A 54,329-nucleotide genomic window follows, 5' to 3' on the forward strand; every position below is an offset into this window, starting at 1 on the left:
CGGACAGCGATGTCTTTCCGTTTTATGGAGTGGGTGAACGCTAATCGAGATGTATTCTCAGCCTATAAAGCTGCTTTGGGTTTTATTTGGGCTTGAAATCTGTTTAAGTCCCGTTAGAAGCGCTTTCCTTTTCCCAATGCGATCGCAGCAAAGCAATCAAAGCTTGGATGGAAGCACTGAGTCTACCCCAATTGCCTTTATCGCAGCCAGAGAAATCACCTTGGCAGAAATTGATCGCTCATAGTCGCGATCGCGACTTGGCAGTTGTTCAATATCACTATGATGTCGGCAATGATTTTTACCGTCTTTGGCTCGATCCTTTACTCGTCTATTCTTGTGCCTATTTTGAACATCCTCAGATGAGCCTGCAAGAAGCTCAGCAGGCAAAGCTTGATTTGATCTGCCGTAAACTCCAATTAAAACCCGGTGAATATTTATTAGATATTGGCTGTGGCTGGGGAGCTTTGCTACGCTGGGCTGTAACTCATTACGGAGTGAAGGGATATGGTATTACTCTGAGTAAAGAGCAGCTGGCTTTTAACCAACAAGCGATCGCCAAAGAAGATTTGGACACCCAGCTAAAAGTCGAGCTTCTCGACTATCGCAACTTACCCCAAACGCCAACCTTTGACAAAATTGTTTCAGTTGGGATGGTTGAACACGTAGGAATTAAAAACTACCCCATTTATTTTCAGAGTGCCTTATCTACCTTGAAGCCTGGGGGTTTGTTTCTCAATCACGGCATCACCGCCTCAGAAAAATGGGACGGTTCCAGCCTCAACGAGCGCTTTGTTCAACGTTATATCTTCCCAGACGGAGAGCTGTCCAGGTTGTCCGATTCTTTAGCTGTCGCTGAAGAGACGGGATGGGAGATTGTCGATGTTGATGCTTGGCGGATGCATTACGCCAAAACAATGCGCTGTTGGGCAGCTAATTTGGATGCAGTGATGGAGAAAGCGATCGCCCTCAGCAGTGAACGTAAAGTACGATTATGGCGGCTCTATCTCATCGGTTTCGCTCTTGCCTTTGAACAGAACCACATGGGGCTTTATCAAGTCCTATTGCGGCGACGAGCAGATAAAGCGTGGAAATTGCCGTTTACCCGTAAAGATTGGTTATATTAAGAGTTTTAATATTGCTTGTTTCTACTACACAGTGATGCCACAGCCGTCACTCTGTACAATCAGAATACTCACCGCCTTGGTAGACCACTATGCCCAGAAAACAGCAAAGCTGGATTGTTTTTTAGGCATCAAGAGCAGAATCAGCAATTCTGACACTGTGTTGCCAGCAGATTGAACATTTAAATACAGAAGTTCTTACACTGATCCCCCGTTTAAATTTAGTCTGCGTCATTACTTTTGTCGCTAACCTTATACCAAAGATAGGCTGACAGCAACATTTGTAGCCAGATTATTAACTTTGCACTTTGGCGAACGATTACTGTATAAATACCCTGGCATATTCCTGACCAGTGGAACGCTGTATTTGACTCTAGTTGCCAGTTGAAACCCAAACCAAATTATGCTAAAAATTCCAGGTTATACAATCACATCAAAAATTTACGAGGGAACAAAAACCGTTGTTTATCGAGGATATCGCCATCATGATGAGCAACCTGTTATTGTTAAGAGTCTTTGGCAAGAGTATCCAGCTCTCACGGAAATTGCCAAGCTTAAACATCAATATGAAATTGCTTATAACTTACCTATCCCAGGAATTGTTAAACCTTTAGAACTAGAAAAATATAATCAATATTGGTTTTTAATCTTGGAAGATTTTGGAGGAGATTCACTACAAAATTTTCTCTTAAAAAACAAAATTAATTTAAAAAGAAATATTCAAATAGTTATTAATGTTTCAGAAACAATTAGTCAACTCCATCAAAATAACATTATTCATAAGGATATTAAGCCTCAAAATATCCTTATTAATCCGGAAACGGGATTGGTAAAAATTACCGATTTTAGCATTGCCTCGCGTCTGTCCAGAGAAAACCAGATGATTGGCAACCCCAATTTGCTAGAAGGCACCCTTGCATACATATCACCAGAGCAAACGGGGAGAATGAATCGCTCAATTGATTATCGTACCGACTTTTATTCCTTAGGTGTCACCTTTTACGAAATGCTAACTGGAAGGGTGCCTTTTCAATCTAACGATCCGATGGAGTTAGTTCACTGCCATATTGCCAGCCTTCCAATTCCACCCAATCATCTGAATCCAAACATTCCACCAGCGGTGTCTGACATCGTAATGAAATTATTATCTAAAAATGCTGAAGATCGCTATCAAAGTGCCTTTGGACTCAAGGCCGATCTAGAGACTTGTCTAACCCATCTAGAAAGTACAGGGAAAATTAGCGATTTCCCACTCGGTAGACACGATATCTCTGATAAATTTCAAATCCCCCAAAAACTTTATGGTCGAGACTCTGAAATTGCTTCTCTAATGGCAGCTTTTGAAAGAGTCAGCCTTGGCTCGACTGAAATGATGCTAGTTTCAGGATTCTCTGGAATTGGTAAATCAGCTTTAGTTAATGAAATTCATAAACCAATTGTACGGCAAAGAGGCTATTTTATTTCCGGCAAGTTTGACCAATTTAAACGGAATATTCCCTATGCTTCCTTAATTCAAGCTTTTCAAGAATTAGTTCGACAAATTTTAACAGAAACCCAAGAAAAAATAGACTTTTGGAAAACACAACTATTAGAATCTCTAGGTTGCAACGGTCAAGTCATTATTGATGTAATTCCAGAAGTGGAACTCATTATCGGCAAACAGCCACCAGTTCCGGAACTTGCTCCGACAGAAGCCCAAAATCGATTAAATTTAGTTTTTCAAAAGTTTCTCAGTGTTTTTACGACAAAAGACCATCCCCTAGTCTTATTTCTAGATGACTTACAATGGGCCGATTCAGCCTCATTAAAATTAATTTATCTGCTAATGACCGATCCGGATAGTAAATACTTACTCATGATTGGGGCTTACCGAAATAATGAAGTGAGTGCAACTCATCCTTTAATGCTGACATTGGACGAACTGAAAAAGAGCGATATTGCAGTAAATAATATCTCTCTGAACTCTTTGGTTATTAACAATGTTAATTCACTGATTGCCGACACATTTAAATCTGAATCAACAAAAACGAATTCTTTGGCAAAGTTAGTTTTTAATAAAACTAATGGTAATCCCTTCTTTTTAACTCAGTTTTTAAAATCTCTTTATGAAGAAAATTTGTTTAACTTTAACTTAAAACAGGGATGTTGGCAGTGGGATCTGAAAAAAATTCGAGGAATGCAAATCACGGATAATGTAGTTGAGTTAATGGTGATAAAAGTTAAAAAGCTGTCTGAGTCTACTCAGAAATCCCTAAAACTTGCAGCTTGTATTGGCAACGAATTCAATTTAAAAGTTTTATCGATTGTTAATGAAAAGTCTCAGGTAGAAACTTCTGTTGAACTTAGGGAAGCCCTTAAGGAAGGGCTGATTCTACCCATTGGGAATGCATATAAATACGTTCAAGATTATACAGAAGATACTTTAAATGTTTCTCTCAATAATGATTTAGCTGTTGCCTACAAATTTCTGCATGACCGCGTACAGCAGGCAGTTTATTCCTTAATACCAGAAACTGATAAACAACAGGTTCATCTCAAAGTAGGTCAGCTATTACTTAAAAATACAGATCGAGAAGAACTAGAAGATAAAATTTTTGATATAGTTAATCAGCTTAATTGCGGCAAAGATATCATAACTAATCAAAAGGAAAGATATGAACTAGCAAATTTAAATCTAACCGCTGGTAAAAAAGCAAAGCTATCTACAGCTTTTGAACCGGCATTAAAATATATAACTGCTGGAATGGAACTGCTTTCAGAGAAGGACTGGGAATTCCAGCATCCGTTAATATTATCTCTTTATAAAGAACGCGCAGAATGCGAATACCTGAACGGAAATATTGATAAATGTGAAAAGTTTTTTGAAATTATTTTAAATAAAGCCACGTCTAATTTAGAAAAAGCAAGTGTATATATTATGAAAATAATTATATATACAACTAACTTGATGAAAACTAAAGAAGCGATTGAAATCGGTAAAGCAGGATTGAGGTTATTTGGTATCTCTCTCCCCGATGGTGAAAAGGAACTAAGGAAACTAATAGAATCTGAGACCCAAAAGGTTAAAGCTAATCTGGCAGGGAGAGAGGTTAAAGATTTGATTGATGCGCCAGATATGACCGATTTGGAGAAAGTAGCTGCTACCAAAATTCTTATAAATATGACTCCGCCTGCCCGATTTATTGGGAAGCATATATTTGATTCAATAATGTTAAAAATGGTGAATATATCTTTAAAATATGGCAATTCAAATGTTACTTCTTTTGCTTATATGTCCTATGGATGGACTCTGGCAGGAAGAGATGAGTTTGAATCAGCTTATCAATATGGTGAATTAGCCTTAAAAGTGAATGAAAAATTTAATAATATAACTTTCAAATGTAAACTCAACATGATTTTCGGTTCGTATATTAGTCACTGGAAAAATCATTTGAGGACAGAGTGTGAGGGATATCTAAAAAATGGTTTTCAGAACGGAATTGAAATTGGCGATTTTCAATGGGCTACTTATTCAGCTTACTACCGAGCTGTTAAATTAACATTTAAAGGAGATAATTTGGATGAAGTTTATCAAGAAGCGCAAAGATATTTAGAGTTTACCTCTAAAAAGAAAATACGCTCTTTTATTGATATGTTTTTAGTCATCCAAAAGTTTGCTTTAAGTTTAAAAGGAGAAACAGAACAAAAAACAAGTTTTAACGATAATAATTTTAAAGAGGAAGAGCATTGGGATGAATTGAAAAAAGTTCCAGCTCTTTATGTTACTTATTGTATTTTAAAGGCTCAACTACTTTATTTATACGAGGAATATGATGATGCGATGAAAGCGATCGCAGAAGGGGAAACCCTGATCTCGATTCCTTTCGCGACCATCATGATACCGGAACATTATTTTTACTCTACTTTAATTCAAACAGCTTTTTATCCTACTTTGCTGGAAGCAGAGAAAGAGCAGGCAATGAAAAATATATTGATAAATCTGGAAAAGATGAGGAAGTGGTCTGAAGCTTGCCCAGACAACTTTTTGCACAAATATTTACTAATGTCCGCTGAAATAGCGCGAATTACCGGCAAAGAGGGGGAGGCTTTGGATTTATATGAAAAGTCAATTAACTCAGCTAGAGAAAATGATTATATCCAGAACGAAGCGATAGCCAATGAACTAGCGGCAAAGTTCTTTCTCGGTAAAGGATACACTGTGCTGGCAAAAGCCCATATTCTGGAAGCTCACTATGGCTATCTTAAATGGGGCGCGATCGCTAAAGTGAATGATGTGGAAGAAAAATATCCGCAGTTCTTTTCCGGAGTATCTGTAACCGGCAAAGCTGGGAGTCTGAGCAACATAATTTCTTCTAGTACTGGCAGCGATTCGGGATTGTTGGATGTAACGACAGTCGTGAAAGCCAGCCAAACCTTAGCGAGTGAGATCGTTTTAGACAAGTTGTTAGAAAAGTTGATGAAAATTGTGATTGAGAATGCTGGAGCGCAGAAAGGCTTTCTCATTCTGGAAGAATCAGGCAACTTAGCGATCGCTGCTGAGGGAGAAGTTGATCGGGCTGAGGTAACTGTTCTCCAATTTATTCCCGTAGAATCCAGTCAGAAGGTTTCTCCTGCTATTGTCAATTATGTAAAAAGAACGAAGAATAATTTAGTTTTAAACGATGCCACTAACCAAGGCTTATTTAAATCAGATTCTTACGTTTTACAATATCAGCCTAAATCTATATTATGTCTTCCCATTATTAAGCAAACGCATCTAATTGGTCTGCTTTATCTTGAAAACAATCTGACGACTAATGCTTTTACACCTGACCGATTGAAAGTTTTGGAAATGCTGTCTTCTCAAATTGCTATCTCTCTAGAGAATGCCAAACTCTATGATGAGATGACAGCATTAAATGCTGACCTCAAGCAAGAAATTGACGAGCGCAAGCAGGCAGAAAATCGCTTACGCGAAAGCGAAGAGCGATTTCGATTGATTGCCGAAACTACTCCGGTTCCTCTACTGATAAGTCGTGTATCTGACAGCCAAATTCTGTATGCGAATATGGCGTGTAGCTCAACTTTGGGTCTATCCACGCAAGAATTGATAGATCGTCAGGCACAAGAATTTCATTACGATCCTGAGGCTCGAAAAGAGTTGCTGAAGATACTGGCTAAAAATGGGTACGTCCGCAACTACGAATTTCAGGCGAAAAAGGTAGATGGAACGCCATTTTGGATTAATTTATCCATTCAGCCAATCGCATTCAACGGCGAGCAAGCAATGCTGAGTGGATTCCAAGACATTACCGAACGCAAACGGATGGAGGAGTTAAAAGACGAGTTTCTGGCAAATACCTCCCACGAACTCCGCACCCCGCTTAATGGCATCATTGGCATTACCGAATCTTTGATAGATGGTGTAACGGGGCATTTGCCTGAGAAGACAATTTATAATCTATCGATGGTAGTATCGAGCGCTCACCGGCTATCCAATTTGATCAACGATATCCTTGATTTTTCTAAACTGAAACATGGAAATCTACCACTTAAAATCAAGCCGGTGGGAATGAGAGAAATTACCAACGTAGTGCTGACTCTCAGCCAGCCTCTAATTGGTAAGAAATCTTTGCAACTGCTCAATAAAATTTCTCCCAATACACCGTCTGTTAATGCTGATGAAGATCGGGTGCAACAAATTCTCTACAACCTGGTCGGAAATGCTATTAAATTTACTGATTCTGGTGTAGTAGAAGTGTCGGCATCTGTGGTCGAGGAGGAGCAGAAGGAAGATTCTTCTAACGCTGAATATTTACCTTATCTAGCGATTACCGTTGCCGATACGGGAATTGGTATTCCCCCAGAGAAATTTGGCAAAATCTTTGAATCTTTTGAACAAGCTGATGGCTCAACAGCAAGAATTTATGGAGGGACTGGTCTTGGTCTGGCGATTACTAAAAAGCTAGTGGAATTGCACAATGGGGAAATTTGCGTAGAATCTCAAATGGGCGTTGGTTCCCAATTTACGTTTACCCTACCCCTCTCGAAAGAGGTGAAGGTTGAAGAATTGAAGGTTGAAGAAAGGTTTAAGTTTAAAGAATTGAAACCTCGACTTGGAAACCTGCAACCTGCTAAACAGCAATTTGCAACCCAAAGTGGCGACATCAAGATTTTGATAGTGGATGATGAGCCAGTTAACGTGCAGGTGCTGGTCAACTATCTATCGGAGCAAAACTATTCCTTAACTCAAGCCTTTAATGGCATAGAAGCATTGGCAGCGATCGCGCAGGGGTTAAGACCTGACATCATTTTATTGGATGTAATGATGCCGCGCATGACTGGCTATGAAGTTTGCAAGAAAATTCGCGAACAGTATTCGCTGAACGAACTTCCCATTTTGATGTTAACTGCCAAAAATCAAGTATCAGACCTGGTAGAAGGATTTAAGTCTGGTGCCAACGACTATCTCATTAAACCAATCTCGAAAAATGAACTTCTAGCACGCATCAACCTTCATCTTCAGTTATCTAATCTGGAGGCGCTGCGGCAAGCAGAAGCGCGAGAACGAGAGAAAGCACAACAGCTAGAACTCACTTTAAGCGCATTGCAACGCACCCAAGCCCAGCTGATTCAGGCAGAAAAAATGTCTAGTATTGGGCAACTGGTGGCGGGAGTAGCCCATGAAATTAACAACCCAGTCAATTTTATTTACGGCAATCTTGCCCCTACAAATGACTATGCGCGAGACTTGCTCAATCTTATACAGATGTATGAGCAGTTTTACCCCAATCCAGTTCCAGAAATTCAGCGAGAGATGGAGACAATTGAATTGGAATATTTGAAAGAAGACTTCCCAAAAATCTTGTCTTCCATGCAGGTAGGAGCCGAACGTATCCAATCCATTGTGCTGTCATTGAGAAACTTCTCGCGCTTGGATGAAGCAGAAATGAAGCCAGTAGATATTCATTCAGGCATTGAATCTACCTTGTTAATTTTGCAGCATCGGCTCAAACCCCAGAAAAAACGATTGGGGATTGAGGTGGTTAAAGAATTTGCTCGCCTGCCTAAAGTGGCCTGTTATGCAGGTCAGTTGAATCAGGTATTTATGAATATTCTCAGTAATGCAATCGATGCCTTAGAAGAGGTTTGTGGTTTATCGTTCGCGGGTCATGACCATGAACAATCAACCATGAATCATGAACAATCACCTACGATTTGGATTCGCACCTCTGTTGTAGAGGAGGATCGGGTTGCAATCCGGATTGGGAATAATGGGCCTAGCATGACAGAGGAAGTGCAAAAGAAGATATTTGACCCCTTCTTTACGACGAAGCCGGTGGGAGCTGGCACTGGCTTGGGATTGTCTATCAGCTACTCGATTGTGGTGGAACGTCACGGGGGACAGATTCGCTGTATTTCGTCACCCTTACAGGGCGTAGAGTTTATTATAGAGATTCCGATTCAGCAGCAAAAAAAAGGCTGATATAGACCAGGAGCAATCAAAATGAAGACTTCTGGCGTCAGGTGCAAAGCGAATCATTTTCTTTGAGAGGCATCGCCCAACCGCTGACCAATTTACCGTAAAGTAACAGCATCTGGAATGCCCGAATTGCTAAATCCCAAAAAATGTTATACTATTCAAGTTATTAGGGCATGTAGCTCAGTGGATAGAGCATCAGATTCCGGTTCTGAGGGTCGGGGGTTCGAATCCCTCCATGCTCGTTGAAAGCTCTAAAAAGAAGAGGCGCGATCGCGTCTCTTCTTTAGCCTTTAAACTTTAACCTTTCGAGTAAACGCAATAACCACTCGCCAAAATCCCTTTTAAAAATTTGGAAGGATTCACTTCCCGCTCAATATCTGGCGAAGCAGAAATATCAACTCCCCTCAGTTGTTCTGGTAGCAGGGCAGATTTATGGGGTTTTATCATGTATTGGGGGCATTTTTGCGAGAGTTGGGAATTTTTCAGCAGCCAGTTGATTTCCCGCAACGAGTATTGCTTTAAATCGGCTAAATTGAGTCCGGATTTCCTGACTTTCCTCAAAACGTTATCCAGAATATTTGCCGGACAGTATCGGTTGTAAAATAAATCCTCAAAAATAAAGACTCCCCCTGGCTTGATGACACGAGCAATTTCTGCCAGGTTCTTGCTGAGTTGTTGTTTTTCTAGGTGAAGAAAAACACTACTTGAGATTACAAATTCTATTGAATTGTCCTCAAAGGGCAACTGACCCATTGGCATACAAATCAAAGAAAAATCCGATGAAGAGAATAAATTGTATGCCTTATGAAAGGTCAACATCCGACGCAGCATATTTTCGGAAATATCTATTCCGTAATACTGATTGCAGGTAATTTTTTTTTGTTTTGAAAGATAGGCAGCATGTCTGCCATATCCACAACCCAGATCCAAAATCGAATCAAAATGTTTGCCTGTCGGAATATTCTCCCAAATTTCTTTAGGAGTTTTTTGAGAAGGGGTAGTTTGTTCCCATTGCAGTGAAGCTTTCTCCCAGATTTGCTTCAGATTCAATCTGGAATCAGCTTCATAGTTTTTCGGGAAAAATATCTCATTGAGCAGTTGAAAATTGTTTAACTGAAGTTGAGATTTTTTTAAGGTCGGCATTTGACTCAATCTCCTCCCCTAGGCTGTGGTTGGATGAAAGCGACTATTTTGTATTCTTCAGTACCCCAGCCTTAAAGATTCGGGTAACTCCGTAAATATCCGGACTGATGTTCTTTATATTTAATCTTTCCTTCAAAAATATTGCTATGGCTGAGAGCTTATCTTTACTTAAGCTTTAAATAAAAAGAGAGCTGACCGCAGAAGTATAAAGTTTCTGTAAAGAAGACTGAAATTTTCAAGACAATAAATTCTGGATTTTCTCGTAAAATCAAGGCTTCTAGGCGATTTAACCGTTTTCAATCTGTTTCCAAATTAGGAAAAATGACCGCACTCCGGGTTGTGGGTGAGAAAATGCTTATATCCGTATATCTTCGGATATAAGCCTAAAGATAGAGTTGTTACCGATTCCAGATGCTGAAAGCAGTATTAGATTTCTGTATCGTCAGTGTTTTCCCTCATCCCTCTGACAATTCGGGAGAGTTCGCTCTTTTCATCAACCGCAATCCGAGTAGGAGAACCACTGATAATTCGTTCGTAATTCCGGAACGAATCCTTAATTTCAGCTCCTGCATCACTAATCGTGTACTCGCGGATGCCTTTTTCATGCCACGAACCCCGCATTTTAAAGACATTGATAGCGCGGGACATTTCACCGCGAATTTCCACATATTGCAGCATCAAAATCGTGTCTGTAATGGTGGAAATATGGGAATCCGTAATCGAGTGGGAACCCATAAAGTGGTCTGTGGTATTGGTAAAAAAGCCAGTGATTTCCTCTTGCTTGGCATAACCTGTAACCCCAATCACAAACTGCCGGAAGGCGTTGTTGCTGACGCCTCGAGCTAATGCCGAAAGCGAATCAATGGCAATGCGAGACGGCTTGAATTCAGCAATTTCCGACTTAATCATCTGCAAGTGGTCTTCTAACCCAGCCGACTCTGGATAGGTGCAAAGGATTCTCAGCAATCCTTTTTGTTCCATCTCCTCAAAATCAATGCCCCAAGAGTAGGCGTTGCGAGACAGTTGGGCACGAGATTCTTCGTAGGCAAACAAAATGGCACGTTCGTTGTTCGTACAGGCAACTTGCAAAAATTTGCTGACTAAAAGCGTTTTGCCAGTACCCGTGGCACCCGTTGTCAGAATGATAGAATCTTTAAAAAATCCACCTCCACACATTTCGTCAAGGGTTTTAACACCCGAAGACACCCGGACATTAGAAGAACGCTGGGTGAGCCGCATCGCTCCTAGCGGGAAAATATTGATGCCATTATTGGTCATGGTGAAAGGGTATTCCCCTTTCATGTGAGTGGTGCCACGAAGTTTAAGAATTTCAATCGTGCGACGACGGCGTTCTCCTTCCAAAACGTTGCGGACAATTGCCACGTTATCGGAAACAAACTCTTCTACTCCGAACCGCGCCACCGGGCCATATTCTTCGAGCCGTTCCGTCGTCATCACCGTAGTGACGCCAATTTGTTTGAGGCGAGCTACTAAGCGAAAAATTTCTCTTCGTACCACAGAAGCAGCATCATATTGCTGAAAAACAGCGGTGACAGAATCGATAGAAACCCGCTTGGCTTTGTATTTACGAATGGCGTACTGAATCCGCTCAATTAGGGCGGAAAGGTCAAAGTTCCCGACGACTTCCTGCCCTTCCGGATCGGGTGAAGCATCCAGAATAAATAACTTTCCTTCATCAATTAAGCGTTGCAGATCCCAACCAAAACTGGAGGCATTTTTGATGATATCGGTAGGAGATTCTTCAAAGGTAACAAATACCCCAGGCTCATCAAAATAGGCAATTCCATGATAAAGAAATTGAACGGCAAATAATGTCTTGCCAGTTCCAGAAGTACCACTGAATAAGGTAGTTCTCCCTAAAGGTAAGCCTCCATGACTAATATCATCGAAGCCTTCAATCATCGTCCGGATTTTTTGTACTCCCACCGGAGCCAATTCGGCTTGTGGCTCAATCGGATTAGTTTTACTCATCGCTCTTCCGTCGCAAAAATTGGCTCTACTTGCAGAAACGGGCTAGGAAACCTACAACAGTTTAAAGTCTAAAGTCTTCAGTCCGAATTAAAGTTTATAAATCCGCTTCGGCTTCAGCAAGTTCTTCATAGAGAATATCTAGCCCTACCAAGACTTTTTCCCGATCTGAAAGATCCCCAATGATTTTGCGGACTGGAGGTGGTAATACTTTTGCTAAGGTGGGTGTGGCTAATATTTTATCTTCCTCTGCCAGTTGCGGATTTTTGAGAACATCGATCACTTTGAGAGCGTAGACACCTTGAAACTCGTGTTCGAGGATATTTTTGAGTGTTGTCAAAGCTCGTACAGAATTGCTAGTATTTCCAGCAACGTAGAGCTTGAGAACATAAGTTTTCTTTAGCGCACTCATAGCTTAGGGATTAGGGTAAGAGTTTTGGAGTGGGAAATCGGGATTGTCTAAAGTCTAAGGTTTTTTGGAGTCTGCTTTAAATGAATCGCTTAAAGCGCAAACTCATGACTCTCTAGGAATGGAACGGCGATACATTTCGCACAGGTGAGCAATGACATCAATTAAAGTCAGTCGATAGTCCAGTAATACTTCTTCACTCCGCCCCTCTAATTTCAGTTTTTTGGAAAAATCATCCATTAATTCCATGTGAATTTCAACAATTTGAGAAACAGAGAGATCGGCAAAAAAAGCCGTTGTCACAAATTGGTCGATTATTTGATTCAGTGTACTCTCTGTGGAAAAGTAACTGAGAACAATTTTGCGGTATTCTGCTCGGAGTTGCTGTAAAAGTTCTTGCTTCTCGGTTCGGGATAGATAGCGGAAAAAAGACTGTGGATTTCGCTTATAGTACACACCCAAGTATCCTAATCGCTCCTTAAGTTTTTCAGACAGCCGTCGCTGCTGTAGCATGAGAAAATTTTGAGTATGCAACTCGGTGATTGGATCGACGGTGATGGAGCGATCTGGCAGGAGACAGGTGGGAGCAAGAGTAAGAAACTGAGCGATCGCCCGTTCAATCAACCGCGCGATTTTGTCCGCTTCGGTTGCAGCTACATAAACTTCCCCAGGGTGGTAGATGTAAGTCTCCAAGGCTTGGGTAGAATTCGGGGCGGTACGGGGGGGATTTTGCCCCTCTAGGGTGGTCGCTCCCTGACTGGCTTCGTCTGCTACCCCAGATAAAATCACAACTGGCAGCAGTATGCCTTGTTCGTACAAACGATTGACGAGGGGACGCAACGATGAGTCTTCTTGTAAAACCAAACAATCAATTTGTTGCTTGTACTGCTCAACCCAGTCAAACAACTCCGGTAAGGACGATATCTGGTTTAGAAGATAGCGATGTTCTACGGCGATCGCTTCTTTGGGGGATTCGCTGCACAATGAATCGCGTAAGGACTGTGCCAGCGACTCCGAGCGCACAAAAGTACAAATAGACAGCGGATGATGCAAAACTTTAACTATTCTAGAGTAGAAATTAAATTACTGTTTGTTTGGAGACATCTCTCAGGAGGAGGATCTCTCACCGGCATTCTTCATTAACTACTTAATATTAATTTAATCATTAATCCAATTGTTATTAATTGTAATTAGTAGGCTCAAGAAGCCCCCTCGACCGAGGCATAATTGAGCAGTACCTTGTTTTTGCTTTTTTAAAACTAGCTCTACGAAATTCAACCTTTGTCAACTCCTTTTTAAATACCTATAGGCTGTAGGCAGGGAAAAACCCAAGCGCTCTCCGCACCTACTGAGCCTCAGCGATGAATTCGAGCGGCGACGTACTGCGTGCGTTCTTGTTGCACTTTCCCCTAGCCAGGTTGGTCATGTCCATATCCACTCCCAGTTTAAAGGAATTTATCGAGCCAGTTCCCGTTTGCGAACAAACAGTGGCATTGGTGAGGGTGCTGGAGATTTTTAGCTCTGGTAGTTGCGATCGCCTGGTGGTGGTCAGCGAACAACAACATCCACTGGGAGTCATCAATCTGCGGGCAATGATGCCTCATCTTCTAGTAACAAATTCGTTCAGCCAAAAAAATTATTTAGTTGCTCCTTTGACGCTGGATTTACAGCAACCCCTGTGTCATCTAAATTTTCCTCTGATTGAACGGTTGACAACGTTACCGAGTCAGCTGTCTCTGAAGGAATTTCGCCTGTATTTGCGCTCATGCAATTCCCAAACACCGCAACATTGGGCTGTGGTCGATCCCACTCATCAATTCTTGGGTTTGTTAGATAGCCAGCGGATCTTGAAATTCATGGCAACCGCCGAAGGCAGCGAGGAATGGGGCATCGGCAGTAGTCAGAAGAGAGCTTCCCAAGCCTATACCCCAGGAGAACTCCAAGAAGACGCAATCGCTTTGCGGGAAGTAACCCCGCTCCGAGAAGCCGCCCTCCAGGCATCCGGACATCTACGCAAACCGCCCTTCCCTTGGTCAGTCGCAACAAACACAGTTCAACGCCCTGCTGCGGAGAAGCCGACAGGGGGACAAGTGGGGCAATCGCACGGCGGGCACAGAACCTTAGTGCAACTGTTGGAACAACTGCCATTGCCTTTAAGGTTGCAAACAAGTTCTGGACAAGCGATCGCCCAGAACCTAACTTGGCGTCAGCAGATTGGGGAAAGCTTTAACCCACCCGTAGTACAGCAAGAGGCACCTGCCAGATTAGATTCCTTGCCCTCGGTGTGGAGCGAGATATTCGTCGGAAGTTCTAGCGCCCAGGAAATTCAGCCTGCTCGGCGATGGGAGCCTTCAAAGCAAAGCAACCGATCCGATTTGGGTGCAGATGAAGCCTCTGTTAGCGGTGATTCTGCCAGCGTGATGTCAGCGACAGAAGCCACCCTGACTCTAAATAACCCTCTCGATAATTCCTCAGCAACCCAACCTTCTAGAACCTGGAAAAAGAGCAACGAGCGCATTTGGCAGTTTGTCAAAATTCCCCTGTGGCAGAACGGGGCTGAGTTAGAACTTCTCGAAACCTTAGGCAAAACCCCAGTACAGGAGTTCCGAGGAAATCCTTATCTTCCCGCTTCTTCCTCTTCACTGAATCCTGACCCGCAATCTTCAGCACTCGGCACTGACTTATGGCTGGTGATGGCAACTGATATCACGGAACAGCAGCAGGTTGCCAAGGAACTAACGGCTAAAAATGCGGATTTGGTGCAACTCAACCGGATGAAAGATGAGTTTTTAGCCTGTATCAGCCACGAACTGAAGACTCCCCTAACTTCCGTGCTGGGTTTATCCAGCTTGCTCAAGGATCGGGTACTGGGACAGCTGAACGAGCGACAGGAACGCTATGCAAAGCTGATTCATCAGAGTGGGCGTCAGTTGATGACGGTGGTCAACGATATTTTAGATTTGACCCGCATGGAGACGGGGCAGTTGGAACTGTCGCCAGAACCCGTGAATTTTCTGACAGTGTGCGATCGCGCCTTATCTCAAGCGAGACAACTCCAGACCTTAAAAGACCAACCGGCGACGGGGCATGAACCAGTCAGCAACGCCAAAGAGGAACTGGGTTTTACGCTCAGTATCGAACCTGGATTAGAAACGATTGTGGCGGACGATTTGCGTCTGCGCCAGATGCTCACTCACCTGCTTTCCAACGCCCTCAAATTTACCGAAGCGGGCGGCGAAATTGGACTGAAAGTTAGTCGGTGGGAAGGCTGGATTGCTTTTACTGTTTGGGACACTGGCATTGGTATCCCAGAGGCAAAACAACATTTAATTTTTCAAAAATTTCAACAGCTAGAAGACCCGATGACCCGCCGCTTTGACGGGACGGGGTTGGGGCTGGTTTTAACCCAAGGTTTGGCTCGTCTGCACGGTGGGGATGTTTCCTTTATCTCCAAACCCGGTGAGGGAAGCCAGTTTACCCTGCTACTTCCTCCGATTCCCCCGACGCGCAAGGAGGAAGGAAGCCGGATGAAGGCTCAAAAAAATCGGGATGCATCCTTCACCCCCCATCGTTCATCCTTGAACCGCAATCGGTTGATTTTGATCGTCGAAGCCGCACCCCAGTACATCGACCATCTCACTCAGCAACTCACCAGTTTGGGCTATCGAGCTGCGATCGCTCGTTCCGGGACAGAAGCCCTCGAAAAAGCACGGCGATTTCAGCCACAAGCCATACTGCTCAACCCGTGCTTGCCCCTGCTTTCCGGCTGGGACGTGCTGACTCTGCTCAAATCAGACGACCAAACCTGCCACATTCCAGTCATCGTGACAGCCGCTAACGCCGAAAAAGAGCAAGCCGCCTCCAACCGAGCAGATGGCTTTTTAACGCTGCCAGTCCAGGCGGAAACTTTACGCCACAGCCTGACTTGTTTAACCAAGCCAAAGCAATGCACCAACGTCAGCCTGACGATTTTACATCTCACTTCTCTTGAGCAAGCCGCGATAGAATTTTCGCCCACCGCATTGGGACTCTCGCCAAATCACCGGGTTCTAGAAGCCGACGATCTAGAACAGGCAGAACTTCTGGCTCGCGTTTGGCAGCCGGATGTCGTTATCCTCGATGGTGGGGGTCTAGAAGATCCGCTTGTCTATCTCCAACAACTTGCCTCACGGACAAGCCTTGCTTCTCTACCATTAGTAACGCTAGATCGCCCGACCACTGAGGCGGCAAATCAAGTGAGCAGTCTTTGTGTCTTTCCCTGTTTGGCAGGAGATGGGAACGATCATACCGCAGCCTTATTGCAGGTGATTCAGATTGCCGTTGGGATGAGCTGCAAGCCGAGCATTTTAGTTGTCGATGCGCGATCGCTGATGGATTTGTCGGCAAGCGTCAATCGCTACCCGACCAGCGAAGCCTTCGACCCTCGATTGTTCGCTAAACCCCAGCTGGGCAGCTCGAAGGCATCGCCTCTGATTCACTACCTACAAAAAGCCGGGTTTAGAAGTATACTTTCGCGGTCTTGGACTGAAGTATTGCGGCAACTTCAACAGCAAAACGTTGATTTATTGCTGATCGATCTGGCAGACATGGAGCTAAATCCAGCCTTGATGGAGGCGCTGGCTTCCTTGAGACAGATGCCTTTTCTGCCGCCGATTTTGGTGCTTGAGCATCAAAATGATGGGGTCGATGAAGCTACCTCAGAGTTGCCGGAAATCCTCAGCGCGATCGCTACCAAAATTCTGCGCGTGCCCACCCTATCGATGGCAGAAGTGTTAGACCAAATTCACCAAACCCTTACCCAATCAACCTACTAACTCTCATCCCCACCTCACCTTCTCGTTTCCTGGTGCAGGAGTAGGGCATTGCCGTGCCTGCTGAAATGTTGGTATGGGCGACTACCTGCTCAGGCCATCTACAGGAAGTAACTTTTTATACACCTGTCTCCCGGCGTATTTTCCCTTGACAATGCCATAATTCCTTGAGTATATTGCACTAAAAATAGAACATTTGTTCTATTTAAAGGCTGTGTTCCCGGTTAGATTGCGACACTCTGCTGTAGGAAATTTACCTACAACCGAGCAACTTTTTTATGGAGAGAAAGCATGAATAAAGTGGCATCCAAAGACAGCAAAGAACAGATTCTAGAAGCCTTCAAACAACTGATTGCAGACAAGAAAAGAATCGAGTCAAAAATCGCGACTAAGGAACAAGAAGCAGAAAAAGAAAAGAACAAAGAAGTTCTTCAAGCAGCTTCTACTTATACCATCGATAGTATTGTCAAAGGTCTAGCCGATCTGCAATTAGAGTTTGGCGGAATTGTTTTTGGACTCTCCGCAAAATTAACGGGTGAAACTTCAAAGTTAGACGAACTAAAACGGGCGCTAGACATTGAAACGCAGCATTTGCAAGAACTTCAGCAAATCAGAGTCGTCGCAGATGCGCTGCACATCTTAACGCAAGAACACCAAGAAAACCTAAAATCACTTGAACAAAAAATAGCCAGCGAACGGGAAGCACTGGAAAAACAACAGTCTACCATCCGCAAATCTTGGCAAAAAGAACAGGAAGAATTTGAAACGACACTCCAAGAACAAAATGCTCTATTAACTGCCGAACGCCAGCGGGAAGTTGAAGAATATCAATACGATTTAGAACGTACTCGGAAAATAGAGACAGATGAGTACGAAGAAATTAAGCGAAACTTGGAACGGGAATTGCAACAATCTGAAAAAGAGAAAGAAAAACAGTGGTCAGAGCGAGAAAACAGTCTGACAAAGCGTCAAGCAGAATTTACGGAGCATCAAAAGAAAATAGAAGGATTTCCTAAAGAATTGGAGGATGCTGTTAAAAAAGCCAGAGAAGAGGCAATTAAAGACGTTCACCAAGACGCTAAAGTGCAAGCTGATTTGTATGAAAAAGAGTGGGAAGCGACTAAACAAGCGAATGAATTTAAAATTCAATCCCTAGAGCAGACAATTCAAAAACAATCTGAACAAATAACAGAAATGACTGCTCAACTTCAAGCTGCCTTGAAGCAAGCACAAGATATTGCCATGAGAGCCTTTGACAACTCCTCCGCTAAATTAACAGGCACGGAAAAGAGAAATTAGAAATTCGCTTTTATCTGGCTCCATAAATAGCGGTTCTCAAAAATAGGAGATTATCAATGGCAAGAAAACCCAACGACAAAAACACCAAGGCTGAAATCTTAGCGGCGTATGAGGAATTAAGTAAAGAGAAAGCAGCGCTAGATTCGCAACTGAAGCAACTGAATCAAAGTAAACCACCAGCGATTAAAGACAAACAACCATTGGAATCGAGGATAACAATGAATCAGGCTGCTGCGGATCAACAAAAAATGGAGCGGGTAATTGAAAGTCTGGCAAAGCTGCAATTAGGATTCGGGAGTGCTGTCAGCGAGTTGTCAGAGAAACTGACATTAGAAGCTTCTAAGCTACAAGAACTCAGGGGTTCAGTCGCCAGAGAGGTTAAACAATTAGAAGAACTACATAATTTAGAAATCGCAGAAGGAATGTTGGATACGCTCATCCAACAGTATGAAGAAAGTTCCAAAACTTTTGAAGAGGAACTTAGCCAAAGACGTGAAAATTTAGAACAAGAAACACTAGAGCAAAAAAACGCTTGGTTCAAAGAGCAAGAAGAACGTAAACGCTCGATTAAGGAGCGCAATGAAACGCAAGCTAAAACGCGACAGCGGGATGCTAAAGAGTATAAGTACGATCTAGAACTTCAACGCAACATCAACCAGGACGAGTACGATCAAACCAAGAAAGGTTTGTATAAGCATCTGGAAGAATTCCAACAAGAAAAGGAAAAACAGTGGGATGAGCGGGAGAAAGCGATCGCTGAACGAGAAAAACAATATGACGAGGCGAAAGCTAAGGTAGAAGTATTTCCTAAGGAACTGGAAGCGGCTATCAAAAAATCCAAGGAAGAAGGCAAAGGCATCGCCCATTACCAAACCAAAATTAAGTCTGATTTGTATGCTAAAGATGTGGAAATGCAAAAGCGTTTGCACGAACAGAGAATTCAGTCGTTAGAGGAGACGATTCGCAATCAGGATGCGCGAATTCTCAGTCTCTCGAAACAACTCGATTCAGCCCTCAAGCAGGTTCAGGATCTGGCTGTTAAAGCGATTGAAGGGGCATCAAATGCTAGTTCCTATCAGTCATTGAAAGAAATCACGCTGGAGCAAGCGAAAACCCTCCAGAAAAACAAATAAGATGATTCGTTCGGTTGCATAGATTGTAGAGACGCGAAGCGGTGCTGCTTCGCGTCTCTCGCGTCTCTATAGAGGGAAAATTCTCGCGTCTTTTTACTAACCGAACTATTTATCTGCTGCTTCTACGGCGCAGCTAGCATGCCTCCTCCAAGACCCGCATCGTGCAACCTTTGGGCACCAATATTGCGGCTGAGTACCGCTAGTCCCGCCAAATGCGCTTGCAAACCGGCTGTACTGGCGCAGCAATCAGTCAGTACAAGTGGTTCAATGCCGATATCGAACAGATCCATTGCAATCTTCAACACGCACATATCGGTATCGATACCGACGACAGAAATCCGCTCAATCGAATTTTCGCGCAGGTAGTTCACCAGTTCTTCTGGCATTCCGCACAGTCCCGACTTTGAGAACACAAGTTCTGGTTTGGCAAAGGATTCGAGTTCTGAGACAAGGTTTGTTTCTGCGTCGCTGTCGCAGCCGTGCCAGTTCAGAAAGCGATAGTACGGCCCGTCGGACACATTGATAAAGCGTGTAAACAGAATTGGCGCGTACTCGTGACGCTGGAGAAGGCGGACAACACGCTCCGGGATATGATGCGTGAAGTCGTTGATAAAACCAGATTGCACATCGACGATGAGTAATGGCTCGGACATCTAAACGCTTCCCTTCAACAGCCTTGCTTTCTACTATGAGCCGATTATCTCGTAACCGCCCCCTGTAGCCGCATCGTACATTAGAGCGATCGCGTCATCATCTTTTGACTGCACAGCTTTTGACTGCACAGAGTCAATCAATACAATTGCACCCAAATAATCGGGCAATTCCAGCGAGTCAAGCAATTCTTGTTCGCATACCGTGCTATCAATTGCCGCACAATTTCGGGAATGCGACAATTTTGTTTTTTTAATCCACAGTTTTCCTAGCGGAATATAGTATATTTGGTGAAACCTCTTCAACGCATCCCCGCAACCAGCGTTCGGCAACTGTAATTGCGATCGCTCTGGATTTTCGTAGCTGTTTTAAAATTGGATGACTATCCATGACTGCTTCCCCGTTTTTATTACCTAGCTCTGCTCACCTGAAGCGACGTACATTTTCTCGGCGCTCTCTATTACCCTTAGAGCAGAATTATCTCTGGCAAATTGAGACTGGGGTAGTTCGCACCGTAACCTGGCTCGAAGACGGCACAACCATCACGCTCGGTTTATGGGGACCAGGAGATATTGTTGGCAGAGTGCTATCCAAGGCTAACCCTTATCAAATTGAATGCCTAACGCTGGTAGAGGTAAAAGTTCTGCCGGTTAGCAAGTGTCACGAAGCCACCGAGTCTATGATTCTGCATATTCAGCAATTTCAAGAATTCATAGAGATTCTGCATTGCAAATCGGTGGACGCTTCCCTCCTGCGACTGTTAACTTGGCTGGCGAAAAGGTTTGGGCGTGAAATCGAGCAAGGAAAACAGATCGATTTGCGCTTGACACACCAGGAAATTGCCGAACTCATCGGTTCTACCAGAGTCACGGTGACGCGACTGCTCAATGAATTTGAGAAGCGGGGAATTATTCAGCGCCTGCCTCATCGCTTCATTGTTCTGCAAGAGCAACAGCCATTCTGGCACTACGAAATTTAATCCGATTGACATTCTCCCCACGCCGATAAAGCGGGGGATTCTAAGAATACTTCTTAGGTGTGGAAGCAGACTGCGATCGCTCTGATGGATTTCGGCGTCATCGTGCGCCTTCGCAACTTCCACACCAAGGGAGGCACACCGTCCCAATAATGGCTGGAAATTAGGTTTACGGTTCTCCTGGTTGGTCTGGTGACGGTGTTAATTGCTCTTGGGGATTACTTTGCCATCCGCGATGCCATCGATGAGGATACCTCCGAACCGACAGACCGTTGGGTGATAGCTTTCAGCCTTGCCGTTACACTGCTGGGAGCTGGAGTGATTGATTTCGTCTTCACAGCTCCTCTCAACCCCATGAGTTGTGTTCTGAGTAAGGGCACCACCAAGTAGTAACGTTGTTGCTGTCCTATGCCTCAATTTAATGAGTATGCAGGGAACGTTTTGGCGTGTTTAGGTTTGACATAAACTAGCTGCTGGGGTTGCAGCTGCAACTGGTTCAGGCGATCGCGCGTCAGATAGGCTGTCACTTCCTGACCATCCTTAAACCTCAACTCAACTTGAACTTCCCAACCTAGATGCACAATGCGGTTGACCTTAGCTGGGGCAGCATTTTCCTCAGGCGTAGTCTCGATCGCGACATCGTGGGGACGCAAAAACACATGAGAAGTTGGCGAGTCCAACTTTGATAAGCGAAAAATACCAGCAGAACTTGGTAGAACATTCACCGGGCCAACGAAACTCATCACAAACGGGGTTGCTGGATGGTCATAAATCTCTGCGGCAGTCCCGACCTGTTCTACCCGACCTTTGTTAAACACCACAATTTGATCGGCAAGTTCCATTGCTTCTTCTTGGTCGTGGGTGACAAAAACGGTGGTGACATTCACCCGTTCGTGTAAGTGTCGCAACGAAGCTCGCAGTTCTTTACGTACTTTGGCATCCAAAGCTCCAAATGGCTCATCCAACAGCAAGACTTCGGGATCGACAGCCAAGGTTCTCGCCAAAGCCACCCGTTGCCGCTGTCCCCCAGAAAGCTGAGATGGGTAGCGATCGCCAAACCCATTAAGCTGCACCAAGTCTAAAAGTTCCTCTACCCGGTGTCGAATCCTGACTTTGGGCGCTTTGCGTAACTCTAGACTAAAGGCAATATTCTGGCGGACGGTCATGTGCTTAAACAGCGCATAGTGCTGAAACACAAAGCCGATGCCGCGCGATCGCACGCTTTGCTGAGTCACATCCCGATCGGCAATTCTGATTCTGCCGCTGTCTGGAGCCTCTAAGCCAGCAATCAGCCGCAATAAAGTGGATTTCCCCGATCCAGAAGGTCCCAAAAGCGCCACTAAAGAGCCACTTTTAATATCTAAATTCACCTCTGAAACCGCCTGGAAGGAGCCAAATCGTTTAGATACGTCTTGAATCAAAATACTCATAGCGACTCTTTCCCCATTTTCCTTAAGTACTGGTTCCCTTGATAAACAAACCGAATTAGGTTTAGATGAATACCTTGAATCTACGGTTAATCGCTCAAGTTACTGTACATTTAATACCATAAAACTAAGAACACTTCTACCTGAGGGATGAGGCTGGCTGGTTCGATGGGAAACTCCACTCGGAAAATAACTCACGAGAGCCTAGCTACGCATTGATTACAAGGCACTAAGGAGCAGAGGAAAGATTGCCATGTACAGGCGCTCTTGTCCAATTCCCAAGAGCTGTAAAATTTAGGCAATTAATCTACAGTTGATGTGTCGAGATTAAATGGTTGATGGTCAGAATCTTTCTCAAGCCATCTTTTCCAGGCTGGGTAGACAAACTCAGCTAAGTGGGATGACGAGGGGAAAAAGTAGCGATCGCGTCCTGACATCCGTACATCCCATTTTTGAAAATTTATCATCTGTAGGAGCGCCCGGATGTGCGCCTAACCACGCGAACCTGCAATCGGGAGAAGGCTGCCTAGGCAGCCTTCGTTTGTATCGCCTAGAGTTTACTCGTCAGGCGTTTTACAAAAGTGGGATGCACGCGCTGGACTCGCCCTTGTGTAATCAGCAGGCTCATATCTTGCCAGCAACCTGAATTTGGTCAAAAATTGCCCCCTCAGCAAAGAATTTCTTCTGGACATCATCCCAACCCCCCAAATCTTGAACGGTGAAGAGGGTTTTGAGTTGGGGATAATTCTGAGCTACTTCTGCTACCACGCTAGGATTAACGGGACGATATCCTAACTTTGCAAATTCTTGTTGGGCTTCAGTTGTGTAAAGAAAATCGACAAATGCTTGTGCAATTTGTCTGGTGCCGTGTTTATCTACGTTTCTGTCTACAAGAGCGACAGGGTTGTCGATCGAAATGTTAACGTCGGGTACCACAGAAGGTAGTTTCTCACCATTCTGCTGAGCCAAAATTACCTCGTCTTCGTAGTTGAGTAAGACATCTCCCTTACCTTGCTTAAAAAATATATCGCTCGCCTGACGCGCATTGTTGGTTAGCACGGGGACGTTTTTATAGACTTTGGTTGCAAACTCCCGGGCTTGAGCTTCATCGCCCCCTTTTTGAGTCACAGAACCCCACAAAGCCAGGAAATTCCAAATAGCAATACCAGATGTTTTGGGGTTAGCGGTAATGATACTCAGACCATCTTTTGTCAAGTCTTCCCAAGTGTTGATGCCTCTCGGGTTGCCAGGGCGGGTAACAATAGCGACGACGGAACGGGTAACAATGCCACCTCTGGGAGATTTTCTTTCCCAACCGGGTTCAATTAAACCGGCTTCCTCAATTTTATGGGTGTCAAGGGCAAGTGAGAGATGGACGATATCTGCTTCTTGCGAGCCATCAATGACAGCACGAGCTTGGGAACCAGATCCGCCATAACTCTGCTCGATAGTGACGTTTTGATTATGTTCTTTTTGCCACTTTTCTACAAATTTCGGTACGATCTTCTCGTAAGCTGCTTGAGTAACCGAATAGGAGACAAGGGATAATTTTACGTCTCCACCCTTAGAAGCTGAGTTAGCGTTGCTGCCACAAGCAGCGATCGCCATGCTCAAGCCAACTCCTACCAAAAACACGGATACAAAGCGCCATAGAGAACGTCCGTGCCACCAACTTCTTATCGGTTGTTGGCACCATTGTCCAATAGCTTGCAAAGCATTAACAAGATAATGCTGAACTTGCGCGATCGCCTGCATCCCTTGCTTGGGAGTATATTGCCACTTGCTCATCAAAATCCTCACTAAGACTTGCTGCAATAACGGGCATTTTTACTGTCATGACTCAACCAAACTTACCGCTGATGTAAGCCTTAGCTTCTTGAGTACGAGGCGAATCGAAAATTTCTTCGGTAGGACTGAACTCGACTAATTTTCCTCTCCGCTTGCCACTCGCATCTGTTTCTGTATTGAAAAAGCCAGTTAAATCTGAGATTCGCGAGGCTTGCTGCATATTGTGAGTCACCATAATCATGGTGTAGTGTTCTTTAAGTTCGCGACAAAGTTCTTCAACCTGCTGAGTTGAAATTGGGTCGAGAGCAGAACAGGGTTCATCCATCAATAAAACATCTGGCTTCATGGCGATCGCTCGTGCAATGCACAGCCGCTGCTGCTGTCCTCCAGATAAAGCTGTACCCTTTTCTTTTAACTTGTCTTTCACCTCATCCCAAAGCGCAGCTCGTCGCAGCGATTGCTCTACCAGTTCATCCATATTTCCCTTATAACCATTGGCACGAGGGCCAAAGGCTATATTTTCGTAAATTGACTTTGGAAAAGGGTTCGGTCTCTGGAATACCATTCCCACTTGACGGCGGATTTTTACCGGATTAATCTTGCCATCATAAATGTTTTTACCCTGGTAATTAATCTGGCCTTCTACCCTTGCTCCAGGTATTAGATCGTTCATCCGGTTGAAGCATCGCAAGAAGGTGCTTTTTCCACATCCTGAAGGGCCAATAAAGGCGACGATTTTTCTTTCAGGAATTTCCATATCGACTTCCTGAAGCGCCAGAAAATCACCGTAGTAAACTTTAACACCTTGGGCGTTAAGAACTGGGCTAGTTTGCGTGCTTTGAGATTTTTTTGGTGAGCGCATATTGTGTAGTTTCCAGTATTTATTACATTCAAGCTTTGAACGTTGAGTTTTGAGTTTACGCCACGAAATAATTACGAGGCATCTGAGCCATTTTTTAAATTAAAGCTAAAAACTCATAACTTTAATTGAGACCCTATTTAAAGGTAGAGAAGCGTTGTCGAAGGTATATTGCAGTACCATTTAAGACCAAAATCAATAACAGTAAAACAATGATTGACGCTGCTGCTGCATTAGCAAAACCAGGCTCAGGGCGAGTGATATAGGTATAAATTTGAATGGGCAGAGCCATAAAGCGCTGAAACAACCCAGGATTAAATGTGAGAAAACTCACAGCTCCGACAACAATTAAAGAAGCCGCATCGCCAATCGCACGGGAGATGGAAATAATCACCCCTGTTAAGATGCCTGGAATCGCATAAGGTAAGACGTGACTCCACACCGTTTGCCATTTGGTTGTACCTAAGCCATAAGAAGCTTGCCGTAAAGAATCGGGAACAGCTCGAATTGCTTCTCTGGCTGTCACAATAATTACTGGTAAAGACAGCAACGATAACGTTAGTGCCCCTGAAAGTAAAGCTGGCCCGAAATTCAAAAGATAATTGAAAACCCCTAATCCCAGTAGACCGTAAACAATTGAAGGGACTCCAGCGAGATTACTAACGTTAATCTCGATAATATCCGTCCACCAAGCTTTCGGTGCATATTCTTCCAGATACAAAGCCGCTCCTACACCGATAGGGACGGAAATTAACATGACTAATCCACCTAGAAGCATACTGCCAAAAATAGCAGGGCGTATGCCACCTCTATCGGGGAACCGGGAAGGAGTTTCGGTCAGAAAGCCAGGACTCAACAGCCGCCCTAACCCATCCTTAAAGACATCAAAAACTAGGACTGCAAGAACCACTAAACCAATAGATAGACCAAGCAAAAAGATAATTTCAAATATTTTGCCTGTGCTTTCTCTCTGCTCTACATTCGCAGAAAATTCTCCTTGTGGTTCCTGGGATTTGTTTCGGGAAATAGAACTACTCATGTTTATTAATCGTATTTCTCTCTGAAGCGATTAGAAATCCAATGGCTGACAACATTCAACCCAAGCGTTATTAAAAACAAAACGGCTCCCACAGCATATAAAGTGTTGTAATTAACACTGCCACGAGGGCTATCTCCCCCTGAAATCTGAGCCATATAAGCTGTCATTGTTTCCACTGATTGGAAGGGATTAAGGCTTATTCGTGGCTCTTGCCCAGCAGCAATTAGAACCGTCATCGTTTCACCAACGGCTCTAGAAATGCCTAGAATAATCGAGGCAGCAATTCCAGAAAGAGCGGCAGGAAGGACAACTTTGATGATAGTTTCCAGTTTAGTTACGCCGATTGCGTAAGCTCCTTCGCGCAAAGAGCGAGGCACAGATTGTATGGCATCTAAGCTGATGGAACCCACTGTAGGGCTAATCATTATTCCCATCATTAGCCCAGCGCTTAAGGCGTTAAAAATTTCTAGGGGAAGGAATAAGCGTAGAACAGGTGTAACAAATAAAAGTGCAAAGTAGCCATAGACAACAGTAGGTACTCCCCCTAACAGTTCTACCGCCGGGCGTAAAATTCTTGCTACCTTGGGTGAAGCATATTCGGCTAAATAGATAGCTGAACATAAACCCAGAGGAATGGCAACGAGCATGGCAATAGCCGTAGTCATTAGAGTGCCATTGATCAAAGGCCAAATTCCAAAATGTTTCTCTGCAAATAAAGGTGTCCACTTAGTATCGAGAAAGAACTGAGCAAACGAAACCTCTTGGAAAAAATCAAACGTTACCCGGAAGATGATAAAAACAATTCCAAACGTAGTGAGGACAGAAATCAAGGCGCAACAAAATAAGATCGCCTCGATAATTTTTTCCTGGATATCGTCAGACGCTTGCTTTTCAAGCGATCGCCTGGATGCGCCATTAAATTGATTACTAAAGTTTGTATTTTGCATAAATAAAGTTCAGCTAAAAATGCTGTTACTAATTGACTAATCTTCTTCAAGCTTTGTTGTAGATTTTATGTTCCTCTTAAAGAAGATTTGCGATCGGCTCGCCAGGTTTTGCATCTTTAAATTTAGAACCCGTTTGCCCAGAGGCAAGTTTTTGTTTTACCTTGTGGTAAGCCTCGTCGGGTAGCGCTACATAACCAACTTGATCGACCCATTTCCACGAATTCTCTAGATAGAACTCAGCAAACTCTCTTACCGAAGGTTTGTTATCTAGGGCAGTCTTGCTGACATAGATAAAGAGGGGACGCGATAAAGGTAGATAAATGTTTCTAACAACATTGTCTAGCGGAACTGGTTTTTCACACTCTCCTTTTGGACTTTCCACACCAACCAAGTTCAGCTTGTCTTGGTTTTCCATATAGTAAGATATCCCCACGTAACCTATAGCATTTGTGTCGCCCGCAATTCCTTGGACAAGAACGTTTTGATTGTGACTAGGAGTGTAGTCTGTGCGGCTATTTTTTGCTTTGCCAGTGACAGCTTGTGTGAAATAATCAAACGTTCCAGTATCAGAAGCAGGAGCATAAAGCTTGAGCTGCTGGTCGGGGAACTTTGAATTAATTTGATTCCAGTTGGTTATTTTGCGGTCTGATTTGGAATTCCAAATTTTGTTAAGTTCCTCGATAGTCAAGCATTTAGCAAAGTTATTTTGACGATTGACAATCACGGCAATTCCGTCTAAAGCAACAGGCAGTTCTACAAAATCAATGCCCTTCTTTTTACATCTTTTGATTTCTTCATCCCTAATGGAACGTGAAGCACCAACGATATCAATTTCTCCAGCACAAAACTTGCTCATGCCGCCGCCAGTACCGCTTGAAGCCACACTAACCTGAGCATCAGGTTTAACCTTTTGAAATTCTTCAGCCACCGATTGATGGATAGGAAAGCCTACTGCTCCACCATCAATACTCACCTGAGCCTTTTTTTCCTCTTCTCTACTACAAGAGGTTATCCCGAAGGTGAGAACTATCAGAGATGTTAATAAAAACCGATATTTTAACATGATTACGAAAGAGAATTGTAATTAAATTTACTCAGATTCAAAGAGATCGATAGGATTGAGATGATCTGTAAAGAATAAATAGATAACCTCCATCTGTCACGAACTGTCACGAACGTCAAAACGAGGCTGAAGAGTTGTAACTAGCGGAGCGGTGAGATGGTTCATAGGTATCCTTATAAATGTCTCAAGGAAACGAAAATTAGTACCCGATGGAGAATCACACCCTCATCAACCCAGTTAAAGAGAAGGTAAACTCAATTTCCATCTATTGACTGGATTGTGAGCCTGGAGCGGGTGGAAGATGCGAAGGCGCACGATAACAACATCAGTCATTCTCCAGCTAAGTTGTTACTTGTAGCGGTTTGCAGCTTTTATTAAATAAGCTCGATTGTTCATGATGCATTTTTGATTGCCATGAACGATGGTTCTGAATCCAGATACTTATGCTTTATTTAGTTGTAACTTGGTGTTAACTCCGGCTTTTCGGTAGGGTTACTGTACTTTTAAGACTTATAGATATATTTATACAGAAAATCTTTACTGAATATCAGTCTTTGGATATATATTACGGTATTCCGACCGAATTGGCGTAGAATTGTTTAAATAAACGACTAATCTCTCAGGAGCTAGTGTCCAATCTATCCCTGAACTTGTTTGATTGAACAAGTGATACAGCTAATACTCATAACCATTTACAGGGGTACAGACCGAGAATCCGCTGAGCATCGGTTGACTTCTATCAGTGCATGAAAATTCAGTAGCAACAGATCCAACGGTCGAGACAAGTGATTCAAATTTTGTTACAAAGCATCTGTCGAAGTTGTAGGGTCTTGTTCTTGATAGGCTAGGAGAAACTGAGGATTCATCAGTGAATTCTGACGTTTTATCTGGCCTAAAAGTAGCGAGTCTGTTACCAGTCGCCACGCACAGAGGGAAATGCTTACTATGTAAGCACCTAGGGAAATCATTAATTTTGACTCTGAAAAGAAGTTTTGATAGGCTTTCATCGGATGGCAATCGCTGTCCTAATAAAACTATTGGATTTTTGTAACCTGAAAACCTTGTGGTTAGGTTACTAAACTTTGTTCTAATTAAAGTTACGCGATGGGTAACTAAGCTCATCAGTCAGCAAACTCTCACAATCAGATGCAAGAATTCCATAGCTGTTTTCTATGGGTAGTGTCTGTTTCACCAACCAAGCCTTAAGAAATATCGCAGCGATCGCTCTTAAAAGTCCTACCAGTCCTACCAATGAAGTTATTACTTCGCTGCATCTTGATTCGATGCAGCATCTTTTTCCGGTATTTTTGTCCGATTGTCATCGTAAAGACGAATCAAGGGAGACTTCTTGAGTTTCTTCACTCCACTAAGAACCACCAATGCAAATAGCGTTCCAATCAGACTCATTCGCCATAATCCGCAGCCTGCGGCTGCTCCCAATCCAGCCGCCAACCAAATAGTTGCGGCGGAAGTTAGCCCCTTAACTTCGGCTTTTCTAAGTTTTTGATGAGATTGTTGCAGAATCATTCCTGCACCCAGAAACCCGACTCCCGTAGCAACGCCTTGGATGGTACGACTCAGAGCATTGGAAGAAGAAAAGGTATTGTCACCATCCACCTGCAAGGGAATCATTACAAATGCGGCAGCACCTAAGCTAACTATCATGAAAGTTCTTAAGCCAGCAGGTCTACCAGGCTGTTGGCGGTTCATGCCAATCGCGCCACCAACCAGTAGTGCAGTGGTAAGCCTAAAAGTTACGCTCTGCCAATCGCTTGGACTGAAAAACATCGAACTCATTGGTGGAACTCCCAGAATAACTAGAACACTTATCCCTCAGTCCCCCAATGTACTGATGAAAAACTGGGCTACTCTAGCCCAGTTATTTATGACTAGCTAGGCGATATTTTCTCTATCTCACGGTAACTACAGTAATTCGCTGGGTTTACTGGGGTTTAGAAATTAGTTTAGGTTAAGAATAGGTTAAAAGCAACAATAAAACTAACCTGGCAATCGCTATCTTCGTTTGCAGAGAATGTTGGGGCACCTCTGGTAGGTGCCCTGCCTAGAGTGATTTCACCTACCAGAGGTGCCAGGAATGTGTTTACTGCGCGATCGCAAACAAAATAAATGCGATCGCGTCTTGCATCAAAGTATTGGCACTAATGCAGCGATACAACCACTCCAATCGTGGGTTTAAACCAGAATTGGAGCAGCCTGAGCTTCCTGAGGTTCCAGTTCTCGAAATAACGGTGTACTTAGATAACGTTCGCCAAAACTGGGTTGCACCATAACAATCAAACGACCTGCATTCTCTTCACGTTTAGCAATCCGAATTGCAGCACCTAAAGCTGCTCCGGCAGAGATACCCGACAACAATCCTTCTTCTCGACCCAAGCGGCGACCGTAATAAATCGACTCCTCATCCGTAACAGCAATCACTTCATCGATCAGCTCAGTTCGGAGAACATCTGGGATGAATCCAGCACCAATTCCTTGAATTTTATGCGCTCCCGCCTGACCGCCAGAGAGGACTGGACTGCTGACGGGTTCTACAGCGATCGCTTTAAAACTCGGTTTTCGTGCCTTGATGACCTCAGCGACTCCAGTCAGCGTGCCACCCGTCCCAATTCCCGCAACCAAGAAATCTACTTCACCGTCAGTATCAGCCCAAATTTCCTCGGCTGTTGTTTCCCGATGGATTTTGGGATTAGCTGGGTTGCGAAACTGTTGCGGTACAAAAGCGTTCGGAGTTGTCGCCGCAATTTGTTCGGCACGGGCGATCGCTCCCTTCATGCCTTCAGCGCCAGGAGTCAGTTCCAGTTGGGCACCATAGGCTTTGAGCATCGCCTGCCGTTCTTGGCTCATTGTCTCTGGCATCGTCAAAATCAAGGCGTAGCCTTTCGCCGCCGCTACCATCGCCAGTGCAATGCCAGTGTTGCCAGAAGTCGGTTCAATGATAATCGTTTTTCTCGGCTGAATTAGACCCGCTTCTTCAGCAGCTTGAATCATGCTGACGCCAATGCGGTCTTTTACTGAAGCGGTCGGGTTCATCCCCTCCAACTTCGCAACAATTCGCGCTACACAGCCTTCAGATTGCGGAATCCGATTCAGCTCAACCAGAGGCGTATGACCAACTAATTCCGTGACATTATGAGCAATTCGCATCTTTACTACTCCGCCAAAGTTAGATGTAAAACATGGACTCAACTGTTGACTCTCATCCCATTTCGAGAGCAGATCCTGTAACGTCTCGCACTGCAAGACGGCGTGAAGCGATCGCCCGTAGCGAATCGCTGTTCTTGTCGCTTCCTGTCAAATTTCCTGAATCATAAAATCTTCAAGGGTTTGCGAAGCAGCTGGACTCAAGGGTTCCAAGCACCTCTCACACCGTAATTCGCTGGGGTTCCTCCGCCAACAAATAACCCAGATGAAAGCGCCTCGTTGACTGAGGACTAAGCCGCAGCGCCACAACGTCATCAACACCTGCCTAAATAGCAGTTTAGTATTTGTTGACCGACAGCAATGTGGTCTATTTGCAGGAAGTCTCCCAGCTTCTGGTGGCTGGCTAGTTCTAAGACCAACAAAGCGTACCTCACCTTCCAGGACAGCTCCCTCGCGTGGGATTATCGACAGCCAAGAACGTTTCCCAGTATACTACGGTTCGTCGATAGGAATTATGCACTTTTAGGGATTGTTTTTGCAGATAGGCTATGGCATACTCCTAACTCATGAAGAAATTACGGTATCCCTACCGAATTACAGGTAATTTAATTGTGCCTGCTGTCCATCTAACACTTGAAGGGAGAAGCGGCCCTTGCTGAAGACTGCGATCGCTGATTTCCAAATAATTTTTCAGCGCGACCCAGCGGCACGCAATTGGCTGGAGGTGCTGTTCTGCTATCCAGGCTTACAAGCACTTTTCTTTCATCGGGTGGCGCACTGGTTTTATTGCCTTGGGTTTCCCTTCATTCCTCGCTTGATTTCCCACTTGGCTCGTTTCTTCACGGGAGTTGAAATTCATCCAGGAGCCAAAATCGGCAAAGGCGTTTTCATCGATCACGGCATTGGCGTTGTGATTGGAGAAACTGCAATCGTGGGAGACAACGCTCTGATTTACCAAGGCGTGACGCTCGGCGGTACTGGCAAAGAAATAGGCAAACGCCACCCAACATTAGGAGAAAATGTCGTAGTGGGAGCGGGGGCGAAGGTGTTAGGCAATATCCAAATTGGGAATAGTGTCTGCATTGGTGCCGGTTCCGTTGTTTTACGGGATATTCCGTCACATTGCACGGTCGTTGGCATTCCGGGTCGAATTGTCCGCCGCAAAGATAATTTGGATGCTTCCGTTAACAATGAAAGTCTGCAAGATCCAGAAGCGGAAGTGATACGGGCTTTGTTTGACCGGATTCAATTTTTAGAGGAGGAAATTGAATCGTTAAAAATTCAAAGAAAGGTACCCGTTGCCATGCATGCTAGCCTTCAGAAGGCGATAATTTCAAATGCTTCTAATCGGCTGATTACGGAGTTCCTCGACGGGGCAGGGATTTAGATAATTTTAGATAATTTAAAACTTCAACACTGTTTCTTAGTAAGGCGGAATGGGGTTATTCCCAAAGTACTGAACCAACGCTTAAATTTACAATTCACTCAGGTTGTCTCGAAGCGATCGCTCTTGTTTTTTAACTGCTGCCAAAAGTTCGGCATTTTGGAGGATGACTCCAGCTTGATTATTAAAAATTTGCATATATTTTTGATCGCTGTCATCAAAACTAGCCCTAAAATATTCCGGAGCTTCCTCTTGTAGAAATGCCAATTGATCGGGACTGTCATATTCTGGAAAGTCTCCTTGCTTTCTTTTATTCACTAATTGAGTCACGCCAATCAAATCACCATCGGGACTAAAAACTGGCATACAGAGTAAGCTACAAGTGCGATAACCTGTCTGAAGATCGGTTTTTTTGGCTGTCTCCGAATCTGGGCGAGAATATAAATCAAAAGGAATATTCAAAGGCTCTCCAGATTCGGCAACTTTGCCAGCATAACCTTGTCCTACTTTCACCCGCAATTCTTTTACCGAGCCATCGTCAAAGGGAATCTGCGTCCACAATTCACCAGGCTTTTGATCTAAAATCCACAAAGTACTGCGGTCGGCATTCATCAGTTTCTTAGCTGCTTCCATCACCCGTTTGAGAATTTCTTGAAGATCCAAACTGCTTTGATTCACTGAACGAGCTGCTGCCATTAATGCGGCTGCCACTCGTTGCCCTCTAGCCGTTTTATGATAAGAGCGGAAGCTTTCTAAAATCATTTGAACCATTGGGGCATTTTCCGCAAATCGTTCTTCATCTGCTTTGGTAAAGCCCTGTCGATCGATTCTTTCTGCTAAGGATGCAGTCCGGTCGCCAAATCGCTTTAATTTGTTGAGTAACTGAATAACTGCGACTAAACTTCCCTGCTCATTTAAGAGTGGCAACGCCAACATTGTATAAGTGCGATAGCCGTTTTTTTTGTCTTGCTCTTTTGCTGCATCAGAGCGAGGATCGTCGTAGAAATCGAAGGGAATATTGATAACTTCTTTGCGGGCTGCCACTTCGCCCACAATTCCTTTATTAGCAGGTATCCGAATTTCTAAAGAACCATCTCCATCGGCTTCGGCGATAATTGACCAAAATTCATGTTTGTCTTCATCTAATAAAAAGATACTCGTGCGGTCGGCACTCAAAGATTTGCCCATTTTTAGAGTAATCGAACGCAAGGTGCTATCTAAAATATCATCAAAACCCTGGTTATCCATGACACTATTGAGCATCGCCAGAGTTTGACTGACCACATTTTTTTGTTGAGATTCTGCCTCTTGTTTGACGCTGGCAAATTTCTGGGCATTTTGCAGAGCAACCCCCGCTTGAGAGTTAAAAATCTGCATATATTTTTCACTATTCCCATCAAAACTAGCCTTGAAGCATTCGGGGGCTTCGGGCCAATGATCTGGGTTATATTCTGGAAAAACACCCGGTTTCTTTTTATTCACTAATTGGGTAACACCCAATAATTCACCATCAGGGCTGAAAACGGGCATACACAGTAAACTACAAGTTCGATAACCCGTCTTCTGATCTGTTTTCTTAGCTGTCTCCGAATCAGGATGTTCGTACAGATCGAAGGAAATATTTAAAGTTTCTCCCGATGCAGCAACTTTGCCAGCGAAACCTTGCCCTACTTTGACTCGCAAGTCTCGAACAGAACCGTCCTCAAAAGGAATTTTGGTCCATAGTTCATTTGCCTCTCGATCGATTAGCCAGAGCGTGCTGCGATCGGCATTCATCAGTTTTTTTGCCGCATCCATGACGCGACCCAAGACTTCTTCAGAATCGAGGCTGCTTTGAGAGAGCGATCGCGTTGCTTCTGTCAGTGCTTCTGAGGCTTGTAGTCTTTGGGTTAATTTGTAACAATACTGACATCTTTCTAGAATTCGTCGAATTGCCGGAGCATAGTCAGCAAACTGTTTTTGATCGGCTTCTGTGAAACCGTATTTATCAATTCTTTCTGAATAGCGAGCTTGTGGATTATTCGGCTGCTTTAACTTATTCAGTAATTGAACAACAGCAACTAAATCTCCCTGCTCGTTTAATATTGGTAAAATTAACTCGTTGTAGGTGCGATATCCCTTATTTGTATCTGATTCGTCCGCTTCCAACTCAGCGGGATCGTCACAAAAACTAAAGGGAGTGCTGACAAATTTTTTGAAATAAGTTAACCGTCCTTTAGTTTCTTTGTTTGACAAAATTTGAAGTTCGGGATGATTTCCGTCTTCATGCCTAGCGATAATTGACCAAAGTTCACTTTTTTCTTCATCTATAAAGAAAACTGTTGTGCGATCTACACTCAGTAGTTCGCCCATTTTTAAAGTAATAGAACCTAATATTTCTGAAAGAATATCATCAAATGTTTTGCCTTCCATCACGCTAAGCATCGATAGAAGTTTTTGTTCTTGGGTAGCAACAACTTGCATGAAGTCGGCGTGCATATCCGCTAACGCCTTGTTTACCCACCTCTCGTTAAATACAGAGGCATAAATGCGGTTACATACCTTTAACTTCCCTTGCCGCTTGACAATTACTCCTGATAGTAGTAAATCGATTTGTTCTGGACTTTCGTCAAATGCTAATTCATCTTGTTGCAAAATTAACTGATAGAGATCCAGTAGCGTACGGCTGCGCTGTCCAATTCGGAGAATGCGATCGCGTATCGTCTTTAGATGCGGTGGTTCATCCATCGCTTCCCAACTCTCGATGATGCGCGATCGCACTAATCTCTCAACCCAATCTGGGATTTGGCTAATGGGTAATAAGTTTTGCTCTGCTTGTTGAAGGACTAATTTACAAAGTTTTTGGGTAAGAAACGGCTGTCCTCCCGTCCAATCTAATACAGCTTTTAGCATTTCTTGAGGATTGCTAATTTTCCCGGCTAACCCCCCTGCTAAAAGCTGCGCTTCGTGTAATTGAAAGCCATATAATTCAACCGCCCGACCGATATTAAAAGGAGTCCGGTTTTTGTCTTGCATCAAATCAGAGGGACTCGCCACTCCTAGCAAGGCAAAAGTCAGACGTTCGTATTCATTGCAAGCCCGAATAAACGCAAAAAAGTCATCAATCTTAAAATTTAAGCTAAGGACGTTATCAATTTCGTCGATAAAAATAACAATTTTCTGACTGACTGATGTTAGCAGCTCTTGTTCGATAAATTCACTCAAGCGCTGTACCGGAGGTAAAAAAGCGCGATCGCGCAACCAACTCTGTAAGTTAATCTTGTCTGAAAGCTGGAAACTCGTCACCAACCGCCGCATCACTCCGGCATACCACTGATCCGGCGTAATATCTTGGCTACCAATTTTCGTCAAGTCTATCGCTGCACAGGCAAATCCTTCCGCTTGCAACTTGTGCATCGTTCGCACCCGCAAGCTAGTTTTCCCCATCTGCCGAGAATTTAACACATAACAAAACTCTCCTGCCTTCAACCCTTCGTAAAGGTCAAAATCTGCCTGTCGCACTACATAAGTAGGAGCATCAAGAGGCAAATGTCCACCGACTTTATAGTTATAGCCTGGGTTTGGCTGTTGACTCATAAGGGCTTCTGATTGGGTAGAAAACACCATGCTTCTGACAAATGAGTTTTTTGTGAGTAATGAATAACTGCTCTATACTTTTAGCTAACAGTTATCTAAAATTTGCCTAAGAGATAGCTCAACTATTAACTCAACTAATCCCTATTAATTTTTAGTTTTTAATTGACATTTTTAATTGACAAGCGATCGCTAAAATATTGCCGATATAAATCGAAGCGCGGCGTGACATAATTGCCCTGCAACTGTACCAGCCCCATACTATGCAATTTAAATGCTGGCACCGACTCTAATTCAATGGGTGTGTCTGCCATCACTACTTTAGCGAAAGCATCTGCTAACTCTGGATGTTGTTGCAGATTCCATAAATGTCTTCGCAAATGATCATCGTAAAGTCCCGCCTCTGTGGGTGCAGTTTCTAACAGTTGATCCAGCGTAATCGTTTGCTGCGCGATATGATAAAGCGCCAATCGGACTAAATAAGGATGTCCACCAACTAGCCTCATTAATTGCTCAACCTGCGTTGCATTCAAATTCAGTCCATGCCGCTGAGTTAAATCTTGCACCTGTTCCGGGCTAAAGTCCGGTAACTCAATCGGCAACCCTACATTAAACGGGGATTGATTGACATTCAGAGGGATATAAACTTCCGTTGAGTGTACCACCACCAGCCGGAGTTGTTGCCAGCGATCGCTATCGCCATTCCCATAGCCAGCTTCCTCGTACCAAGCCCGCAACAACCCAAAAAAATCGTCAGCAATTTTGGGATATTGAAAAACCCGATCCACTTCATCTAAGCCTAATACTAACGGACTGTCAGATGCTGACAGCAAACAATCCTCAAAATAAATCGTGCAATTATCTTTACTACCAAAAGTATCCGTCCAATAATCATCTAATTGATGAGGAAGGCGCAGCTTTCGAGAAATTCGGGCACAAAACCACCGCAAAAGTTGATTTAAATCTGTAAAAACTGCCGTATCCGCGTGCTGAAAACTCAACGGTACCGTCCGATAACCTTGCTCGTTTGCTCGATAAAGAATCCTCGCCATCAACGAAGTTTTCCCCATCTGTCTCGGTGCCTTGATTCGAATCAAAGCGCCTGGTTGCAAAATCTCCTTGTAACACTGCGTTTCATAAGGAACTCGCTCTACATAAAACGCAGAAGCCAGACGCACCTGACCATTGGGTAACTCTGGTTCTGCCACTGGCAGGGGTGCATCTGAAGAATGCAGGATGACGGATGTCCCTTCATCCTCCTGGGAAATTAAAGGAGTTAGGCGTTCAGGCTTCTCTAGAGATGAATCGATTGATTCCTCAGGTATCCCCACGGATATCCTAGTTAAATCTGCCTCTACAACGCCGGACTCCACGCTTCTTGCCAGTAAACTCAGAATTTTTTGCACAATACTTGGAGTGTCAGCAGGCGAGTTCCACTCAAATTGTTCATTTCCATCAAGATAGCTGCGTAAATCGTGATTTAGCGGAGTATTCGAGGGACAATTAACGCGAATTGTTAGCACGGCTGGCTTATTCTGAATAGAGCGCAATTCCTTCGCTCGTCGCAACTCTTCGATCGCCATTTCACTTACCGCCGTTTGGGGAGAAATTAGCAGCAAAAAGTAGTCGCATTGCTGTAACTCTGTATCAATTTGAGAAAGAAGAGGCGGCGCTGACCATCCGATTTTTTCTGAGGAATGTCTCTGACCCTCGCCTTTCTGGACATCCCTTGTAGGTGCGCCTACACTCGCCATAAAGGCTGTGTATCCAGAAGCATTCAGGGTTTCGTAAAATTGAGTCGCTAGTCCCCTATCTGGCTCCTGTGCGCGGTGCGAGATAAAGATTCTCTTCGTAAATCCCTCTACTTCTTTTTGGGAATGGTTCTGGTCCTTCAGGGGTGGCACTTCTGCTGAGTGCGACTCCTGCTTTTGAGCGCGTTCTATGGCTCCTTTGAAATTTTTTTTGCTAACTCTTTCCTCCAAAACTACCGAAAGCTTCTTCCATAATTTATAGCCAACATCTTTTTCTACATATTGAGGATTCAAAGGATAAATATCTTCATAAGTTTTTCCTTCCCAAGATCCTAGAAATATTTCCCTTTCCAGATCGTTTAAGTGCTTTCCTGTTTTAACAAAAATTAAATCGTCTATAAATCTTAATGCTTCGTTAATTTCCATGCTTGCTTGAAAGGGCTATTTGATAACAACTTTAGGTGTTCAGAAACTTCTTTTTTATCGTTTTCTTTTTGCTCTAGCGAAGAAAGTGTATAGCTCAATTAAGGCTAGTGCGTCTTTCGCGGTTTCTTAAAAACAGATTAAAAATCGAGCAAATTTGCTATATTTAACATTTAATAAATTTTGCAACCTGATTCACATAAGAAGGTTCATTTTAAGAGATCGATCGATTAAGTTTACATAGCGTTCTCACCTCTTGCCAATAAAAATCTTGATCAGTCTTTATCTGAAAATAGAAACTGATGGAATCAAGGGCCTATTTAAAATTGCACCTTGCGTATATTTGATAACTTTTTATAAGTGCAACCAAACAGTAAGCCTAGGATTACTTCCTATTATAAAAATGTAGCTGCCACAGCCCGTCGATGGCAATAAAGCGGACAAAACTCCCCTGAGCCAGGGACTCCTTCTTTCTAAGCTCTAAGGGAATCCTGATGGCTGAGTCTAAAGCGTGACGGTCTCCTGCTATTAATCTTCTTACACCTATTAGAGAATGTCTGAAAAGTCCTAATTGAGACGCTTAAACGGTAGAGATATCCCTTGCATCCCCGCGAAGCAGCGCGGATGCGCGAAAGGGATGTGCGATCGCGCATCCCTTTCCCACATCCGCGCCGCTTCGCGAACGCTAACGCTAGAAAAAAGGGCAACTTTTGACACTTCTCAGAGATTTTATTAGCTTTACTGGCACTATACTGGCGATTTTCTCTTTCTCCTTCTTGTTACTAGAGTAGCGGCGCTCCCATCGCAGCAATTCGTCGGCTCTGTTGCAAGGCAATTACTGAAATGGTATTACACCACCTTGAGAAACCCTGGGAAAGTGCAAGTAAAAACAATCTCCTATAGCAGATAACAGAGGAAAAACTAGAGATTTCCTGAACTTTCCTGGGGTTTCCTGAATTAATTAGGTCTGATGTGTAACAGGAGTCAGGGAAACTGAATGCTCTCGTGTCTTCAGTTTTGCTGTAGCCTGAAAAACACTCAGAACTTCTGAGCTTTCCTGGTTGCGGTCTGCATAAAGGTAAGTGAAACTACTGATAGAAGTAGCAAGTAAGCGTGTTTTAATTTAGAAAATGAATAAAATTAAACGCCCTAGAAGAGTAGTTTTAGGCCAATCAGTAGACGCTTCAAAATTTTAATCAATTTATAACAATTGATTTTCTTTAATTGAATTTTCTAAATGCGCTCTCAATTTTATCAGGGGACTAGAGATGTTTAATCCCACAATGGTGATGATCGATACCTTCGTTGAACGCCTGCGAGCTGCCTATTGCCGCACTTACGGCGGTCTTAAACCAGACTACCCTGATATCATCGTCTGGGCTGGAAACATGGCTCTGGAAAATATTGCTAACAGCGACGCCCTTTATCACAACGTCGAACACACCATCTTTGTCACCTTAGTGGGACAAGCAATTCTGCGGGGCAAACATATCCGCTTTGGGGGAGTTTATTGCGAAGATTGGTTGCACTGTATCATTTCTTTGTTGTGCCATGATATTGGTTACGTGAAGGGAGTTTGCCTGCAAGATCGACCCAGTGAAAGGGTGTATGCCACAGGTATCGACAACTTGCTCATTTCGCTGCCAACCGGATTAACCGATGCCAGCCTTACACCTTATCATGTAGATCGCGGAAAACTGTTTATTGAGGAGCGTTTTGGCGGTCACAAACTGATAGATACAGAAACAATCAAGAACAATATCGAGTTAACTCGTTTTCCTGTGCCAGCAGATGCAGATCATCAAGATACTAATAACTTTCCAGGCTTAATTCGTGCCGCCGATTTAATTGGTCAACTTAGCGATCCGCGCTACTTGCAAAAAATTAGTGGATTGTTCTACGAATTTGAAGAAACCGGGGTGAATAAAACATTGGGTTACAAAACTCCCGGAGATTTACGAAGAAACTACCCGAAGTTTTACTGGAATGTCGTATATCCTTACATCCAGGATGGATTACGCTACTTAGAGATGACGCAAGAGGGAAAGCAAATATTAGCAAACCTCTATGCCAATATATTTGTGGTAGAACACGAATAGAGTTCATGCTCAAAATTCATGTTCAAAGTTTAGCGTTGCTGACAATTGAAATTGTGTAGGGGTACCTCTTGTGGATGTCCCTACAAAATTGTCTTCGTTTCTAGGCTACTCTGCTTGTAAGGGAGAGAGGATGCGATCGCATCCTCTCTCCCTTGCCCTTAGCGCCTACCCCTCAACCCAACTGATTCTTGATATATTAATGACTGACACAGCGACCTTGTACTCATAAACTCAAACAAGTCTCCGAACACAAGCATCTACGCACCACTGGTTAGCGACAACGCGGCTGTTGAATGATAAGTAGCAATGCTCAGCCTGCGTCTTGTAACGAGAAGTTAACACGTTTGAGTCGCCCAAAAGTATTCAAAAAGGGTCGCAGTGCGTCAGAATCATCATTGATATGACAGAATTTTGAACCCGTTACTCAGGCTGCGACAAAAAGTAACCATCCTCGAAGGATAAAGCTATGCCCACTGCACCGGCAACCCCCGATACCGATAATCTCGATGCTAAACAGCTCCTGAGAACGCTCGTAGCTGTTAAAAAAGGTGACTTTTCTGTCCGGATGCCGATTGACCAGACTGGCATGGCGGGGAAAATTGCCGATACGCTCAACGACATCATTGAGATGAATCAGAGGATGGCGACTGAGCTAGAACGGATTAGCACGGTTGTTGGGAAAGAAGGAAAAATCGCCCAGCGTGCTTCGATTGGAACGGCAGGGGGTTCCTGGTCAGCAAGCGTAGATTCTGTCAATACGCTAATTACAGATTTAGTTCAACCGACCGCTGAAACTGCTCGCGTGATCCGGGCAGTTGCCAATGGCGACCTATCTCAGAGAATCGCACCGGAGATTGAAGGTAGAGCCTTGCAAGGGGAATTCCTCCAAACCGCACAGGTCGTCAACACGATGGTGGATCAGCTTTCCTCCTTTGCCTCAGAAGTCACGCGGGTTGCCCGTGAAGTAGGCACGGAAGGCAAGCTGGGCGTGCAAGCAGAAGTGAAGGGCGTCGCAGGCACCTGGAAAGATTTGACCGATAACGTCAACTTGATGGCAGGAAATTTGACTGCCCAAGTCCGGAACATCGCTGAAGTCACCACAGCAGTTGCCAATGGCGACCTTTCTAAGAAAATCACCGTCGATGTCAAAGGCGAGATTTTAGAGCTGAAAAACACCGTCAACGTCATGGTGGATCAGCTGAACTCCTTTGCCTCAGAAGTCACGCGGGTAGCCCGCGAAGTGGGTACGGAAGGTAAACTGGGCGGTCAAGCAGAAGTTCGTGGGGTTGCCGGAACCTGGAAGGATCTCACCGATTCGGTGAACTTGATGGCAGGAAACTTGACAGCGCAGGTACGGAACATTGCAGAAGTAACAACGGCAGTAGCAAATGGCGATCTTTCTAAGAAAATCACGGTTGATGTCAAAGGCGAAATTTTAGATTTGAAGGACACCATCAACGTGATGGTGGATCAGCTGAACTCGTTTGCCTCGGAAGTCACGCGGGTTGCCCGCGAAGTGGGTGCAGATGGGAAGTTAGGCGGTCAGGCAGAAGTGAAGGGAGTTGCCGGAACTTGGAAGGATCTCACCGATTCGGTGAACTTCATGGCGGGAAGTTTAACCTCCCAGGTGCGGAATATTGCAGAAGTGACGACGGCGGTGGCAAATGGCGACTTGTCGAAGAAAATTACCGTCGATGTGCGCGGGGAAATTTTAGAACTAAAAAACACCGTCAACACGATGGTGGATCAGTTGAACTCCTTCGCCTCGGAAGTGACGCGGGTGGCGCGTGAGGTGGGTACGGAAGGGAAACTAGGCGTACAAGCAGAAGTCGGTGGAGTTGCCGGAACTTGGAAGGATCTCACCGATTCGGTGAACTTGATGGCGGGGAATCTAACCGCGCAGGTGCGGAACATCGCGGAAGTGACGACGGCGGTAGCAAATGGCGACTTGTCGAAGAAAATCACTGTCGATGTCAAAGGGGAAATTTTCGAGCTGAAAAACACCGTCAATATCATGGTGGATCAGCTTTCCTCCTTCGCCTCGGAAGTCACGCGGGTGGCGCGGGAGGTCGGCGCAGATGGGAAGCTGGGGGGTCAGGCGGAGGTACGAGGAGTCGCCGGAACCTGGAAGGATCTCACCGATTCGGTGAACTTTATGGCAGGTTCTTTGACCGCACAGGTGCGGAACATCGCGGAAGTGACGACGGCAGTGGCGAATGGCGACTTATCCAAGAAAATTACCGTCGATGTCAAAGGCGAAATTTTAGAACTCAAAAACACCGTCAACACGATGGTGGATCAGCTTAACTCCTTCGCCTCAGAAGTAACGCGGGTGGCGCGTGAGGTGGGTACGGAAGGGAAATTGGGCGTACAAGCAGAAGTTCGCGGCGTTGCCGGAACCTGGAAGGATCTCACCGATTCGGTGAACTCGATGGCGGGGAATCTAACCGCACAGGTGCGGAACATCGCGGAAGTGACGACGGCGGTAGCGAACGGCGACCTTTCTAAGAAAATCACGGTTGATGTCAAAGGCGAAATTTTAGAGCTGAAAAAGACGATCAACACGATGGTGGATCAGCTTTCGTCCTTCGCCTCAGAAGTAACGCGGGTGGCGCGTGAGGTGGGTTCGGAAGGGAAATTAGGCGTACAAGCAGAAGTGCGAGGCGTCGCCGGAACGTGGAAGGATCTCACCGATTCGGTGAACTCGATGGCGGGGAACCTCACCGAACAAGTGCGAAACATTGCGGAAGTGGCAACTGCGATCGCAAATGGCGACTTATCCAAGAAAATTACCGTCCAAGTTAAAGGCGAAATTTTAGAGCTGAAAAACACGATCAATATCATGGTGGATCAGCTTTCGTCCTTTGCCTCGGAGGTGACGCGGGTGGCGCGAGAGGTGGGTTCGGAAGGGAAACTCGGCGTGCAAGCAGATGTACGAGGGGTTGCTGGAACCTGGAAGGATCTCACCGATTCGGTGAACTTCATGGCAGGAAGTTTGACTGCACAGGTGCGAAACATTGCCGCCGTGACGACGGCGGTGGCGAATGGCGACTTATCTAAGAAAATTACCGTCGATGTTAAAGGCGAGATTTTAGAGCTGAAAAACACCGTCAACACGATGGTGGATCAGCTCAACTCCTTTGCCTCGGAGGTGACGCGGGTAGCGCGAGAGGTGGGTACGGAAGGGAAACTCGGCGTACAAGCGGAGGTGCGAGGGGTTGCCGGAACCTGGAAGGATCTCACCGATTCGGTGAACTTCATGGCGGGAAGCTTGACCGCGCAGGTGCGAAACATCGCGGAAGTGACGACGGCGGTGGCGAACGGCGACTTATCTAAGAAAATTACCGTCGATGTTAAAGGGGAAATTTTAGAGCTGAAGAACACGATCAACACGATGGTGGATCAGCTCAACTCCTTCGCCTCGGAGGTAACGCGGGTAGCGCGAGAGGTGGGAACGGAAGGAAAACTCGGCGTACAAGCGTATGTCCGAGGGGTTGCCGGAACCTGGAAAGATTTGACCGATAACGTCAACTTGATGGCGGGGAATCTAACGGCGCAGGTGCGGAACATCGCGGAAGTGACGAAGGCGGTAGCAAATGGCGACCTTTCTAAGAAAATTACGGTTGATGTCAAAGGCGAGATTTTGGATCTCAAAGACACGATCAACGTGATGGTGGATCAGCTTTCCTCCTTCGCCTCAGAAGTAACGCGGGTGGCGCGAGAGGTGGGAACTGAAGGGAAATTGGGCGGTCAAGCGGAGGTGCGCGGCGTTGCCGGAACCTGGAAAGATTTGACCGACAACGTGAACTCAATGGCGGGGAACTTAACCGCGCAAGTGCGAGGCATCGCCAAAGTGGTAACGGCAGTTGCCAATGGGGACTTGAAGCGAAAACTAATGCTGGAGGCGAAGGGAGAAATTGAAACCTTAGCCGATACGATCAACGAGATGATCGACACCCTGGCAACCTTTGCCGATCAAGTTACGACAGTGGCGCGAGAGGTCGGAATTGAAGGGAAGCTGGGGGGACAGGCGAAGGTGCCTGGAGCTGCCGGAACCTGGAGAGCGCTGACCGACAACGTGAACGAACTGGCGGCGAATTTAACCACGCAGGTACGAGCGATCGCCGAAGTTGCGATCGCTGTAACCAGAGGCGACCTCACCCGGTCGATTTCCGTCGCCGCACAAGGTGAAGTCGCCATCCTCAAAGACAACATCAACCAGATGATTGCCAATCTGCGGGAAACAACGCAGAAAAATACCGAGCAAGACTGGTTGAAAACCAACCTCGCCAAATTTACCCGGATGCTTCAGGGACAGCGAGATTTGGAGACCGTCTCCAAACTCATTCTCTCGGAACTCGCTCCTCTGGTTTCCGCGCAACACGGTGTGTTTTACCTGATGGAAAGTGGCGAGCAACATCAGGCATTCTTGAAACTCCTGAGTACCTATGCCTACCGCGAGCGCAAGCATCTCGCCAATCACTTCCATTTAGGAGAAGGCTTGGTGGGACAATGCGCCCTGGAAAAAGAACGGATTCTGCTCAGCGAGGTGCCGGACAACTATATCAAGATCAGCTCTGGCTTAGGGGAATCGACTCCGCTGAATGTTGTTGTGTTGCCCGTCCTCTTTGAAGGACAAGTGACCGCAGTGATTGAACTGGCTTCTTTCCGACGATTTAGCGAGATTCACCTCACTTTCTTCGATCAACTCACCGAAAGCATTGCCATCGTTCTGAATACGATCGCGGCTTCGATGCGTACCGAAGAATTGCTCAAGCAATCCACCGCCCTAGCAGAAGAACTCCAAACCCAGCAAAAAGAACTCACAGAAACGAATAAGCGACTGGAACAACAAGCCAAATCACTCCAGGCATCCGAGGAACTGCTCAAGAATCAACAAGAACAGTTGCAGCAAACCAACGAAGAACTGGAAGAGCGATCGCGCTTACTCGCGATGCAAAACCGCGAAGTCGAGCGCAAGAATCGAGAAATCGAACAGGCAAGACAGTCGGTGGAGGAAAAAGCCGAGCAACTGGCACTCACCTCGAAGTACAAGTCGGAATTCTTGGCGAATATGTCCCACGAATTGCGGACGCCGCTAAATAGCTTGTTGATTTTGGCTCGTCTACTTTCTGATAATCCAGAGGGGAACCTGACGCCGAAGCAAGTCGAATACACCCGCACCATTCATTCCGCAGGCACCGATCTGTTGGGACTGATTAACGACATCTTGGATCTGGCAAAAATTGAATCGGGAACGATGTCGGTTGACATCGATCAGATGTTATTTACCGATTTGCGGAGCCAGATGGAGCGAACGTTCCAGCAAGTGGCGCACGACAAAGGACTCGCCTTTACTGTGGAATCCGACGAAAGACTGCCCAAGGGAATGTATACCGACTCGAAACGGTTACAACAAGTCCTGAAGAATCTGCTCTCGAATGCCTTTAAATTTACGGATCAGGGTGCAGTCCGATTACGAGTCGAGCTGGCGACAGGCGGCTGGAGTTCCGAACAGGGGAGTTTAAATCGCGCCCAGACCGTCATTGCTTTTGCCGTCAGCGACACAGGGATTGGGATTGCACCAGATAAGCAGAGAATTATTTTTGAGGCTTTTCAGCAGGCGGATGGAACAACCAGCCGCAAATACGGCGGCACGGGTTTGGGCTTGTCAATCAGTCGAGAAATTGCCCGACTACTGGGCGGAGAAATTCGTCTGGTGAGCAGTCCGGGACAGGGAAGCACGTTTACCCTCTATTTGCCGCAAGCTTATCAAGATGGGGCAGCAGGAATAAGTCCGGAAGTGCGAAGTATCCTTCCAGGAGCGCGGAGTCCCGTCGCCCCCAGTACCCTCGCACCCAGTATCCCTCAGACCCTTGATGTTCGACCGGCGATTCCATCGGCAACTCTACCAGCAACTCCACCAGCAACTCCACCAGCAACTCCACCGGCGAATCGAAACGACGGCGTTCGTTCCTCCAGTCTCGGAGAGGCAAGTGTCGCCGCGAGTCCCTACCCGCGTTCTGCACACATGGCTGACATTAGCGATGACCGGGACGATATTCAAGCGGGCGATCGCGTGTTGCTAATTGTGGAGGACGATATCAATTTTGCCCGGATCTTGTTGGATATGGCACGACAACAAGGCTTCAAAGGGCTGGTGGCGTTGCGAAGCGATACAGCTCTGGCAATGGTGCGAGAATATCAGCCGGATGCGATTACGCTAGATATTCGGTTGCCGGTGATGGATGGCTGGACGGTGTTAGACCGTTTGAAGCACGACCCAGGCACTCGTCACATCCCCGTGCATATCATCTCCGTCGAAGAAGTCCAGCAGCGCAGCTTGCAACAAGGAGCGATCGCTTATCTACAAAAACCTGTCAGCAGCGAAGCCTTAGCGCAGGCGCTATCTGACATTAAGGGATTTGTCGAGCGCCCCGTGAAGAACTTGCTGGTCGTAGAAGATGATGAAACTCAACGCCACAGCATTGTCGAGCTAATCGGTAATAGCGACGTGCAGACGACGGCTGTAGGCACTGGGACAGAGGCACTCGAAGAGCTGAGAACCGGGCACTATGATTGCCTGGTACTAGATTTGGGACTGCCGGATATGACTGGATTTGAGTTGATGGAGCAAATCAAACAGGAGCCTAGCCTGACAACACTCCCGATTATTGTTTATACCGGCAGGGAATTAACCAAGCAACAAGAAACCGAACTCAAGCGCATTGCCGAGACGATTATCATCAAAGACGTGCGATCGCCAGAACGTCTTCTGGATGAAACCGCCTTGTTCCTTCACCGAGTGCAGGCAAATTTACCCCGCCCGAAACAACAAATTCTGGAACAATTGCATCAAACCGATCCGGTTCTGACTGGCAAGAAAGTTTTGATTGTTGATGACGATGTGCGGAATATCTTTGCCCTCACCAGTATGCTGGAACTCCATCAAATGGAAGTGTTGTATGCCGAAAATGGCAGAGATGGCATTGCGAAGTTGCAAGAACGCCCCGACATTGATATTGTCCTGATGGACGTGATGATGCCGGAAATGGACGGTTACGAAACCATGCAAGCCATTCGCCAACTCGATTCATTCGCAACACTACCGATGATCGCTCTCACCGCCAAAGCCATGAAAGGCGATCGCGAAAAGTGTATTGAAGCGGGTGCGTCCGACTACATCACCAAACCTGTAGATACCGAGCAATTGCTCTCCCTGCTTCGCGTCTGGCTCTATCGATAAGGCAAAAGAAAAAAGGCAAAGAAGCAGCAAAAGTTCTTGCTGTTTCTTTGTCTCTGTTTCTTTTACCTTTCTACCTTTTACTTTTTACTGTATGAACACGCCCAAAAATAGCAGCGAACTTGAAGATATTGAAATTCAGTTGCTATTGGAGGGCGTGTATCGTTACTACGGATTTGATTTCCGAAATTATGCTCCCGCTTCACTCAAGCGCCGCATCTGGAATGCGATTCGTGCGGAGCATTTAAGCAGTGTATCCGCGCTTCAGGAAAGAGTCCTCCACGATGCAAACGCGATGGAGCGATTTCTGCTCGGTCTCTCCGTCAACGTGACCGCCATGTTCCGCGATCCGACCTTTTATTTAACATTTAGAAATAAAGTTGTTCCCTTATTGCGAACATATCCATTTATTCGGATCTGGTGTGCAGGTTGTTCAACTGGAGAGGAAGTTTATTCAATCGCAATTTTGTTGCAAGAAGAAGAGCTTTATCACCGTTGCCGCATCTATGCAACTGACATGAATGAGATGGTATTAAGAAAAGCCAAAAGTGGCATTTTTCCCCTCCATTTAATGCAGGAATATACTCAGCATTATCTCAAAGCAGGCGGGATTAAGTCTTTTTCGGAGTATTATACCGCTGCTTATGATAGCGCTATTTTTCGGGCGTCACTCAAAGAAAACATTATTTTTTCTCAACATAATCTAGCGATTGATGGTTCTTTTAATGAATTTAATGTCATCTTATGTCGCAACGTCCTAATCTATTTCAATCCATTTCTTCAGGAACGGGTTCACAATCTTTTGTACGATAGCCTTTGTAGATTTGGGATTCTAGGATTAGGTCGTCAGGAATCCCTGAAAACCACTCTATACGAAAAACACTATGAGGAGTTAGAAAATCATGAAAAGATTTACCGGAAATTGGCTTAATTAAAACTTTTCAATTACAAATTACATATAAATGCAAGATTTCCCAAATCAATGGAATAAAAAGAAGGTGAATATTTTTTAGGTCAAGAGTAGTAGGTAATTGGAAATCCTTCACTACCCACCCGTTTTATTGAGTTTTGCCCATCTACTGATTCATGGTGAGTATGACTTTTGATATTGTTGTTGTCGGCACATCATTAGGTGGGTTACAAGCTTTAACCGTAATGCTCGCAGGTCTACCAAATACTTTCCCAGCGGCTGTGGTTGTCGTCCAACACCGTCACAAAGCCTCTGATAACACGCTGAGCTTCTTTCTCCAGCAGTACAGCACTTTGCCGGTGGCGGAAGCGGAAGATAAAGAAGAAATTCTGCCTCGACGGGTATACCTAGCTCCCGCTGATTATCACTTACTGGTGGAACCCCGACAGGCATGGGGACACCGCCAAGGTCGGTACGGCGGCATCGCCACATTAGCACTCTCCACTGAGGCTCCTGTATGCAATGCCCGACCGTCGATTGATGTGCTGTTTGAATCGGCGGCTGATGCTTATGCACAGAGAGTTATCGGGGTGATTTTAACCGGAGCAAGCCAGGATGGTGCGAAAGGCTTGGCAAAAATTAAAGCACGCGGCGGACGGGCTATAGTACAAGAGCCTGCAACAGCAGAAAGCCGGATCATGCCGGAAGCCGCGATCGCATCTGTAACGGTAGACTGGATTGTGCAGCTCCAAGACATTGCCCCTCTTTTAGTCAACCTTTGTCAATCGGCTGTGAGGTGAAAAAATCAGATATGTGACGCCAAAGCCCTAGTAGCTCAACAGCCGAATCTAGACACATCAAATCTTCATCTAAAAACCCTGGATTCTGGTTTCTAAAATTTGTAACTTTGGATAGTGGTATCAATAGCGAAACAGTGGCAGGCTCGACAAAGCCGCTCAAACAAGTCCCGACCTTCCAGAAAATGCAGCCCGAAGAAATAGTTAACGTCCTCCTTGTGGACGATCACCCAGAAAATTTACTGGCTTTGGAGGCGATCCTGGGCAGCCTCGGTCAAAATTTGGTCAGAGCTACATCGGGCGAACAAGCCTTGCGATGTCTGCTTGAGCGGGATTTTGCCGTGATTTTGCTTGATGTCCAGATGCCCGGTCTAGATGGATTTGAGACGGCAAAGCTGATTCGACAACGACAGCGATCGCGCCACACGCCGATTATTTTCCTGACCGCTTTTAGCAGCAGCGACTCTCTGGTTTTCAAAGGTTATTCCCTGGGTGCAGTAGATTACCTGCTCAAACCGCTGGAGCCGGAAATATTAACCTCCAAGGTGGGGGTGTTTGTTGACTTGTTCAAGAAAACCGCAGAGGTGAAACGACAAGCGGCACAACTGACTGCTGTTAACTTAGAACTTAAGCAAAGTGAAGAGCGTTTTCGCTCGTTAAGTGCCTGCTCGCCCCTAGGCATTTTTATGACTGATATTGAAGGGCGCTGTACATACGCAAATCCGCGCTGCCAAGCGATTTGTGGCTTAACGCCTAATGTAGAAACGGGAACTTTAGCCTCGCTCTATGAAGAAGGCTGGTTGCAGTCGGTACATCCAGAAGACCGCGATCGCGTCTATAGACATTGGTCTACTTGCATGAGCATCGGTCAGGAATGCTCTAACGAGTTTCGCTGCCAAACTCCGGAGGAGATTGTGCGTTGGGTTTACCTGCGCTCCTCCCCGATGCTGACCGATACCGGCGAACTTATCGGTCATGTCGGCACCCTAGAAGACATCACCGAGCGCAAAGCCGCAGAGGAAGCCCGCGCTCAGATGATTCGCGAACAGGTGGCACGACAGGAAGCCGAGGCGGCAAACCGAATTAAAGATGAGTTCCTTGCAACCCTGTCTCACGAACTCCGCACTCCCCTCAACTCGATGCTGGGTTGGACTCAACTGCTCCGCAGTCGCAAGTACGATGAAAAGACGACAGCCCGTGCCCTGGAAACGATTGAGCGCAACGCCAAGTTACAGGCGCAACTGATCGAGGATATTCTCGATGTCTCGCGGATTATTCGCGGGAAGCTGCGGTTAAATATCTGTCAAGTTAACCTTGTACCCGTGATTGAGGCGGCGCTGGATGCGGTTCGTCCGGCGGCTGAGGATAAAGGGATTCAATTGGAAAGCGTACTCGATCGCGCCGTGGAACTGGTTCCTGGCGATCCTAACCGCTTGCAGCAAGTTGTTTGGAATCTACTCTCCAATTCGATCAAGTTCACGTCTTCAGGGGGAAAGGTGCAGGTGCGCCTTTTCAAGGATGGCGATCGCGCTCAAATTAGCATCAGCGACACCGGCGTGGGCATCAGCCCAGATTTTCTCCCCTATATTTTCGATCGCTTCCGTCAAGCAGATAGCACCACCACCAGGCGCTATGGTGGATTGGGACTCGGTTTGGCAATTGTCCACAACTTAGTGGGACTGCAAGGCGGCACGATTGAGGCAAGAAGTGAGGGAGAAGGGAAAGGGTCAACATTTATCGTGAAGCTGCCAGTAGTATCCGATCAGCTCAAGACTTGCGATTTGGAGTCTATCTCTTCAGGTAAAAAAGTCGCGAGCGCGTCTCCTCCCTCTCTGGAAACGTTGCAGGTGTTGGTGGTGGATGACGATACAGATACCCGCGATTTTTTGAGGGCGGCGCTAGAACAATACCACGCTCAAGTGACGGCTGTGGCATCGGTTCAGGAAGCGATGCAAGCTCTGGAACACTTAAAACCCGATGTACTGGTGAGCGACATTGGAATGCCTAATGAGGACGGTTATGGCTTGATCCGCAAAGTTAGAGCTTTGGAATCTCAGCGAGGAGAAACGAGCATTCCCGCGATCGCGCTGACTGCTTATGCCAGGGGTGAGGAGCGATCGCAGGCACTCGAAGCAGGTTTCCAGGTACACCTGCCTAAACCCGTTGAGGCAATCAAATTAATTGCTTCTGTGGCAAACTTGGCGGGGCTGAGTACAAAGCTCGCAGACGTGTAGCAATCTCTAAACCAATCGTTCTTTCAATCAGGCGATTTCTATAACGACATTGCTTGCTAGCCGCACGGCTGTAAGCGTTGGTTAGGCGATAGATATCCCGCGATGGGAGCAGGACTATCTGTTCGCGCCGATCGTCTTGTCGAAGAAGTCGAACGTCCGGTACAGCGCCTTGAGCGACGCTTCGCGTGTCTGCTTGTAGGTCGATCCGATGAAGCTGTGACCCATTCCCATACAAAAAAAGGCATAAAAAAAAGGAGAGCCACTTGGGCGACTCTCCCGATCATCAGGGTGCATCTACTAAACAAAATATATCACTTGGGGATGAGGGGTGTCACCCCTTATTTTGTTTTTTTCGTGAAGTTTTCTCGCTTTTATGTGAAGTGAAGACGAAGATAATTGTCAACATAAATCAGGCAAAGGGTTGTGCGGCAAATGTAGCAGATACGTATTTCTGCGAGCGATCGCCTGCACATCCGCTACATTTTCTACCAGCACCCGTTGCCTGGGCTTCAGCCTTGCGGAGTAGGTTTTGACGACTCCGCAAGGCGGTATATTTTGGCTTGTCTAACTAACTGTTCAACTTCTGAGCCATCATTTGGTTCGTGAGTTTCGGGTCAGCTTGACCTCCTGTTTGCTTCATCACCTGCCCCACAAAGAAACCCAACAGCTTAGTTTTACCGCTGCGATACTGTTCCAGCTCTTTGGGATTTGCCGCTATAACTTCATTGATGATTTTTTCCAGCTCACCCTTGTCAGAGATTTGCTTGACTCCTTTGCTCTCTACCAGTTCTTTCGCAGAACCCCCTTTAGAAAGCAACTCTGGCAGAATCTCTTTAGCGATTTTGCCGCTGATAGTTCCGTCTTCAATTAAGGAGATGAGTTCCGCGAGGATCTGGGGTTTGAGGGCAATTTCAGCGATATTCAGTTTAGCGGTGTTGAGATAGGCAGAAATATCACCCATCACCCAGTTAGCCGCTTGCTTGGGATTCGCCTTGGCAGAAACCGCCGCTTCAAAATACTCCGACACCGATCTATCGTCGGTTAGGACGCGGGCATCGTAAGCAGACAAACCCAATTCACTTTCGTAACGATGACGTTTTTGCGCTGGCAGTTCCGGCAGTTCCGACTTCCACTTAGATAATTGCTCAGCGGAGACTTGTATGGGAGTTAGGTCGGGTTCTGGGAAGTAGCGGTAATCGCTAGAGCCTTCCTTCGTCCGCATACTCACTGTGCGTTGGCTACCTTCCTCCCAAAGCCTGGTTTCTTGAATAATTCGCTCGCCGGATTGGATGGCTTCAATTTGCCGGTCGATTTCGTACTCAATCGCCCGTTGGATGGCGTTGAAGGAGTTCATATTTTTGATTTCGACCTTCGTGCCAAACTCCTTCTGACCAACCGGACGCACGGAGATATTCACGTCGCAGCGCAGCGAACCTTCTTGCATATTGCCGTCACTGACGCCCAGATAGCGGACAATCCGGCGCAGTTCTTGGGCATATTCAGCAGCTTCAACCCCCGAACGGATATCCGGTTCGGAGACAATTTCTACCAAGGGAATGCCGGTGCGGTTGTAGTCTACTAAAGAATAGGTAGAACCAGAGAGTCTTTCACTACCCGCATGAACCAATTTTCCAGCATCTTCTTCCATGTGCAGGCGAGTGATGCCAATCTTTTTGCGGATGGGATTGCCATCTGCGTCAGTTAGCTCAATCTCCAGCCAACCATGTTCGGCAATGGGCAAATCGTACTGAGAAACTTGATAATTTTTGGGCAGATCGGGATAAAAATATTGCTTACGGTCAAATTTGCTATAAGGAGCGATCGCGCAGTTGAGAGCCAAACCGGCTTTAACCGCGTACTCCAGCACCTTTTGATTCAGCACCGGCAATACTCCAGGCATTCCCATACACACTGGACAGACATTCTGATTGGGCGTCGCACCAAATTCGGTGGAGCAATTACAGAAAATCTTGGTTTCGGTACTGAGTTGACAGTGAGTTTCCAGACCGATAATAGCTTCGTACTGAGTTTTAACCGGAGCAGCAGTCGTCATGAGCTTACAGAGTGCAGATAATTGCAACACTTCGGCTCTATTTTAGCTTTGTCTTAACCTCGCAGCCCTTAATTAATCAAAAACGACTTCTGGATTCATGTCTGCTGGTGATTTCCAATCGATTCCGTACTCTGCTTTTAAAATACGTTTCTTCTCAGCCCAGAATCGCTCGGCAAAGGCTGCGTCTCTTGGTTCGTTCGCCAGGTTTTCGTCTGCTTTTCGACCGGCGTCTGCAATCAGTTGTTCATATTTCGGAGCAAATTCTTTTAAATCGTGCTTGATTTCCCCTGGATTCTTCCCCAGGTTCAGCCTTATTTGAACTTCCCGAACTAGCTTAGGCAGAACAAAGGCAACATAGCGCTCGCGATACTTCTCACTTTGACTGACATCATCTGGCGTTTTTTGGAGTCCTAGTCTCGCCCCGACTCCTAATAAGGTTAAACTTAATAAAATTCCTAGAATAACCTTTGAGAGCTGATTTATAAAGTAAATCTGAAGACAGGGAGTGGATAGCAATGCCGCCAATACCATAAGTGGATGTTGCCTAAAACTGCGGCTATGACTAGAAAAGCCTATAAAAGCG

34 protein-coding genes, 1 tRNA gene and 1 pseudogene are annotated in these 54,329 nt (G+C 45.4%); 16 read left to right on the plus strand and 20 right to left on the minus strand.

The features are described 5' to 3' along the window. The first annotated feature begins 167 nt into the window (after positions 1-167). From NC997_RS24365 to NC997_RS24375, 3 genes are all read left to right on the plus strand, one after another. Positions 168-1,124: a class I SAM-dependent methyltransferase gene (locus NC997_RS24365; protein ID WP_190525469.1), complete on the plus strand. Its 957-nt coding sequence runs from the start codon at positions 168-170 to the stop codon at positions 1,122-1,124. 400 nt (positions 1,125-1,524) lie between these two features. Further along, positions 1,525-8,586 (plus strand): ATP-binding protein, encoded by a 7,062-nt coding sequence (locus tag NC997_RS24370; protein ID WP_190525470.1) that lies wholly within the window; start codon positions 1,525-1,527, stop codon positions 8,584-8,586. A 166-nt stretch (positions 8,587-8,752) separates the two neighbouring features. Continuing rightward, positions 8,753-8,825: transfer RNA gene (locus NC997_RS24375), tRNA-Arg, on the plus strand. A gap of 55 nt (positions 8,826-8,880) precedes the next feature. On the opposite strand, the gene NC997_RS24380 is transcribed toward NC997_RS24375, so the two are convergent. The 4 genes from NC997_RS24380 to NC997_RS24395 form a co-directional block, all read right to left on the minus strand. Further along, positions 8,881-9,726, minus strand: coding sequence for a class I SAM-dependent methyltransferase (locus NC997_RS24380; RefSeq protein ID WP_190525471.1), 846 nt, complete (start codon positions 9,724-9,726; stop codon positions 8,881-8,883). A gap of 426 nt (positions 9,727-10,152) precedes the next feature. Then, positions 10,153-11,718 (minus strand): circadian clock protein KaiC, encoded by a 1,566-nt coding sequence (gene kaiC, locus NC997_RS24385; RefSeq protein ID WP_190415940.1) that lies wholly within the window; start codon positions 11,716-11,718, stop codon positions 10,153-10,155. Between the two features lie 94 nt (positions 11,719-11,812). Continuing rightward, positions 11,813-12,127 carry a circadian clock protein KaiB gene (gene kaiB / locus NC997_RS24390; RefSeq protein ID WP_190415941.1) on the minus strand — a complete coding sequence of 105 codons (315 nt, stop codon included), beginning with the start codon at positions 12,125-12,127 and terminating at the stop codon, positions 11,813-11,815. A 102-nt stretch (positions 12,128-12,229) separates the two neighbouring features. Continuing rightward, entirely contained in the window at positions 12,230-13,177 is a 948-nt protein-coding gene (locus NC997_RS24395; protein WP_190525472.1) for a circadian clock protein KaiA, read from the minus strand. Positions 13,178-13,548: 371 nt separating this feature from the next. Between NC997_RS24395 and NC997_RS24400 the strand changes: the two genes are divergently transcribed. The 3 genes from NC997_RS24400 (at position 13,549) to NC997_RS24410 (ending at position 19,367) form a co-directional block, all read left to right on the plus strand. Next, positions 13,549-16,938, plus strand: coding sequence for an ATP-binding protein (locus NC997_RS24400; protein ID WP_190525473.1), 3,390 nt, complete (start codon positions 13,549-13,551; stop codon positions 16,936-16,938). A gap of 288 nt (positions 16,939-17,226) precedes the next feature. Further along, positions 17,227-18,234 (plus strand): hypothetical protein, encoded by a 1,008-nt coding sequence (locus tag NC997_RS24405; protein ID WP_190525474.1) that lies wholly within the window; start codon positions 17,227-17,229, stop codon positions 18,232-18,234. A 56-nt stretch (positions 18,235-18,290) separates the two neighbouring features. Continuing rightward, positions 18,291-19,367, plus strand: a complete 1,077-nt coding sequence (locus NC997_RS24410) for a hypothetical protein (protein WP_190525475.1) — start codon at positions 18,291-18,293, stop codon at positions 19,365-19,367. 122 nt (positions 19,368-19,489) lie between these two features. On the opposite strand, the gene NC997_RS24415 is transcribed toward NC997_RS24410, so the two are convergent. The 3 genes from NC997_RS24415 to NC997_RS24425 are packed head-to-tail and all read right to left on the minus strand — an operon-like array spanning position 19,490 to position 20,408. Then, positions 19,490-20,020, minus strand: coding sequence for an isochorismatase family cysteine hydrolase (locus NC997_RS24415; RefSeq protein ID WP_190437313.1), 531 nt, complete (start codon positions 20,018-20,020; stop codon positions 19,490-19,492). Between the two features lie 33 nt (positions 20,021-20,053). Then, positions 20,054-20,260: a hypothetical protein gene (locus NC997_RS24420; RefSeq protein WP_190415947.1), complete on the minus strand. Its 207-nt coding sequence runs from the start codon at positions 20,258-20,260 to the stop codon at positions 20,054-20,056. Positions 20,261-20,270: 10 nt separating this feature from the next. After that, on the minus strand, positions 20,271-20,408 hold the full coding sequence (locus NC997_RS24425) for a hypothetical protein (RefSeq protein ID WP_190415948.1): 138 nt from the start codon (positions 20,406-20,408) through the stop codon (positions 20,271-20,273). Between NC997_RS24425 and NC997_RS24430 the strand changes: the two genes are divergently transcribed. After that, on the plus strand, positions 20,407-20,997 hold the full coding sequence (locus NC997_RS24430) for a Crp/Fnr family transcriptional regulator (RefSeq protein WP_190415949.1): 591 nt from the start codon (positions 20,407-20,409) through the stop codon (positions 20,995-20,997). The genes NC997_RS24425 and NC997_RS24430 overlap by 2 nt on opposite strands. A 189-nt stretch (positions 20,998-21,186) precedes the next feature. Further along, positions 21,187-21,384 carry a hypothetical protein gene (locus tag NC997_RS24435; RefSeq protein WP_199305026.1) on the plus strand — a complete coding sequence of 66 codons (198 nt, stop codon included), beginning with the start codon at positions 21,187-21,189 and terminating at the stop codon, positions 21,382-21,384. 23 nt (positions 21,385-21,407) lie between these two features. On the opposite strand, the gene NC997_RS24440 is transcribed toward NC997_RS24435, so the two are convergent. Then, positions 21,408-22,424: a sulfate/molybdate ABC transporter ATP-binding protein gene (locus tag NC997_RS24440; RefSeq protein WP_190415950.1), complete on the minus strand. Its 1,017-nt coding sequence runs from the start codon at positions 22,422-22,424 to the stop codon at positions 21,408-21,410. Positions 22,425-22,752: 328 nt separating this feature from the next. Between NC997_RS24440 and NC997_RS24445 the strand changes: the two genes are divergently transcribed. Continuing rightward, positions 22,753-23,067: a hypothetical protein gene (locus tag NC997_RS24445; RefSeq protein ID WP_190415951.1), complete on the plus strand. Its 315-nt coding sequence runs from the start codon at positions 22,753-22,755 to the stop codon at positions 23,065-23,067. Here NC997_RS24445 and NC997_RS24450 read toward each other — a convergent pair. The 7 genes from NC997_RS24450 to cysK all read right to left on the minus strand — a co-directional run bounded on the left by NC997_RS24450 (position 23,046) and on the right by cysK (position 31,282). Then, positions 23,046-24,209, minus strand: coding sequence for a sulfate ABC transporter substrate-binding protein (locus NC997_RS24450; RefSeq protein ID WP_190525476.1), 1,164 nt, complete (start codon positions 24,207-24,209; stop codon positions 23,046-23,048). The genes NC997_RS24445 and NC997_RS24450 overlap by 22 nt on opposite strands. Before the next feature lie 52 nt (positions 24,210-24,261). Then, a complete protein-coding gene (gene pstB / locus NC997_RS24455; protein WP_190415953.1) occupies positions 24,262-25,071 on the minus strand; it encodes a phosphate ABC transporter ATP-binding protein PstB in 810 nt (269 codons plus the stop codon). 133 nt (positions 25,072-25,204) lie between these two features. Further along, positions 25,205-26,107 carry a phosphate ABC transporter permease PstA gene (gene pstA / locus NC997_RS24460; RefSeq protein WP_190415954.1) on the minus strand — a complete coding sequence of 301 codons (903 nt, stop codon included), beginning with the start codon at positions 26,105-26,107 and terminating at the stop codon, positions 25,205-25,207. A 5-nt stretch (positions 26,108-26,112) separates the two neighbouring features. Then, positions 26,113-27,054: a phosphate ABC transporter permease subunit PstC gene (gene pstC, locus NC997_RS24465; RefSeq protein WP_190415955.1), complete on the minus strand. Its 942-nt coding sequence runs from the start codon at positions 27,052-27,054 to the stop codon at positions 26,113-26,115. A 76-nt stretch (positions 27,055-27,130) separates the two neighbouring features. Continuing rightward, complete coding sequence (locus NC997_RS24470; RefSeq protein WP_190525477.1) at positions 27,131-28,117, minus strand: PstS family phosphate ABC transporter substrate-binding protein; 987 nt, start codon at positions 28,115-28,117, stop codon at positions 27,131-27,133. A gap of 1,260 nt (positions 28,118-29,377) precedes the next feature. Next, on the minus strand, positions 29,378-29,905 hold the full coding sequence (locus NC997_RS24475) for an MgtC/SapB family protein (RefSeq protein ID WP_190415964.1): 528 nt from the start codon (positions 29,903-29,905) through the stop codon (positions 29,378-29,380). Positions 29,906-30,310: 405 nt separating this feature from the next. Next, complete coding sequence (gene cysK, locus NC997_RS24480; RefSeq protein ID WP_190525478.1) at positions 30,311-31,282, minus strand: cysteine synthase A; 972 nt, start codon at positions 31,280-31,282, stop codon at positions 30,311-30,313. A 32-nt stretch (positions 31,283-31,314) separates the two neighbouring features. Here cysK and NC997_RS24485 point away from each other — a divergent pair, with 32 nt between their 5' ends. Both NC997_RS24485 and cysE read left to right on the plus strand, forming a co-directional pair. Further along, positions 31,315-31,449: a hypothetical protein gene (locus NC997_RS24485; RefSeq protein ID WP_277878909.1), complete on the plus strand. Its 135-nt coding sequence runs from the start codon at positions 31,315-31,317 to the stop codon at positions 31,447-31,449. 482 nt (positions 31,450-31,931) lie between these two features. Beyond that, positions 31,932-32,666: a serine O-acetyltransferase gene (gene cysE, locus NC997_RS24490; protein ID WP_190437305.1), complete on the plus strand. Its 735-nt coding sequence runs from the start codon at positions 31,932-31,934 to the stop codon at positions 32,664-32,666. Positions 32,667-32,753: 87 nt separating this feature from the next. Here the strand turns inward: cysE and NC997_RS24495 are convergent, their stop codons facing one another. Next, positions 32,754-36,239: a GAF domain-containing protein gene (locus tag NC997_RS24495; RefSeq protein WP_190525479.1), complete on the minus strand. Its 3,486-nt coding sequence runs from the start codon at positions 36,237-36,239 to the stop codon at positions 32,754-32,756. Positions 36,240-36,397: 158 nt separating this feature from the next. Then, positions 36,398-38,413 carry an AAA-like domain-containing protein gene (locus NC997_RS24500; RefSeq protein ID WP_190415960.1) on the minus strand — a complete coding sequence of 672 codons (2,016 nt, stop codon included), beginning with the start codon at positions 38,411-38,413 and terminating at the stop codon, positions 36,398-36,400. Positions 38,414-39,678: 1,265 nt separating this feature from the next. On the opposite strand from NC997_RS24500, the gene NC997_RS24505 reads away from it, so the two are divergent. The 5 genes from NC997_RS24505 (at position 39,679) to NC997_RS24525 (ending at position 51,693) form a co-directional block, all read left to right on the plus strand. Continuing rightward, positions 39,679-40,509 (plus strand): Npun_R2479 family HD domain-containing metalloprotein, encoded by an 831-nt coding sequence (locus tag NC997_RS24505; RefSeq protein WP_190430102.1) that lies wholly within the window; start codon positions 39,679-39,681, stop codon positions 40,507-40,509. Positions 40,510-40,975: 466 nt separating this feature from the next. After that, positions 40,976-47,755 (plus strand): HAMP domain-containing protein, encoded by a 6,780-nt coding sequence (locus tag NC997_RS24510; protein WP_190525480.1) that lies wholly within the window; start codon positions 40,976-40,978, stop codon positions 47,753-47,755. 91 nt (positions 47,756-47,846) lie between these two features. Next, entirely contained in the window at positions 47,847-48,683 is an 837-nt protein-coding gene (locus NC997_RS24515; RefSeq protein WP_190411949.1) for a protein-glutamate O-methyltransferase CheR, read from the plus strand. A 164-nt stretch (positions 48,684-48,847) separates the two neighbouring features. Continuing rightward, positions 48,848-49,462 (plus strand): chemotaxis protein CheB, encoded by a 615-nt coding sequence (locus NC997_RS24520; RefSeq protein WP_190411999.1) that lies wholly within the window; start codon positions 48,848-48,850, stop codon positions 49,460-49,462. A 182-nt stretch (positions 49,463-49,644) separates the two neighbouring features. Continuing rightward, positions 49,645-51,693: a response regulator gene (locus tag NC997_RS24525; protein WP_190525483.1), complete on the plus strand. Its 2,049-nt coding sequence runs from the start codon at positions 49,645-49,647 to the stop codon at positions 51,691-51,693. Between the two features lie 409 nt (positions 51,694-52,102). Here NC997_RS24525 and NC997_RS24530 read toward each other — a convergent pair whose 3' ends face one another. From NC997_RS24530 to NC997_RS24540, 3 genes and pseudogenes are all read right to left on the minus strand, one after another. Next, complete coding sequence (locus NC997_RS24530) at positions 52,103-52,237, minus strand: hypothetical protein (protein ID WP_277877538.1); 135 nt, start codon at positions 52,235-52,237, stop codon at positions 52,103-52,105. A gap of 24 nt (positions 52,238-52,261) precedes the next feature. After that, positions 52,262-53,746 carry an Asp-tRNA(Asn)/Glu-tRNA(Gln) amidotransferase subunit GatB gene (gene gatB / locus NC997_RS24535; protein WP_190525481.1) on the minus strand — a complete coding sequence of 495 codons (1,485 nt, stop codon included), beginning with the start codon at positions 53,744-53,746 and terminating at the stop codon, positions 52,262-52,264. A gap of 72 nt (positions 53,747-53,818) precedes the next feature. After that, positions 53,819-54,329, minus strand: a pseudogene (locus tag NC997_RS24540) (hypothetical protein); the annotation flags it as partial.

Source organism: Trichocoleus sp. DQ-A2 (assembly GCF_039961915.1).
Lineage (GTDB): Bacteria > Cyanobacteriota > Cyanobacteriia > Cyanobacteriales > FACHB-T130 > FACHB-T130.

Bases quoted from the DNA above. Each gene is read 5' to 3' on its own strand.
- NC997_RS24510 (WP_190525480.1), top strand. From the start codon at position 40,976: ATGCCCACTGCACCGGCAACCCCCGATACCGATAATCTCGATGCTAAA.
- NC997_RS24515 (WP_190411949.1), top strand. From the start codon at position 47,847: ATGAACACGCCCAAAAATAGCAGCGAACTTGAAGATATTGAAATTCAG.
- NC997_RS24405 (WP_190525474.1), top strand. From the start codon at position 17,227: ATGAATAAAGTGGCATCCAAAGACAGCAAAGAACAGATTCTAGAAGCC.
- pstC (WP_190415955.1), bottom strand. From the start codon at position 27,054: ATGCAAAATACAAACTTTAGTAATCAATTTAATGGCGCATCCAGGCGA.
- NC997_RS24500 (WP_190415960.1), bottom strand. From the start codon at position 38,413: ATGGAAATTAACGAAGCATTAAGATTTATAGACGATTTAATTTTTGTT.
- NC997_RS24425 (WP_190415948.1), bottom strand. From the start codon at position 20,408: ATGGATAGTCATCCAATTTTAAAACAGCTACGAAAATCCAGAGCGATC.
- NC997_RS24365 (WP_190525469.1), top strand. From the start codon at position 168: ATGGAAGCACTGAGTCTACCCCAATTGCCTTTATCGCAGCCAGAGAAA.
- NC997_RS24400 (WP_190525473.1), top strand. From the start codon at position 13,549: ATGTCCATATCCACTCCCAGTTTAAAGGAATTTATCGAGCCAGTTCCC.
- NC997_RS24470 (WP_190525477.1), bottom strand. From the start codon at position 28,117: ATGTTAAAATATCGGTTTTTATTAACATCTCTGATAGTTCTCACCTTC.
- NC997_RS24475 (WP_190415964.1), bottom strand. From the start codon at position 29,905: ATGTTTTTCAGTCCAAGCGATTGGCAGAGCGTAACTTTTAGGCTTACC.
- NC997_RS24525 (WP_190525483.1), top strand. From the start codon at position 49,645: ATGCAGCCCGAAGAAATAGTTAACGTCCTCCTTGTGGACGATCACCCA.
- NC997_RS24430 (WP_190415949.1), top strand. From the start codon at position 20,407: ATGACTGCTTCCCCGTTTTTATTACCTAGCTCTGCTCACCTGAAGCGA.
- NC997_RS24445 (WP_190415951.1), top strand. From the start codon at position 22,753: ATGGTTGATGGTCAGAATCTTTCTCAAGCCATCTTTTCCAGGCTGGGT.
- NC997_RS24520 (WP_190411999.1), top strand. From the start codon at position 48,848: ATGACTTTTGATATTGTTGTTGTCGGCACATCATTAGGTGGGTTACAA.
- NC997_RS24370 (WP_190525470.1), top strand. From the start codon at position 1,525: ATGCTAAAAATTCCAGGTTATACAATCACATCAAAAATTTACGAGGGA.
- NC997_RS24380 (WP_190525471.1), bottom strand. From the start codon at position 9,726: ATGCCGACCTTAAAAAAATCTCAACTTCAGTTAAACAATTTTCAACTG.
- gatB (WP_190525481.1), bottom strand. From the start codon at position 53,746: ATGACGACTGCTGCTCCGGTTAAAACTCAGTACGAAGCTATTATCGGT.
- NC997_RS24450 (WP_190525476.1), bottom strand. From the start codon at position 24,209: ATGAGCAAGTGGCAATATACTCCCAAGCAAGGGATGCAGGCGATCGCG.
- NC997_RS24440 (WP_190415950.1), bottom strand. From the start codon at position 22,424: ATGAGTATTTTGATTCAAGACGTATCTAAACGATTTGGCTCCTTCCAG.
- pstA (WP_190415954.1), bottom strand. From the start codon at position 26,107: ATGAGTAGTTCTATTTCCCGAAACAAATCCCAGGAACCACAAGGAGAA.
- cysK (WP_190525478.1), bottom strand. From the start codon at position 31,282: ATGCGAATTGCTCATAATGTCACGGAATTAGTTGGTCATACGCCTCTG.
- NC997_RS24485 (WP_277878909.1), top strand. From the start codon at position 31,315: ATGGACTCAACTGTTGACTCTCATCCCATTTCGAGAGCAGATCCTGTA.
- pstB (WP_190415953.1), bottom strand. From the start codon at position 25,071: ATGCGCTCACCAAAAAAATCTCAAAGCACGCAAACTAGCCCAGTTCTT.
- kaiB (WP_190415941.1), bottom strand. From the start codon at position 12,127: ATGAGTGCGCTAAAGAAAACTTATGTTCTCAAGCTCTACGTTGCTGGA.
- NC997_RS24505 (WP_190430102.1), top strand. From the start codon at position 39,679: ATGTTTAATCCCACAATGGTGATGATCGATACCTTCGTTGAACGCCTG.
- kaiC (WP_190415940.1), bottom strand. From the start codon at position 11,718: ATGAGTAAAACTAATCCGATTGAGCCACAAGCCGAATTGGCTCCGGTG.
- NC997_RS24495 (WP_190525479.1), bottom strand. From the start codon at position 36,239: ATGAGTCAACAGCCAAACCCAGGCTATAACTATAAAGTCGGTGGACAT.
- NC997_RS24410 (WP_190525475.1), top strand. From the start codon at position 18,291: ATGGCAAGAAAACCCAACGACAAAAACACCAAGGCTGAAATCTTAGCG.
- NC997_RS24415 (WP_190437313.1), bottom strand. From the start codon at position 20,020: ATGTCCGAGCCATTACTCATCGTCGATGTGCAATCTGGTTTTATCAAC.